This window comes from Streptomyces sp. NRRL WC-3742, from assembly GCF_000720635.1.
In the GTDB taxonomy this organism is placed as follows: Bacteria; Actinomycetota; Actinomycetes; order Streptomycetales; family Streptomycetaceae; genus Kitasatospora.
Genome location: NZ_JOCF01000070.1, coordinates 1 through 42,042, shown reverse-complemented (window position 1 = coordinate 42,042; position 42,042 = coordinate 1). Strand labels below are relative to the sequence as shown.

Sequence of the window (42,042 nt, the reverse complement as noted above, 5' to 3'; positions counted from 1 at the left end):
GCCGGCGTAGTGGTGGACGCGCACGCCGTGGTCACGCAGGACCTGGGCGAAGGCGTCGTGCTCCTCGCGGGCGCGCTTGGCCCACAGGATGTCGTCGAAGAGGAGCTCGTCGAACCCCTCGCCGACGTGACCCTGGCGTCGCCCTCCGGGCTCAGCCGGGCTCGCCCATGGCCCACATCTTCATGTAGAAGGCGCGCTCGAACCGGAGCCTGCCGGCAGACCACGACACGCAGTTCCGTCTCGTCGGCGTCCGGCCGAAGTTCCGCCGGACCCTCGCCCTTCTCCGCGTCCCCGAACTCCTGGCTGCTGCCCCGGGGCAGGTCGGGAGCCCGGCAGGTGCCGTTTCCCCCGAACCCGTCCGAACCGGAGTCCCGGCGCCCTGTCCAGGATCTGCGGTCAGGCCGTCCCGGTCCGTGAAGGCACGGTCGGCCCGGCTCCCCGGACCCGTCCGGGGAGCCGGGCCGCCGGTCCCAGAACGGCCCCGCCATGACGCGGTCGGTCGGGCACGGGCCCGGTCAGGAGTCGAGTATCCGCTGCTTCTGGTCCTCGAACTCGGCGTCGGACAGGATGCCCTGCTCCTTCAGCGCGGCGAGGTCCTTGAGCTGGGCGAGCTTGTCCTCCATGGAGGCGGCCGGTGCGGGTCGCGGCATCGGTGCGGGGGGCTGCGGCGGGGGCGGCGCGTAGGCGGCCTGTTGGGCAGCCTCCTGTTGAGCCCACCGACCGGCCTGCCGCCGGGAGACGCGGTTGGACACGGCCGTGGCCGTTCCCGAGATCACTGCGGTGCGGGCGACGCCTCGAAGCAGACCTGCCATGGGTCTCGGCCTCCGATCTGTGACGTGCACGGTGGATGGGATGGGTGGCCCGGGCCGATCGGACCGATCGCTGCCCGGCCACCGCTCAGGCTCGGGCCTCCGCCGCTTCGAGGGCGTCGATGACGTCGTTGAGCGGGATGCGTCCGCTGGCGACCACCCTGGCGCCGTTGCGGCGCAGGGCGCTCGCGAACGGTGCGGCCCACAGGTTCTCGTAGACAAGGACCCCGGCGGAGCAGCCCGGTTCGAGGGCCGAACCGGCCTCATTGATGTCGTCGTCGCCGAGGAGGCCGGAGGAGGCCCCCTTGAACACGTCGAGATCGAGCCGGCCGTCCCGGTCGATGTCGGAGATGTCGACACCGACCACCGAACCGTCCGCCTGTCTGGTGATGAACAGGAGATCGAGGATGCGGATGATGCCTCTGTCCACCAGATCGATCAGCAACGGCAGGCCCTCGCCTCTCATACCCACTTGAGGGAACTCGACGACCAGGTAGTCGACGGGGCCCATCTCGGAGACGTCGATGTCGTCGCTCACGGTGTCCTCCTTCTCGGGGACGGGTCGTCATGCCTTCGCCCCCGCTTGCCTGCCCCTTCTCCGATTGTCGGTCGGGTCACCCGCCACGGCCCGGCGAGGGGTTCACCTGGCGGCGCGGGATGCGCCCGCCCATGACACGGCCGAGTATGGAGAGGTGGGAACACTCCTTTCGGGTGATGCGCGAGGAGGCCCGGGATGATGGACGGACCGATGCCGAGCGGCGGGACAGAGCACCTCCGGGCGCGTCTGTCGGCGCGTGAACGCGCCGACCTGGGCCGTACGGCCCGGGCGAAGTCGCCACGGTCCGCACACGGCGACTTCGCGCCGGGCCGGGACCGCCCCGATCCCATCGACCTCATCGAGGCACAGTCCGCCTCACGGGTCCAGGAGCTGGTACCGGTGCGCTACGGCCGGATGTCGGAATCACCCTTCCGCTTCTACCGGGGTGCTGCGGCGATCATGGCGGCCGACCTCTCCGGCACGCCAACCTCGGGGCTTCGGGCCCAGCTCTGCGGTGACGCACACCTGCTGAACTTCCGTCTGCTCGCCTCTCCCGAGCGGCAACTGCTGTTCGACATCAACGACTTCGACGAAACGCTGCCGGGGCCGTGGGAGTGGGACGTGAAGCGTCTGGCGGCGAGCCTCGTCATCGCCGGACGCGAGAACGGCTTCGCCGACGAGGAGGGCGAGGCAGCGGTCCGGTCATGCGTGCGGTCCTACCGGGAGGCTATGCGCGCCTTCGCCGGGATGGGCCATCTCGACGTCTGGTACGCGAAGGCCGACGCGTACCAGGTGCAGGCGGCCGTCTCGGGCCGACTGCGCCGGGGCACCCGGAAACGACTCTCCGCCAATCTGGCCAAGGCCCGTACCCGCAACAGCCTGCAAGCCTTCGACAAGCTCACCCGCGAGGTGGACGGAGAGCGACGCATCGCCCCCGATCCCCCGCTGATCACGCCCGCCTCGGACCTCCTCCCGGATCGCGAGCGCCTCGCGCTGGAGGAGGAGATCCACCGTCTGATCGAGGGCTACGGCCGGAGCTTGTCCGCGGACCGGCGCAGGCTGCTCCGGCAGTTCAGCCTCGTAGACACGGCCCGCAAGGTCGTCGGGGTCGGCAGCGTGGGCACCCGCTGCTGGATCGTGCTGCTGCTGGGCAGGGACGACCGGGATCCGCTGTTCCTCCAGGCGAAAGAGGCCCAGAAGTCCGTGCTGGCCGCCCACGCGGGGCGCAGCGAGTTCGCCTCCGAGGGAGAGCGGGTCGTGACCGGGCAGCGCTTGATGCAGGCGGCCAGCGACATCTTCCTCGGCTGGCAGCACGTCGAGGGGGTCGACGGTCGCGAACGGGATTTCTACGTCCGCCAGTTGCGTGACTGGAAGGGGATCGCGCAGCCCAGCCTGATGTCGCCGGACGAGTTGGACGAGTTCGGCCGGCTGTGCGGTTGGACCCTGGCACGCGCCCACGCCCGGTCGGGGGACCGGATCGCGATCGCCGCCTACCTGGGCCGGGGCGACGTCTTCGACCGGGCCCTGGCCCACTTCGCGGTCGCCTACGCCGACCAGAACGAACGCGACCACCGGGCACTGCTCGACGCGGTCGCCGCCGGACGGGTCACCGCTCGTTCCGACGTCTGACGCGAACGCCCACGCCGCCTCGACGAACCCACGGAGCAGGACTGATGGAGCACTGGAGAGCCCTCGCCGTCCTCGGCGCCGCCCAGTTCCTCATGGTGCTGGACACGGCCGTGATGAACGTGTCGATCAGCCAGCTGGTCAAGGACTTCCACACCGAGGTCACCGCGATCCAGGCCGTCATCACCCTCTACGCACTCGTCATGGCGGCCTTCATGATCACCGGCGGGAAGATCGGCGACAAGCTGGGACGCCGTCGGGCCTTCGGGATCGGGCTCACCGTGTACGGAGTGGGGTCGGTGGTGACAGCGAGCGCCCCCGTGCTGTGGGTGCTGGCCCTGGGCTGGTCGGTAATCGAGGGACTCGGGGCCGCCATGGTCCTGCCCGCACTGGCCGCCCTCGTCGCCGGCTCCTACCAGGGCCGCGACCGCGCCGTCGCGTACGGTGTCATCGGTGGGCTGTCCGGCGTCGGCATCGCGGTCGGACCGCTCCTCGGCGGCTGGGTCACCACGTACCTCACCTGGCGCCTGGTCTTCGCCGGCGAGGCCGTCGTGGTCGTGATCATCCTCCTGCTGCTGCGCTGGATCGACGCGTCCCCGGCCACCGGTGACCGGGTGCGCCTTGACGCCGTGGGCTCGGCGCTGTCCGCCGCCGGCCTCGCCCTGGTCGTCCTCGGCGTGCTGCAGAGCAGTTCCTGGGGGCTCGTCCACCCGCGCAAGTCCCCCTTCACGGTCTTCGGGTTCTCCGCGACCCTGTTCGTCATCGCCGCCGGGGCGGTGCTCCTGGGGCTGTTCACGGCCTGGGAGCGGCGCAAGGAGGCACGCGGCGGGGACCCGCTGGTCCGCCTCGGACTCCTCCGCCTCCCGACCCTGCGTTCCGGCCTCGCCATGCTGCTCACCCAGAGCACCATCCTGCTCGGCCTCTTCTTCGTCGTCCCGCTCTATCTCCAGGTCGTCCAAGGGTTCAACGCCTTCCAGACGGGGGTGCGGCTGCTCCCGGTCTCCATCACGATGCTGCTCGCGGCCCTGGGCGGGTCCGCGCTGACCCGCGTCGCCTCACCCCGGAGGCTGGTTCGCGTCGGGCTGGTGGTGATGCTGGTAGCGATCGTCTGGCTGCTCGCAGGCATCAAGCCGAAGGTCGACAACCTGTCGTTCGCCCTGGCGATGGGGGTCCTCGGCCTGGGGATGGGGCTGCTCGCGTCCCAGCTCGGCAACGTGGTGCAGTCCAGCGTCGGCGAGTCCGAGCGGAGTGAGGCCGGCGGCCTGCAGAACACCGCCCAGCAGTTGGGGTCGTCCCTCGGCACCGCACTGATCGGCGCGATCCTGATCAGCGCCCTCGCCGGAGCCTTCAACAAGCAGATCGCGGGGAATCCCCAGATCTCGGACGCCGTGCGGCAGCAGGTGGGCATCGCAGTCGAGGCAGGTGTGCAGTTCGTCCCCACGGCGCAGGTCCAGACGGGGCTGGCCAACGCCGCGGTGCCACCGGACCAGGCCCAGCAGCTCCTGAACGCGTACTCGGCGGCCCAACTGGACGGTCTCAAGATCGCGATCCTCACCACCGGGGGCATCACCCTCGCGGGGTTCGCCTTCACCCGTCACCTCCCCGCCCAGCGCCTGGTGACGAAGACCTGACCTCAACCCCGGAGCCCGATCCGGACGCAGCGCCGGAGACCGCGCGCTGCGAGTCCCGCCCCGGCGCGGTGTCACCCCCGGCGCCGACTGCGGCGTCCGAGACCAACAGCGGCAACGGGACCAACGCCGAGAGCGCGGTCGTGGCCGGTGCCATCGACCGGTCGAAGCCGACGATCCGCTGGAAACGGCCGACGACGCGCAGCGCGAACGCCGGACGCAGCCAGAACGTCAACATTCGCCGCAGACGTGCGCGGCCCGCCGGCCCGCCGCGTCGGCTCACGGGATCCGGGGACGTCGTGTCGTGCGGATGTGGGCAGCCCCGCATGCCCTCCGGTTTCTTCGGCGGCTGATCTGCCCCACCATCGGGAGGAGGACGTATGACCGCGCCGGTCGCGGTCAAAGTCGCGCGAGCGTGCCGTCCGAAGACTACGGTCGGCACAGCGAGCGCAGTCGGAGTTCTCCGGAGGCCGCCCCGATGCAGCACAAGCCAGAGCCCAGGCGCTGGGCACCTCGGGCCTGGGCGCGCCATGAAGCGGGTGTGCTGACGCTGGTGCGGAGCCTCCTCACGGCGGCCGGGATGGTGTCCGCCTACTACCTCCTGCCGATGGACCAACCCTTCACGGCGCGCACTCTGCTCGCGCTGATCGCGGGCCTGCTGGCCGTCACGGGGCTCCTGGCCTGGCAGATCCGCATGATCACACGGTCCCCGCACCCGCGGTTGCAAGCCGTGGAGACACTCGCCACCACGCTCCCCCTCTTTCTCCTGCTCTTCTCCGCGACGTACTACCTGATGGCCCGCGACACTCCGACCAGTTTCAGTGAACCGCTCTCCCGGACGGGCTCGCTGTACTTCACCGTCACCGTGTTCAGCACGGTCGGATTCGGCGACATCGTTCCGCAGACGGAGACCGCACGGCTGCTGGCCATCGGCCAGATCGTCGCCGATCTGCTGGTCCTCGGAGTGGTGGCGCGGCTTCTGGTGGGGGCCGTGCAGGAGGGCGTCCAGCAGCATCAGCCACTCACGGACCCGCCGGAGGGCGGCCCACCGACCGGATGACGACCGCGAACCCCGAGGCCGGCGCGCAGCCAGTCCTCGGGGGTGTCGTGCGCGGTGGCGAGGACGGCGATGCGGGGCTCGGCCTCGAAGGTGGCGGGGCCCCGCATGACCACACCGTCGTGGAGGTGGTCCCGTCGTCACTCTCCGCACGCCGGCCGCCCGCCCAGGCGCTCGACGACGAGGACCGCCGTGGTCCCGCTCCGCCGAACAGGTGCTCGTCCGCTCAGGTGTACCGGCCCCGTCAGCGGCCACCCGGGGACACGGCGATCACCGCGCTGACCACTCCCGTGAGCACGAGGAAGGCGGCGGTCAGAACAGCCTGCACCGGCACGTGCCCGAGGGGAAGTCCCCTCCGCATGCGCTGCTGGCGGATCCGCCACTGGGCGTAGCCCAGCACGGTGGTGGTGAGCGAGAGCGCGGCCAGCAGGCAGGACAGTGCCAGCCGCAGCGCCTCCGGCACGCCGGTGACCAGCTGAAGGACCGCCAGTGAGCTCGCCAGCAGTGCCAGGGCCGTTCGGCTCCACGCCAGGAAGGTCCGTTCGTTGGCCAGTGTCGCGCGGTAGTCGGGTTCCTGCCCCTGCGCCCACCAGGCTCCGGTCCTCCTGTCGTCGAGTCCGTTCGACTCTTCGGCCACTGGTACCTCCGCCTTCGTCCGAGCGCCCTGTCCGCCGCCGCCAGTCTGGAGTGCGGCCCGCCTGTCGCGCGCTTGCCGCGCCGCCCGGGACGGCCGAAGGTGCTGGTCACTGCACCTGGCAAGTTGCACCTGACGACGCGAGAGGACGGGGACACTGGTGGATACCCCGCCGATCGGACCGTTCGCCCCCCCAGGGCGCGGCCGGGCACCTGGTACGGCCCCTGCGCCGTTTGCGCGCAAGCGGCGCCCAGGTACTGGCGCTGGCTGCCGGTACCGGTCTGGGGGTGGGGCTTCCCGGGGAACCGGGTGGCGGTCGCCGCCCGGTCCAGCCCGGCGAACTCCAGGAGGGTGGGCGCGAGGTCGACGGCGGAGGCGAGCGCCGCAGTGCGGCCTCCGCCGGCCACGTCGGGGTGGCAGAGCAGGAACTCGTCGTAGACCAGGTTCCCCTTCTGGCGCAGGCCGTGGCTACCAGCCACCTCGCCGTGGTCCGAGGTGAAGACGACCACGGTCCGGTCGGCCTGGCCGGATGCCTCCAACGCGTCGAGGACGAGTTCGATGCTGCGGTCGACGTCCCGAATGGCGTTCAGGTAGAAGTTGAGGCCGTCGTACCAGTGCTGGTCGTCGGCGACGGGCCCGAACACGGTGTCGAGCATCCGGGCGTACTCGCCCACCGCCGGTGCCGCGCCGGACAGGTCGTCCCTCAGGCTGGCGGGAAGGTCGAACTCCCAGCGGCGTTGGTAGAGCGGGACGTCGGCGGCCGCGCGCGCCACCACGGCGTGCGCCAGCCCGAAGGGCAACTGCACCTGGGGGGAACCCCCGTAGTCGAAGCTCATGACGTCGTGCGGGTTGACGAAGTTGACGGCCATGAACCAGGGCTGGTCGGGCGCCACGACCGGCGCCCGGTTGCGCAGCCATTTCACGGCCTGGCCGGCGATCACCGGATCGATCTTGAGCCCGGCCCAGGCGCCGCCGTCGATGTCACCCCAGTCGTTGAACTCGCTGAACCCGTAGGGTTCCAGGGCGTCGGTGGTCGGTCCGGGGTTCTGCGGGGTGATGTACGCGTTGGAGAGGTGCCACTTCCCCTGGTAGGTGCAGTAGTAGCCGGCCTGGCGCAGCATCGTGCCGAGGGTGCCCCGCTCAACGCGGGATCGCGGCCCGCTCCTCGGCGGTGACGATCAGCAGGATGTTCGGACGACGGGTCATGGCCACTTGCTCTGTGCGCGCGGAACGATGCGGTTCGTCGAATCTAGGTCAGGTCCTCGAAAGCACATCGCCAGGACGTGGCCGACCGGGGCCGACCGGGGCCGACCGGGGCCGACCGGGGCCGACCGGGCTGACCGGGGCTGACCGGGTGAGGTATGACACCGGACGGCGGACTCACTCCCCCGGTGCGTCGGTCGAGTCGACCCATCGGTGCCGGATCGCGGGCGGCCTGCGAGCGCTCTCCCGCAGTCCCGGGTCACGCTCGGCGGCGCGCTCGTACCAGCGGCCGTAGCGGTCCGAGAGCACCACCGCGGACACCCCGTGCAGGATCACGCTGAGGCCGACGGTGACCGCGACCACCCGGCCGATCAGTTCCACCCCCGGGACGTGCTGCTCCGCGACCAGCAGCCCGAGCACGACCGAGGCCAGACCGCGCGGCCCGAACCACCCGACGTAGGCCACGGTGGGCGCCTTCAGCCCGGTTCCGGCGAGGGAGAGGGCGACCGGGACCATTCTGACCACGGTGAGACTGAGCAGGGCGTAGCCGACGATGCGCCAGCTGAGGTGCTCCAGTGCGGGGCCGAGCAGCACGGCGCCGAAGACCAGCAGGCTGAACAGGGCCAGCAGGTTGCCCAGGTCCTCGGCGAGGTGGGCGGTGTCATCACGGTCCGGCACCGCCGGCCCGCTGCCGCGCATCGCGTACGCGAAGGCGAACCCGGCCACCCAGGCCGCGATGAAACCGCTTCCGTGGGTGACCGCGGCCAAGCCGTAGGACGCCGCGGCCACCGCGAGGACGAGGATCTGACGCCATTCCCTGGTGATCCAGCCGCGTTCGCGCGACCACTGCAACAGCCGGCCGCCACCACCCCCGACCGCCAGGCCGAGGACGGTGCTGAGCAGCAGCGCCCTCCAGAAGGTCCCGCCGGCCCCCTCCTCGGCGTACGGGGTGCCGGGGATGGCCGCCAGGAAGAGTACGAAGAACGGCAGCACCATGCCGTCGTTGAGCCCGCTCTCCACGTTCAGTGCCTGGCGCACCAGCGCAGGCACCCGGGGGTTGGCAATCGCGCTGCTGCCGAGCGCCGCGTCGGTAGGGGCGAGGACAGCGCCCACCAACGCCAGCTCCCACCCGGTGAGCCCGGGCAGCACCGGCCAGGCCAGCAGCCAGCCCAGCGCGATGCTGGGCACCAGGCCGATGCCGAGCAGTCGGCCCGGTAAGGCGGCGCCGGTGCGCAGGTCCCCGGGACGCACGGCCATGGCGTCGGTGAACAGCACCAGGGTCAGGGCGGCTTCCAGGAGGGCGAGCAACGGTCCGCGGTCGTGTTGCAGGCTGATCAGGTCAAGGCCGACCGGCCCCAGCAGGATGCCGGCCCCGACGAACACGATAGCCGCGGACACCGGTGTGCTCGCCAGCCGTTGCGAGCCGAGCGCGTAGGCGGCGGTGACACCGGCCACCGCCACCCCTGCCCACCCGACGTCACTCACCGGTCCCGCGCCTTTCGCCCACCCGTCCGGACGCGGCGAGCAGCGCCAGGACGGCAATCACCGCGAGGAGCACCAGGACGAGGAGCAGTACGGTCAGCACGGTCGGGTGGTTCCACAGGGCGAACGCCAGGGCCAGGACCAGCACGGCCGCGAGGACGACCCAGCGGCGGTGGGCCTCGGTCCAGGTGCCGGCCCGTCCGGTGCGCACGCCGTGGGCGTCGCCCCAGCGGGCCGCGGAGTCCGCAGCGGCGTCCGCTCGGCCGCGGACGGCACGGGGGAACCGTCCCGCCCCGGACAGGTACGCGCCGAGTGCCACCACCACGCCGAGCACGATCGCGGTGCGCAGGCTGATCCGCAGGAAGTGGAGCAGCCTGTCGAAGATCGCCGCAGCCGCAGCCGGGGACTGCACGGCCGGGGGCAGGTGGTCGAGGTAGTAGTGCCGGGCGATCACCAAGGCGATGGCCACCACCAGGCAGGCGCCGGCCGCACCGAGGGCGGTGGTCACCAGGGCCCGGCGCTTGCGCCGCGCCAGGAGGACGCCGATCGCGCCGAGCAGCACGGTGAGGACGGGCATCCAGTTGCCGACCACGTCGAGCGCGTGCGCGGCGCCGCGGATCTTGGCCAGCTTGTCGGACTGGAAGAGCACCATCTGCTTGTTCACGTCCGGGATCTTCGCGGCCGGGGACACCCCCGCGGCCACCAGCTCGTCCTTCAGCCGGTCGACGGCCGTCCCGACGTCGAGGGTGACCGTGCCGTCGGTGACGCCGACCGCGCCCCGGCCGTGCCCGGTGAGGGCGTGGACCACGGCCGCGTGGCCGGAGCGGTTGGCCTGCGTCCACACCGTCGAGAACGCGTCGCTGTGCACGACCTGTGTCGCAGCCTTGGTGACCACCTGGTTTACGGCGTCGTCCAGTTTCGGCCCGAGTGCCTTGACGGCGGAGGCGGCCCTGGGGGGCAGGCCCTGCGACTGCAGCCAGGCGGCCAGGTCGGAGGCGACCGCTGGGCCGTCCACCTTCACGTCCACCGCTCGGGTGAGCCGGTTGACCGCGGCGTCCTGGACGGCGGGGTCGGTCGCCAGCGGAGCGACCGTGGCGACGTACCGGTCGGTGTCCAGCGCGATGTCGTGCACCCAGACGGTGAGCAGCGAGACCGGCACCAGGATGCAGGTCAGCGTGATCAGCACGGCCGAGACCGTGCTCATGACGATCCGCCCGGCCATGGCGGGGCGCCCGGCACCGGAGGGCGAGCCGCCGTTGCCCGCCTCGCCCGCCCCCCGTGCGGACGGAGGCCCTGGCGGCTCGTTCATCGGATCTCCCAGCTCTCCGCGCGGCCGTGGCACCGCTGACCACCATTGCCCCGTAGAGCCCGGCCACCGGCACCCCGGGATGGTCCGTCCGGAGGGGGTACGGCCGTATGACTGCGCGCTCCCCGGAGAGACCTCGGCCGGGGTGCGCGGCTGGGACCGGTCCGCCTCTGCCAGGTGAAACCCTGGCGCCGTTTCGCCGAACGGCGGGCCGCCCGGCATGCGGAACGCCATCGCGCTGCCCAGTCTTGGACGGAACCCGCAGTGCCGTCGCCCACGACGGACCGCAGCAGCGGCCGGTGGTGCCGACGGCGATCGGAGGGATTGCGCAGTGGCGGAACAGCGTGATCAGCCCGGGCGCGCTCGCTGGATCCGTGCCAGATCCGCCTGGTTGCGGGGGCGGACGGCCACGCTGCGCGATGCCCCGTTCCCACGCCGACTCGCGGCGCAGCTGATGCACATCAACGTCCTGGACACCGCCACCCGTCTTGCGGCGCAGGCGTTCCTGACCGCCATCCCGGTGCTGTTCGTGCTGGCCGCCCTGATGCCGCAGGAGGTGCGCAGCAGCGTCTCGGACTCCCTGCGCACTGTCCTGGGGCTCCGGGGTTCCTCGCTCGACGAGGTTGAACGGGTGCTCCAGACCAGGCAGACCACCAGCGCCGATGCCTTCGGCGCCGTCGGCATCGTGGTGACCCTGCTCTCGGCCACGAGTTGCAGCCGTATCCTGCAGCGTCTGTGCGAACGGAGCTGGCACCTGCCCCACCTGGCAGGGCGTCTGGCGGCATGGCGATGGCTCGCCTGGCTGCTGGTGTGGCTCGCCGCTCTCACCGTCCAGGGGCGGGTACGGGCCGGATTCGGGGTGGGCGACGGCCTCGGGGTGGTCCTCTACCTGATCACGGCGACTCTGCTCTGGTGGTGGACGCAGCACCTGCTGCTCGGGGGCCGGGTCCCCTGGCTCCCCCTGCTTCCGGGGGCCGTGCTGACCAGTGCCGCGCTGACGGCGCTCGCCTCGGGATCGCGGCTCTACATCCCCCGCTCGCTGAACCGCAGCGTGACGCAGTTCGGTCCGCTCGGTATGGTCTTCACCCTGCTCAGCTGGCTCATCGTGATGTTCACGGCCCTCACGCTCGGGATCGGCGGCGGATACGTGGTCGCGAGCCAGGGCCGACTCGCCCGGCTCCTGGGCACTCCGAATCCGGCCCCGGCGAACGAGGCGGCGGACAAGGAATGACGGTCCCCGCGCGGCCGCGGTCGCGCGGGGATTCCGGAACAGTCGTCGTCCGTGGCCGTCATGCCTCGGGCCCAGGCGGCGCCGCTGAACAGCGCCACGCCCGCCAGGAGGACGACGATGCCGAGGATCAGATGGATCCATCCCCATCCTGTGGTGTTCATCGAGTACACGTAGTACCGGGTGACGACTACCAAACTGTCCTTGGCGATGCCGGCGATCCCCTGGAAGATCGCCATGATGCCGCCGGCGGTCAGCATGATCGCCGCGAAGACCGTCCACCCCGTCGCAAAGGGGCGCGGTTCGGGGACGCGGGTGGTGCGGGGCGCTTCGGTGGCGCTGCTGGTCATGACACGGACTCCTTCGGTGGCGGCCGCCCGGCCCGAAACGGGGGCGGGAGAAGGGAAAAGCCGGTTCAGAGGGGCTCCGGGGATCGGACGGCCGCCGGGCTCCGGACCGGCGCCGGTGGAACAGGCAGGAGATCGGTGACCCGGAGCAGGGCAAGGACGCGCTGGAACCCCGGCCGGGCACCGATGAGACGGAACTCCGCGTGGTGGACGCGGCAGACTCGGCGGGCCCGGAGGAGGGCTCGCACGCCGGCGGCGTCGCAGAAGGTGAGGGCCGCGACATCGAGGTCCAGCCGATGCGGGCGAGCCGCGAGGGCCCGGGCGACGGCCTCGCCCACGAGCGGCGTCGTCGCGATGTCGAGCTCGCCTTCCAGCGACACCGACGCGCTGTCCCGGCACATCCTGGCCCTCGTGCGGAGTAGGTCGTCGTCTCTCATCACGATCGCCCCGGAAGCTCGGCTGGTGGAAGGACCTCCGAACGGAGGCCCTACATCCACCGTAGGACCGGGCCCGTCCACCGGTGGTGGGCCGACCGGACCGCGTCAATGGTCCGAACGGCCTTTACCCGTGGAGAAGTTGACTCCACTCGGGAGCGTCACCGTCACACACGGTCCCACGGCCGTCCGACCCGCGATGTAGGGGCCGAACGGCCCATGGCGCCCCGGCCGTCTTCTGTGAACGTCGGAAGGGAGGGATCGTCCCACCGCACTCACCGAGGGAGACGAGACCAATGCCCGGCATCCACCACCGGATATCACGTCTCACCGTCGCGCCCGGCTCCCCCGAGCTCGGACGTGTCGACTGGCTCGTCCTCGGTTCCTCGGCGCTCGTCGCCGGCGCGGTCGCGCACGCGCTGTCGGGCGTCGTCGCGATCACCAAGGACATGGTGCGCCCCGCTCCGCATCGTGCGTCCGTGTCGGACCGCGCCGCCCCCGCCGCCGGCCCCGACGTCAACGAGCGGGATGGCTGGATCCTCATCAGCAGCCTCTTCGTCATCGCCGGCGCGATGGCGCACACCGTCGCGCGCGCCGTCGAGAGCACCAGGGCGGTCGTGCACCCGACCGGCCCACAGCCGCGCTGATGACGCCCGCGACGCCCGGAGCGTGCACCCGATCGGCCGCCCCGGGCGCCCGGCTCGGCCGATACGCGGCGACACTGACCGAGTGGAACCGATGACCACCGACTCCGTCGCAGCGGGGCGGCAGGCCCGCAAGCGACGCCTTCGAACGGGCCGTCGCCGACTTCGCGCTCGCGTACACCGATCAGACCCGCTCCGACCACGCCGCACTCACCGCCGCGATCGCTGAGGGCCGGATCACCGCACGAGCCGGGGTATGAACGGGCCACGCCACCACGAGGATCGACCTCTACGCGGACGTCCGAGCGCCGTTGCTCCACCTTCCCCACTACGCCGTCACCACGTCCGCCGAGCGCCTCGACCGCCACGGCGGCGAGCCCGGCTTGGAAGCCGTCGTCGGCTACGACGGGGACGAGCCGATCGGCTACGCCTACGGCAACACCATCCGTTCCGGCGACCGCTGGTGGACCCGGATGTCCAAGCCGATGGCGCCCGACCTCACCGCCCACCCGGTCTTCGCTCTCAAGGAGCTGGGAGTCCGCACACCCTGGCGCGGCACGGGCGCCGCCCGCCGCGTCCACGAGTGGGGCTTGCGGGCAACCGACCCGAGGAACGAATCACCCTGATGGTGAATCCCGCCGCCGGTGACGGCAAAGTGCTCGCGCTGTACGAGTCCTGGGGCTACTCGGCCGTCAACGAGGTCCAACCGAGCCCGGACGCACCGCCGCTCGTGGCGATGATCCGGACGTGCCTGGTCTGAGCGTGGCACCCGAGCACGGCAAGCGCGCTCACCTGTACCGCACCACCACAGACGCACCCGAGGAGCCCGCTGCCGTCGCTACTCGGGTTGGACGGTGAGACGGAAGCCGGTGACGAGTCACTCCGAGGCTGGGGTGGTGTCCTGGGAGCCATGTGGCGGGGCACTGCCTTCGGGAGCGCCCGAGGCCCGGGCGGAGGGTACTGAGGTCAGAGCCCGATGGTGTGGGTGTGGGTGTGCCAGGCGGCGTAGCCGCCGAGGAGGTCGGAGACGTCGGGGTGGCCGTGGTGGCGCAGGAGGCTGGCGGCGATGGAGGAGCGGTGGCCGCCGGCGCAGTGGACGACCAGGGGGCGGTCGGTGGGGATCTCGCCCTGGCGGGCTGGGAGTTCGGCCAGGGGGATGTGGAGGGATCCTTCGACGGAGCCCGCTTCGCGTTCTCCGCAGGTGCGGACGTCCAGGACGGTCGGGGGCTGGTCGGTGGTGAGGGCGGTGCGGAGCTGGTCGGCGGTGAGGCGGCTGGCGGGGGTGAGGTGGTCGGCGAGGGCGGGCAGGGCGCCCGCGGGGTTGCGCAGGTAGCCGGCGATGCGGTCGAAGCCGATGCGGGCGAGGCGGGTGACGACCTCGTCCTCGCGGTCCTGCGGCGCGATGATCGCGAGGGTGCTGTCGGGGCTGAGGACGGTGCCGGCCTGTTCGGCGAAGCGGCCGTCGAGGGGGACGTTGACGGCGCCGCGGACGTGTCCGGCGCCGAACTCCTCGGGGCTGCGGGCATCCAGCACGACGGCGCCTGCCGCGCGGGCTTCCTTGAAGCCTTCGGGGCACAGCGGTCGGGTGGGGCTGGTGCGGTCGAGCGGCGGGTGGTCCTGCCGGTTGAGGGCCGCGTCGTGGCCGAAGTAGGCGGGGGCGGCGGACTGGCCGGCGGTGACGATGCGGACGAAGGTGTCCTGGTCCATGGGCTGGCAGGCGTAGTTGGTCCGGCGCTGCTGGCCGATCGTGGACCGCTTCTCGGTGGAGAGGTTCTTGCCGCAGGCGGATCCGGCGCCGTGGGCGGGGAAGACGAGGGTCTCGTCGGGCAGGGCCATCAGCTTGCGGTGGACGCTGTCGTAGAGCATGACGCCGAGTTCCTCGGCGGTGACGCCCGTGGAGGCGAGCAGGTCGGGGCGGCCGACGTCGCCGATGAACAGCGCGTCGCCGGTGAGGACCCCGTACGGGACGGCGTCCTCGGACTGCTCGTAGACCAGGACGCTGATCGACTCGGGGGTGTGGCCGGGAGTCTCCATGATCTGGAGGGTGACGTCGCCGAGTTCGATCCTCTCGCCGTCCGCGAGCTTACGGATCGGGTACTCCGTCTCGGCGCGGCGCCCGTAACCGATCCACGCGCCGGTGCGGGCGGCGAGTTCGAGGTGGCCGGCGAGGAAGTCCGCGTGGAAGTGCGTGTTGATGACGGCCTCGACGGTGAAGCCGTGCGCCTCGGCCTCGGCGACGTACTCGTCCACGTCCCGTCGCGGGTCGACGACGACGGCGCGGCCGGTGCGTTCGTCGGCGATCAGGTAGGACGCCTGGGAGAGGCAGTCGAGGTAGAACTGGGCGGAGTATGTCGGCCGATCCGGTGAGCGCATACTACAGACCTGGGAGCTTCGGGAGAAGCCTGGAAGGCACCGGCGTCCCGCTGTGCTGACACGCGAGCACCACCCACGCAGGCAATGATTCGATGCCATGCCCTGACCTGCAGGAATGTCCGCTGCGCTGTCGTGCCGGGAGCTCTTCGAGGGGTTGGGGTGGTCAGCCGAGGCCGCTGGGACCGGCCCACAGGAAGTCCGACTGGCGGCCCTCCGGTTGAACAAGACCGGGAGCGCATGAGTCTCATGTTTGAGCGCGTGAGACAGCGTCTGCACGTACTCATGCTGACCTCATGCTGACCTGACCCGGCAGGTCCTCGCGGCCTGCCGTCGCTCGCAAGGTCTTGATCGATTAGATCCCGGACGATGCGGCGCGATGTGTCGTTACGCACCGCCCGCACCCGTCAGGGGTGCGCTACGAGAGGCGCGCGGAGGGAACGGGCTTCTCCTGGCTGACGGCTGGCACACGCCCTCTGTGGGCGCGCCGAGCTTCCGGCACATGGCCCAGCTTGGCCGCGCTGCCCTCCGGTGGTGCGCGCACACCGTGAGCGACGGCGCCATGACCTGCCGGGTTCGACAGAGCTCCGGTTCACGGAGGAGGGTGGACCCGGCCGGGCCACGGGAGGCCGTGCGGCCGCACACCCGTGGTGCACAACGGAGATCGGGAGCGACAGTGGGCGAGCGCAGCAACATCGAGTGGACGGAGGCGACGTGGAACCCCACCACAGGATGTGATCGTGTATCGGCCGGATGTGACAACTGCTACGCGCTCGCGCTCGCCAAGCGGTTGAAGGCGATGGGTGCGGCGAAGTACCAGAATGACGGCGATCCGCGAACGTCAGGGCCGGGCTTCGACCTCACTGTTCATCCGGATACGCTCCGACTCCCGTACAAGTGGCGCAGCCCGCGGACGGTCTTCGTCAACTCCATGTCCGACCTGTTCCATGCCCGTGTCCCGCTCGACTTCGTCCGCCAGGTGTTCGACGTGATGGCGGACACGCCGCAGCACACCTACCAGGTGCTCACCAAGCGCTCCCGTCGGCTGCGTCGGATGGCGGACCGGCTGGAGTGGCCGCCCAACGTGTGGATGGGTGTGTCGGTGGAGAGTGTGGACGAGATCGACCGGATCGACGATCTCCGTGCTGTTTCCGCTGCGGTCCGGTTTCTGTCCTGCGAACCGCTGTTGGGCCCGCTGGACGGATTGCAACTGGACGGTATCCACTGGGTGATCGCCGGCGGCGAGTCCGGACCGAATCACCGTCCCATGGACACGGCCTGGGTACAGGACGTGCGTGACGCCTGTCTCCGGGACGAGGTGGCGTTCTTCTTCAAGCAGTGGGGCGGGCGCACGCCCAAGGCCGGCGGGCGGCTGCTCGACGGACGGACCTGGGATCAACTCCCGTTGCCCGTCACTGCCTGAGCGGAGGCCGTACCTCCAGGTTCTTGATCCGCGACCCCTTGCCGTCAGTGGGCGTGGCGCCGACGGCGTGCAGGTGCTGCACGGCCTTGCGGACCACGTTCTCCGGCACTTGGCCGTAGTAGTCGCCGAACACCTGCACTGTGTGGTCGACCAGCCTGAACGGTCGTCCCCGCCGCAGCAGCCTCCCGATGTTCTCGGCGATGACCGGCACGGCCTGTCGGTACACCTTCTCGGGATCGGGCCGCTGCAAGCTCGCCAGTGCGAAGAGGGCGTCGTCGGCGGTTTCCTCCTGCACGACGAGCTCCTGCCACCAGGTGTCCCGCGCACGGGCGTGCGCGTCGCCGAACACCCACAGGCCGTGGTTGCTGCGAGTGCCGAACACCAGGTTGTAGACCGCTTTCTGGCCCGGCCCCTTGGTGACTGGGACGGACACCATGCGCATCCCGGTCCTCCGCCCGAGGCGTCGGCTGTACTCGGCGGCCACCCGTTCGTCCGCGTCCCGGGTGTAGCCGTCAGCGAAGTGCTTCCGCCACCAGCTCCCACCGCAGACCGCGTCGAGGCGCTCGTTCGTCCGCTCGTTCCCCTTCGCTGACTGCGAGTTCCCGCCGATCCGGCGCACCGCCATCATGCTGAAGTTCAGCAGCAGTTCGGTCGGCGGCCAGGCGCCAGTGGATCGGCGGCCCGCGAGAACGTCGACAAGCCGCTCGAACGGCAGCGCCAGGCCGCACGGGTCGAGAAACAGGAACAGCGGCTTGCCCTCGGCAGCCAGCAGCACCTCATCCATCTGGCCGAGAACGTCGCCGTGGAACGCGCGGGCGTCCACCCCCTGAGCGCGGTACTCGCCCACCAGCGCTTCGAGATGGGTGAACGACTCCGCGGACTTCTCCGCGAAGAAGCACGTCCACCACACCGCGCCCTTCTTCTGATGATCGGCCGCAACCTTCAGGACCCGATCGGCTGAACCGGGCTCCCCGTTGAGATAACGCCCCTCCCCCGCGTACCCGTCCAGGTAGACGACCTGGCCACCCGGCGAACCGGTCATGCCGCCGAACTTGGGAATGTAGCGGCTCAGCAGGTCGTGCTTGAACCGGCTGGGCAACGCCGGCGCCGACCAGTACTCCCCCGAGGTGCCCTTCGACATCCATCCCCTCCCGGCCCGACACGCGCACGAGTCACCGACCGTTACAGGGTGGGGCGAACGACGGCACGGCGTAAAGAGCCAGCGCGATCATCGCCGCTGCGGCGGATGCGGTGATGCGCGCCGCCGTCATCGTCGCCGAGCGCTCCGGTGGACGGCTCGACCCGCCCGCGCTCTGCGTGCTGGATGAGGCCGCCAACGTCTGCAAGATCAGCGATTTGCCGGACCTCTACTCCCACCTCGGCAGCCGGGGCGTCATCCCGATCACCATCCTGCAGTCCTACCGCCAGGGCCAGCGCTGCTGGGGAGAGGCCGGCATGGACGCCCTGTGGAGCGCGGCCACCGTCAAGATCGTCGGGTCGGGTATCGACGACGCCGACTTCGCGGACAAGCTGTCGCGGCAGATCGGCGAGCACGATGTGCAGACCGTCTCCGTCTCCGACTCCGGCAGCGGCAAGTCGACTTCGGTGTCGATGCGCACCGAGCGCGTCCTGCCGCCCGACGAGATCCGCGCCCTGCCCAAGGGCAGGATCCTGCTCTTCGCGACCGGCATGCGCGTGGCGATGCTCGACCTCAAGCCCTGGTACAAGGAGCGCTCCGCCAAGACCATCGGCCCGGCCTCCGCCCTCGCCACCAAGGCCATCACCGAACGCGCCCTCGCCAAGGGCAGCGCCGGTCGCGACGACTTCACCCTCTCGGCCTGACCCGCCCCACCCGGCGGCGCCGACCCAGGAGTCCGCCCTTCTTCGGCCGGCGCCGCCTTCCAGTCGCTACCCCTCCTCCGATTCACCGGGTGTGCCACGCCCACCCGCCCACGCCAAGGACACCGCTTTGACCACAACGACCGTTCCCGCCCTGCGAGTTCTGTCCCTCGGCGCTGGAGTACAGAGCAGCGTGCTGCTGCTCCTGGCCGCCGAAGGCCACCTGCCGCGCCTCGATGCCGCGATCTTCGCCGACACCGGCTGGGAGCCGCGCGCCGTCTACGAGCACCTCAACCGCATCGAGCGGGAGATCGCCGAGCCCGTCGGCATCCCGATCCTGCGGGTCTCCTCCGGCAACATCAGGGCGGATGCCCTCGACCCGACGAAGCGCTTCGCGTCGATGCCACTGCACATCCTCAACCCCCAAGGAACCGAAGGACTTTCACGACGCCAGTGCACGGGTCAGTACAAAATCCGGCCCATCAAGGAGAAGGTCCGCGCCCTGCTCGGCCACCCGCGCCCACAGCGGGTGCCGGCCGGGGTGTTCGTCGAGCAGTGGATCGGCATCAGCACCGACGAGTTCCACCGGGCCAAGGACGCCGACGTCGCCTACATGAAGAATCGTTTCCCCCTGATCGAGGAGGGGTTCTCCCGCGCGGACTGCCTGCGGCTGCTGCGCTCGCGCGGCTTCGAGTCCACCCCGAAGAGCAGCTGCCTGGGTTGCCCGTTCCACGGCAATGCCCAGTGGCGGGCCCTTCGCGACGGCTCACCGAAGGAGTGGGAGGACGTCGTCGCGTTCGACCGCACCATCCGCAATGGCAACGCGCGGGCGACCGCGGAAGGCACCCCGCTGCTGGGGCAGGCGTATCTGCACCGCAGCCGCCGTCCCTTGGACGAGGCGCCGATCGACCGGGTCACCGCGCACGAGTGGGCGGGCCGTCAGACCGATGTCTTCGACGCGCTCGCGGACGCCGAACTGGAGGCTGGCGACGCGGACGGCTGCTCGCCGTGGGCCTGCCGCGCCGGCCAGCCGGTCAGCATCGGCCGTGACTCCTTCGGGCTGGCGGCGTGACCCGCCGGAACGCCACCGTCGCCGGACGCTTGGGGTCGGGCAGCCCAGCCGACGTGCCCGATCCATCGTTCGCCGGGCCCGGCTGGCAGCGGCCGCGCAGGAGCACGTGGGTCTACCAGGAAGTTCCGGGGGCTGCCCGTGTGGAGGCAGCCCTGCTGGAGGACGGGAACTGATTCCTGCACCTGTGGTCAGCGCAGTCCCGGCTGCTCGCCGAAGGTTCGGTCCCGGCCGACGAGGTCGCTTCCCTCGCCCCGGTGCTCACTGCCAACGCAGCCAGGTGGACGCCACCCTCCGGACTTGAGTCCTCCCGGCGCCGCTTCACCGCGACCGCCGAGGCCGTGCGCGCCCACGGTCACCCCGGGGCGGACCAGGCCCGGGTCCGGGCCGCCACCGTCTCCTCGCCCTCCCGCGCGCTGGGTCCGGACGCGCCACCGCCAGTCCCGGCCGATGCCGTCGCGGTGCCCGTCCCGGCAATCGCCCACCGCAGCCGCTGAACCACCGATCGACTCCCAGGAAGGTCCTCATGTCCGACGCCAACTCGCCTGCCGCCCAGCACCGTCCGGCCCCGCTGACCGGGGCGCCGGTCGTCCGCCGGGGCAGCCAGTGGTGGCTGATCACCGGCACCGGTTCGATCCTGGCCACCGACCCAACGTTCGGCGGTGAGCTGGACCGCTTCGCCGCCGCGAAGGCCGCCGCCGACCTCGCGGTGGCCAAGCTCCGCGCCGACCGCGGCACCCGCAGCCGCCGGAGCCAGTGATGGACCCGCTGCTCACCGGCGAGCAGGCCGTCCTCGGAGCGGTCCTGCTCGACCCCCGCCAGCTCGGCGGCCTCGACTGGCTGGAGCCACGCGACTTCTACCGGCCCGGCCACCAGGCGCTGTTCGCCGCGCTGCGCAAGCTCCGCGCCGAGGACCACCCGGCCCTCAGTACGGAGGGCGCGGTGCCGGTGGCGTGGCTGACCGACACCCTCGCCGAGGCCGGCCAGCAGGTGCGCGGGCTCACCGCCTCCTACCTCCACACCCTCGTCGCCGCCTGCCCGCGCCCCGCCCACGCGCCGCTCTACGGGCGGATGGTGCTGGAGGGGTCGATCCACCGCACCGTCGCCGAGCACGCCAACCGCCTGCTCGCCGTCGCCCGGGAGGACGCCGGGCAGCACGAGGTCCACGGCACCGCTGCCCAGGCCGACGTACTCGCGGGCGTCCTGGACGGCCTCGCCAAGCGCTGGGGAACCCGCCCCCGGGCCAGCGCCCCGAGGACACCTCCCCTCCTTGTCGCCGGACAGCCGACCGCGGCAGCACAGGCGGAAGACGAGCAGTTCCTGCTCTCCCTGCTCGTCCACCAGAACGGCGCGATCGGCGAGGTCTTCGACTGGCTGCGCCCCCAGGACTTCGCCGTTCCCGGCCACGGCCACCTCTACCGCTGCCTCGGTGCGCTCCACCACCGGGGCGAGCCGATCGACCCGGTCACCACGCTGTGGGAGGTCCAGCGGCGCGGCCTGCTCACCGAAGGCACGCTCACCGAGGAACAGCTTGAGCCGGTGCTGCGCGATGGCGCGGCGGGGTCGGCCGAGTGACTGGGCGAGCAGCTCCTGCGCTCCTCCCTCACCCGCGCCGCCGTCGGCGCCGCACAGCAGATCGCCGCCCATGCCGACGACCGGCGCCTCGCCCCCGGGCAGCTGATCGGCCACGCGCTGCACGCCCTCGGCCCTCTGGAGGAGGTGCGGGCCCGCTGGCGCACCGCCACCTCGCCTCCCGTACCGCAGCCCCTGCCTGTCGACGACCAAGGCGCCCGCGTAAAGGCCGCCCGTGCTCGCAGCCCCGCGCAGCCAGCCGCACGACCGGGGCCGGAGCCCAGTCCATCAGCGCCTTCGCACCCTGGGGGAGTTCGCCTCCCCGCCATCCGCCAGCATCTTCGGAGTTCCTCGTGACCACCGCCACAGCCGCCGCCCTCACCGCACACGCCAACACCCTGCGGGACCAGGCAGACAGGCTTCCCGACGTAGCACCCACCGAGCTGCCGGACGCCGTTGCGCTCGGCCGCCAGGTCGCCCACCTCGGCTCCCTGATCAACGAAATGGGCACCGAGTTCGCCTTCCTCTCCACCCTGCCCTCCGCGCCGGAGCACACCGTCCGGGCCGCAGAGGCGTACACCAGCGCGATCAACCACGTCAGCCGCGCATCCGCCCAGCTCAGCGAGGCCGCTGGCCAGATTGCCCTGATCGCCAGGACCGACGAGGACCAGCATCTGCCGTGGGCGCGGAATCTGCGTGCGAAGGCCCCGGCGGTGACGCCGACCCACACTGCCACCAGCCCCGGGCCGCTGGTCGGCAGCCTGTGCAGCGGGTACGGCGGCCTCGACCTCGGGGTCCTGGCCGTACTCGGACGCTCCGTCGCCTGGCACACCGAGACCGAACCCGGCCCGTCCGCGATCCTGTCCCGCCACTGGCCCGGCGTGCCGAACCTGGGCGACATCACGACGGTCAACTGCGCCAACGTTCCGCGGGTGTGTGTCCTCACGGCGGGCTTCCCCTGTCAAAGACGTCTCGGTCGCCGGCCGCCGCGCCGGGCTCAACCCCGAAGCCCGATCCGGTCTCTGGCTGCACGTGGCCCGCGCCGTCGAGGCCCTGCGCCCGCACCTCCTGGTGGTCGAGAATGTACGAGGACTCCTCACCTCCCCCGCCGTCGCCGCCTCCGCTGGCGAGGTGGAACGCTGCCAGTGGTGCCTGGGAGACGACCCAACCCAGAAACCGACGAGTTCCGACAATCCTGCAGGTAAAAAGGACGGAACCCGCTGCTCTCTGCCTGTGATGTAGCAAGAGTCCAGCGGGTTCGCTCGTCCAACGATGGAGCTGTCAGACCAGGATGGGGCGGCCATGCAGGTACAAGGCCGCGATGGCCAGCACCGCGAGGACGGCAGCCAAGGCTCCGATGGCAACGCAAATGATCACGTTGACGGGGGACTTCATGTCCAACGTTGTGATACGGCTAATCATCAGCTGAAGAATGCGGAAGCCCGCCTCCCCCATGATCGCGATGATTAGCGCGCCCCAAACTGTGGCGGGGTTCAACATCGTATATTCCTCCGCATCCCCCACCACGACCCGGAGAGCCGGAAGCGCACAGGGCAAGCTGCTGCTGGCCATCGACTGTGGCAATGGGGGACACTGTGACGAGCGCCGAAGCTTTGACCCTGGAAAGTGAGAGCTCGACGCCAATGGGAGGCCGGGGGATCTTCATCCCCCGGCCTTCTGGCATCTGAAAGATATGCCTTGCACTCACAGACCCCCACCGAGAGGTGGGTGACCCAAATCACCCTTCCCAAAGGGCGCCGCATCATGGGATTCTCCACACTGGAATCGTGAATTACTCTAAGTAATCGCCTGACTGGCCATTGACCTGCCATCTTCTCTGAGCGTGAGCAAAGAGGGTGGCTTTTCGGGATTCACAGTTGACCATTGCTCACTAAATCTTTCCAAGCGGAGCCTGTGCGTCGACCCCGTTCGTGTCGACTGGCGACCAGGCTCATGCCTGGATGGGATCGACCTTCTTGTCCGGGTGGGCGGCGGCGACGTACTTCGCGACGGTCGCGCTGCAGATGCCGAAGACGCGCATCAGGCGGACCGGGTGGGCGGTCTCCCGGGCCTCGTCATAGATCGAAGCCACCACAGCCTTGGCTCAGCCCGGGTGTGCAGGTCATGGTGCGATGGGGTCTGGGCGGGGTGAGCGGCGCGAAGGTAGTGCATCGCGGTAGCAGATGCTCGTATGCCAATTGCCATGAACGCCGGAGCGAGCCCAGCGACGTCCCAAGCCCAGCAGTACTCCGCCAGAGTGCCCTGGTACAGGTCGCGCTCGTCCTCCAGCGACGACGTCTCCGCAGCTCGCCGTTGCAAGGTGACTACATCCGCCAGGCCGGGCTCTCCCCGCCCAGCCTGACCTTCCTGACCGGTACCGCTGGCAAGCAGCGAGAACCGGCGACTCCCGGAATCCACCACAAGCATGCAAGTTAGGCTGTTTCTCCAGGAATCTGCTAGCAAGTGCCGAAGCCTCGCACGAACGAGTGGACCCAGTCCACAAGCCGCTGACCAGGCCAGAATCCGTGCAACGTCCAAACACCCTCGACCTGGAACCCATCGGAACTCCAGTTGCCTGATCTGCGGGCACTTGGCGCCGTACTCGGCGCCCTGGCCTTCCCTGTCAAGTCAGCGTGTCGAAGGTTGGCTTGCTGACGCGATTCGCCACGGATACCAGGACAGGTGCTGGCTTATAGAGTCACGGCATGTCACTGGTGAGCGCTGCAAGCGAGTTGATCCGACTGTGTGGGAGGGCTGGGCTCAAGGACGGCCAACGGGCACTGCTGGAAGCTGTCCTGGCGGCTAGCGATCCTGGAGCAGTACTGACCCGACACGTCAGCAGCGAGCCGACTGGGGTTGCCGCGACTGCCCGGGTGCACTCTGCCTTAGAGTCGCGGGCACGGCCGGGGCGGGCGACCCTGCAGCCCTTTGCGAAACTCGCGTTTGACTTGGTCGAGGCCGCGCTCAAAGAACTGAACGTGGTCCGTCTGCACGTATCAGCGGGCCGACTCGACGAAGCAGTCGGCGTGCTGGATTCGATCAAGGCAGGCGGTACGACGGGACTGAGCACTGCCGAGGACTGCCGGGCGAAGGCCGCGCTTGTGGACGCCAGGAGGGCCGACGTGCGCGCCGCCGTCGTGGACGGATTCGCGGAGGCATGGCGGGGATCTGTAGCGGAGGACACCAGACAACGGCTCGCACTCGAGATGGCTGCCCTGTGTGTCATGGAAGGCCGTCAGCATTACTTACTCAGCGATGAGGTACGCATCGCGCTGCGCCGGGGAAGCCTCGAAGCCGACCAACTGTTGAGGGTGCTGCTCCCTACGGAGCGGGAATTTCGCGTTGCCGTTGTCGTCGAGGGCACCTCCCGACTGGAATCGCTGGGCGGGCTCATGGACCCGGACTGCGCGGCAATGGGGGTTTCACCCGGCGAACCCGTGGCCGGGTGGGGCCGAGGTGCGTCCGACCTCAAGGACCTTGCCGACATGGCCAAGAAGGCTGCCGAGGCGCGCCGTGAATGGTCTCGGGACCAAGCAGGCGGCCAGGTGCTCCTGACCTTTAGCGTCCGTGCCCGTGACCTGGGCGGCGCCGCGCTGCTGGGCCGGCGACGGGCCTCAGAATCGCTCGATCAGTATGTGGCGGGCCAGCGGACTTCGGAGATCCGGCTACGTCCGGAGACGCTCGCTTACGACCCAGGTTCGGACCGGACACTGCGGCTTGCCGTACCTGCCTTGGGGATGCGCCCAATGCGTCCACTGACTACTGACTGGCCACCCGCACTGCGCGAAAGTCTGCGCACCGCCCACATCGCCCGGGTGATCGAGGCGCCCACCACGGCCGCCGGGTTGTGCTGGGCCGCATTGGAGGCGCTGGATGTGAAAACGCAGAAAGGCCCCGATCAGAAGACGGGCATAGAGAAGTTGGCGCGAGCCCTGAGCCTCCAAGCCGCCCGCCAGCAGGTCATCGACCTGCACCAGCGCACGCGTACCGCGGTGGCGGCCGAAGTGGCGGCCGCGCAGGCAGCACACCGCGACGCGCAGGCCATGGCCGACGGGTTGGAGGCTGCTATCCAGAGGGCCACGGGCGATCACGCGGCAACCGTGGCGCGGAAGGCGACGGCGGCGCGGGCTGTCGAACTCGATCGACGAGCCGCACTCGAGGAGGCGATGCAAGCCGAAGCACACTGCGTGGCCCTGGACGCCTGGACCGGGGTCGGTGACGACGGGGTGCTACGCAAGCCGGACCGTTGGCTGGACGCGTTCGCGCCACCCGCCGACGCGGACTCGGTGCTTTACACGGCCGCCGAAGCTCTGGCTGCCCTTACCGACTTCCTCAGCGGGGAGACCGCGGCTCGACTGCGTTACTGGCGTGCCATGTTGGCCGCACCCACCTCTCTTTCCACATGGATCGAGGAGACCGCGAATCGGTTCAACAAGAGCCTCGATTGGCTGTACGTGATACGGAACACTGCGTTGCATGACGGCCGGTTCGAATCCGCGACCGACCTCCTGGACGTTCACGCCGGGCGTGCTCTGGTGGACCTGACTCTGGAGTTCCTGGGCAACTGGTACCAGCACGAGGCCAAGGCAGCCCCGGAACAAGTCGCTCTGCCAGCGATCAAGGTCATCGAACACCTGGCCATCCGCCAGGAGGAGGTGCTCAAGAAGCTGCGCGGCGGTACCCGGGAGGGATGGCACGTGGCCAGGCTGACGAGCCCCACCTCCACTGGGTGGGATCGGGGCTGACAGGAAATTTCGGCGTTGGCATGAAGGAGAAAGTCCTCCGCCCCGCCACCGGATCTGCGATCCGGTGGCGGGGCGGAGTAGGGGAGCGTCCTGCCAATTGAACGAGTTCGCCACGAGGGCGGTGGGGACTTGAACCCCGATCTCTCCCTGTGGGCCGACGCGATGGCGAATCGCTGCACCTGACGTGCTCGACCCTGCTCGGCACATCATACGGCCACTTCCCCGCCAGTTACCCTCTACAGTCTGGAAAGGAAATGACGGTGGGGTCAGGGCGGGCGAGGGCTTCACGCAGTTGCTGATTCTCCAGGCTGAGCTGGTTGATGACGAGGGCGGGCAGGTCAGCGCAGAGCCGGTTGAGCTCGGTGTTCTTGTTGGCGATCATGGTCTTGAGCTTGACGATGGTGGCCCGCAACCGAGTCTCGACATCGGGGGTGGCCCCGCGTTGGCGGACGCGTACGAAGTTTTTCGCCTCGGAGATGACCTGGTAAGCCGCTTCCAGTTCATCGAGGACCACTGCGAGACCTACCCGGTCAGGCGGCTCTGCCAGGCCCTGGACATCGCCCGCTCCAGCTTCTACAAGTGGAGGGCCGGCCGCGAGGCCCGTGCCCGGCGCGAACGCGCCGACGCCCTCCTGGCCGACAGGATGGACGCGCCCGCCTCCTCCGCTGCCTGACCCCGCCCTCCCGTCGCGGTTGACTCGAAGCCGATCCACGACCAGAAGCAGAAGAACAGTCCGACACCCGCGTTGACCCCGGCGAACGCCCCGACGGGGTTCAAGGAGCCGATGTGCAAGCCGCTGTCGCCGCCGCCGTGCGCCAGCACCGCGCCGCCCAGCAACAACAGCATCAGAACCTCGCCGACCAGGAAGACCCCGAGGACCTTGGCGGCCACGTTCAGGTCGAAGTACGACAGGATCGCCGTGACCGCCAGCATCACCAGCGCGAAGACCGGCCATGGCCAGTGCACACCGAACTCCGACTGGACGCTCTGCTGGGCGAAGTACGCGAAGATCCCCACGATGGAGGACTCGAACACCACGTACGCGAGGACCGCGAGCAGTCCGGAAGCCATGCCGGCCACCCGGCCCAGGCCGTGGGAGACGAAGCCGTAGAAGGCTCCTGCCGTGGTGATGTGCCGGGCCATCGCCACGTACCCGACGGTGAAGACGGCCAGGACCAGGCTGACGAACACGAAGCCCGCCGGCGCGTGAAGGCCGCTGCCGCTGCCGATGATCACTGGCAGGTTGCCGGTCATCGCGGTGATCGGCGCGGCGGTGGCCAGGGCCATGAACACGACCCCGACCAGGCCGACCGACCCGGCCTTCAACGACTGTACGGCGGGTGGAACGTGGACGGTGGTGGACTGCTCGGCAGCTGGCATCGGCGACTCCCTCGGCGTCAACACTGATCGGCTCCGCCCACGCGGAGTCGGCCCAGTGTGGAGCGCGCCGCCTCGGGCCAGGCAGGGGCATCATGTAGCAAAGCCTGTTACAGCATTGACGTCATGTCAGTCGCCGTCGGCCAGCACGCAACGGCAGGTGACGGTGACCAGGTCGTCGACGATGGGCGGCGGCGCCTCACCGGCGAGAAGGTGGCGGCGTCCGGCCGCGTAGGGCGCGTCCAGCACCGCATAGGTCACCCGCTGGACGTACTCCGGATCTACGCTTCCGTACCGGCGCGACGCGAGGTCGCGCAGTGTGTCGAAGAGGGCCGCGTTGACCGTGGCGGCCTCGTCGCCGAGTTCGGCCGGCCAGCGGTCCGTCAGGTCCTCGCGGCGGTAGAGCAGCAGTGCGCGCGCCTCGTCTAGATGCTCACGCGCCCATGCGTTCACGTGCAGCGCGGCACTCAGGGCCGCCTCGTCCGGATCGTCGTTCGCCAGGGCTTCCAGAAGCCCTACCTGGAACCGTCGCGTTGTCCGGAGCCACAGCTTCGCCAGGAGCAGGTCGCGGGAATCGAACCGGTGGTAGACCGAGCCCACCGGCGCGCCGAGGGTCTCGGCGACGGCCGCGACCGTCGCCGCGCCGGGCCCTCCGACGGCGACCAGTTGCAGTGCGGCGTCGAGGAACTGGTCTTCGGTGAACTTCGGTGCGCGACCCATGCGGTTCATAGTAAGCAATCTGTTCTAGAATTCAGATTCTAGAATGTATCCTCGCATTGCTTGACCGCCACGGCCGGCAGGCCCGGGCGGACTTCCACCACGCCAGGAGACCCTTATGCCCGATACCGGCACCGCCCCCTCTCGCCGGTGGCCCCTGTGGACGGCCGCCGCGCTCGCCGCAGCGATCACCGCACTCCACCTGTTCGCCGGCACCCCGGAGTTCGTCGGCCCCCTGCTCCGCGCAGACCTCGACGCCAAGGTCGTGCAACTCTTCCGCGTGCTCTGGCATCTGTGCACGCTGCTCCTGCTCTCGCTCCCCCTGGCTCTGGCCTGGGCCGCGCGCGCCGAGCGCCGAATAGCGCGGCCGGTCCTGGCCTATGTCTGGTGCATCGCCGCCGCGTTCACCGGCGTGTTCCTCGTCATCGACCTGGACGCCTTCGGCGCGGCGGTCCTCACCCTGCCGCAGTGGACCTTGTTCATCCCGCTGCTCGTGCTGATCCCGCTGGCCGCCTGAAACTGCGGCTCGAGACCGGTGAGTTCGTCCCCGCCGCCCGGGGTCGGTCAGGCGGTGCGCAGGCCGTGGGCCTCGAATGCGGCGCGGGCGCAGGCCGTCTGGGCGGGGGTGGGCGGTGGGGTGTCGGCGAGGGTGGAGGTCAGGCCCAGGGCGCGCCACTTGGCGAGGCCGAGGCGGTGGAAGGGCAGGACGTCGACGCGGGTGACGTTGCCGAGGGAGGCGGTGAAGGCGGCGACGCCCTCGACGTTCTCGGTACGGTCGGTCAGGCCGGGGACGAGGACGAAGCGGACCCAGACCTCCTTGCCGAGGTCGGCCAGGCGGCGGGCGAAGTCCAGGGTCGGGGCGAGGCGCTGCCCGGTAAGGCGCCGGTAGAGGGCGCGGTCCCAGGACTTGATGTCGAGGAGGACGAGGTCGGTGTCGGCGAGCAGGGCGTCGGTGGCGCGGGCACCGAGGAAGCCCGAGGTGTCCAGCGCGGTGTGCAGCCCGAGCTCGTGCTTGAAGCGGTGCAGCAGCTCACCGGTGAGGGCGGGCTGGAGCAGCGGCTCGCCGCCGCTGACGGTGGCGCCGCCGCCGGAGGCGCGGATGAACTCGACGTACTTGGCCGCCTCGGCGACGATCTCCTCCGCCTCGACGCGCCGCCCGTCCCGTCGGCGCCAGGTGTCGGGGTTGTGGCAGTACAGGCAGCGCAGCGGGCAGCCGGACAGGAAGGCGACGAAGCGGGTGCCCGGGCCGTCGACGCCGGTGGACAGGTCCCAGGAGTGGAGCCTTCCGGCGGGCGGTGGCGAGGTCATGGGGGTCTCCGGTGGAGGTGTGGTGCCGACAGCGGGTGCCGGCACCACACGGCGAGGGCGCCGCTACAGCGCGTCGTGGAAGGTGCGGCCGATCACGTCGAGCTGCTGTTCCCGGGTGAGGCGGACGAAGTTGACGGCGTAGCCGCTGACGCGGATGGTCAGCTGCGGGTACTTCTCGGGGTGCTCCATGGCATCGAGCAGGGTGTCGCGGTCGAGGACGTTGACGTTCATGTGGAAGCCGTGGCAGGCGGTGAACCCGTCCAGCACGCCGACCAGGTTGTGCACCCGGTCCTCGGGGGTGCGCCCGAGGGCGTCGGGCGTGACGGTGTTGGTGAGCGAGATGCCGTCCTCGGCGTGGTCGTAGGGGAGTTTGGCGACGGACAGGGCGCTGGCCACGTAGCCGTGGAGGTCGCGCCCGTTCATCGGGTTGGCGCCGGGCGAGAACGGTTCGCCCGCCCGGCGCCCGTCCGGGGTGTTGCCGGTCTTCCTGCCGTAGACGACGTTGGAGGTGATGGTGAGCACGGACTGGGTGTGCTCGGCTCCCCGGTAGGTGGGGTGCTTGCGCACCTTGGCCATGAAGTCCTCGACCAGCCGGACGGCGATCTCGTCCGCCCGGTCGTCGTTGTTGCCGTACGCGGGGTAGTCGCCCTCGACCAGGTAGTCGGTGACCAGCCCGGTCCCGTCCCGTACGGGCGTGACCTTCGCGTACCTGATCGCGGACAGGGAGTCGGCAGCGACGGCGAGCCCGGCGATGCCGCAGGCCATGGTGCGCCGGACGTCCCGGTCGTGCAGGGCCATCTCCAGGCGCTCGTAGGCGTACTTGTCGTGCATGTAGTGGATGACGTTCAGCGCGTGGACGTACGTCTCGGCGAGCCAGTCCATCTGCCGGTCGAGCCTGGCGAGCACCTCCCCGTAGTCGAGGACGCCTTCGCCGACCGGGGCGGTGACCGGGCCGACCTGCTCGCCGGTGCGCTCGTCGCGGCCGCCGTTGATCGCGTAGAGCAGGGTCTTGGCGAGGTTGACCCGGGCTCCGAAGAACTGCATCTGCTTGCCCACCTCCATGGCGGAGACGCAGCACGCGATGGCAGTGTCGTCGCCGAAGCGCGGGCGCATCAGCTCATCCGACTCGTACTGGATGCTGGAGGTGTCGATGGAGACGCGGGCGCAGAACTCCTTGAAGCCGTACGGGAGCTGCGGCGACCAGAAGACGGTCATGTTGGGCTCAGGGGCCGGGCCCAGGTTGTAGAGCGTCTGCAGGTAGCGGAAGGAGGTGCGGGTGACCAGGGTGCGGCCGTCGGCGCCCATGCCGCCGATCGACTCGGTGACCCAGGTCGGGTCCCCGGAGAACAGCTCGTCGTACTCGGGGGTGCGCAGGAAGCGGACGATCCGCAGCTTGATGACGAAGTCGTCGATCAGCTCCTGGGCCTGACCCTCCGTCAACTCGCCGTGCTCCAGGGCGCGCTGGAGGTAGACATCGAGGAAGGTGGAGGTGCGGCCGAGCGACATCGCCGCGCCGTTCTGCTCCTTGACCGCCGCGAGGTAGGCGAAGTACAGCCACTGGACGGCCTCGCGGGCGCTCGCGGCCGGCCCCGAGACGTCGTACCCGTAGGCGGCGGCCATCTCCTTGAGCTCGCCCAGCGCCCGGATCTGCTCAGCGAGTTCCTCGCGCTCCCGGATGGTCTCCTCCAGCCGGGCGGGGTCGGCGGGCGGCGGGTCGAGCTCGGCCTTCTCGGCGCGCTTGGCCTCGATCAGCCGGTCGACGCCGTACAGGGCGACGCGGCGGTAGTCGCCGATGATCCGGCCCCGGCCGTACGCGTCCGGCAGGCCCGTGACGACGCCGGCCTTGCGGGCGGCGAGGATCTCGGGGGTGTAGGCGTCGAACACGCCGTCGTTGTGGGTCCTGCGGTACCGGGTGAAGACCTTCTCCAGTGCCGGGTCGACGGGGTAGCCGTAGGTGCGCAGCGCGCCGGCGACCATCCGCCAGCCGCCGTACGGCATGATCGCGCGCCGGAGCGGGGCGTCGGTCTGCAGGCCGACGATCAGTTCCCGTTCCCGGTCGATGTATCCGGGCGCGAACGCGGTGATCCCGGCCGGGACGTCGTACGCGACGTCGTAGACGCCCTTGGCGCGCTCCTCGGGGAAGCGGTCGGTGATCTGCCGCCACACGGCGAGGGTGCGCTCGGTCGGCCCGGCGAGGAAGGCCGCGTCGCCCTCGTAGGGGGTGTAGTTGTGCTGGATGAAGTCGCGGACGTCGATCGTGTCGCGCCACAGGCCGCCGTGGAAGCCGTCCCAGGCGCCGACGGTGCGCTCGTGGTGCTGCGAGGTGGTCATCGGAAAGGTCCTCTCTCCTGTCCGGAGGCTCACGCCTGGTCGCCGTAGTACGCCCGGCGCATCAGCTGCTGCAGGTCGGCGAGCAGCGGCATCCGGGGGTTGGCGGGGGCGCACTGGTCCTCGTAGGCGTTCATGGCCTGCTGCGGCAGGGCCGCCAGGAAGGCCGTCTCGTCGACCCCGGCGTCCTTGAAGGAGCGCGGGATGCCGACCCTGTCGCGCAGTTCCTCGACCGCCGCTGCGAGGGACTCGACTCCCTGCTCGGGGGTGGCGGCGGGCAGGCCCAGCATCCGCGCGATCGCCTGGTAGCGCTCGGGGGCGAGGTAGCTGCCGTACTTGGGCCAGCCGGTGACCTTGGCCGGGGCGGAGCCGTTCCAGCGGATGACGTGCGGCAGCAGCAGGGCGTTGGTGCGGCCGTGGGCGACGTGGAACGTCCCGCCGAGGGTGTGGGCCATGGCGTGCACGGCGCCGAGGAAGGCGGAGCCGAAGGCCATGCCGGCGATGGTGCCCGCGTTGTGCATCTTCTCGCGGGCGAGTGGGTTGTCCGCGCCGTGGGCGACGGCCTCCTCGAGGTTGTCGAAGATCAGCCGGATGCCCTGGAGGGCGAGGCCGTCGGTGAAGTCGTTGGCGTAGACGGAGGCGTAGGTCTCGATGCAGTGGGTGAGGGCGTCGAAGCCGGTGTCGGCGGTGACGTGCGGCGGCAGGCCCGTGGTCAGCGCGGGGTCGACGATGGCCACGCTCGGGGTGAGGGCGTAGTCCGCGAGGGGGTACTTCTGGCCGGTGGCGGTGTCGGTGATGACGGCGAAGGGGGTGACCTCGCTGCCGGTGCCCGAGGTGGTCGGGATGCACACCAGCTTGGCCTTCTCCCCCAGGTCGGGGAAGGTGAACGCGCGCTTGCGGATGTCGAAGAACTTCTCCTTCAGGTCCCCGAACTCCACTTCCGGATGCTCGTACATCAGCCACATCACCTTGGCCGCGTCCATCGGCGAGCCCCCGCCGAGGGCGACGATGGTGTCCGGCTCGAAGCCGCGCATCAGCTCGGCGCCCTTGAGCACGGTGTCGATGCTCGGGTTCGGCTCGACGAAGTCGACGACCCGGACCTCGACAGGCTCGCGGCGCCGGCCCAGGACGTCGCGCACCCGCTCCAGGTGGCCGATCTCCACCATCGTCCGGTCGGTCACCACGACGACGCGGCGGGCGTTCGGCATGCTGGCCAGGTACTTGATCGAGTGGCGCTCGAAGTAGATCTTCGGCGGGACCTTAAACCACTGCATGTTGGTGTTGCGCCGCCCGATCCGCTTGATGTTGAGGAGGTTCAGCGCCGAGACGTTGCCGGCCACCGAGTTGTGCCCGTAGCTGCCGCAGCCGAGGGTCAGCGAGGGGGTGAAGGCGTTGTAGACGTCGCCGATGCCGCCCTGGGAGCTGGGCGCGTTCCAGATGATCCGGCACGCCTTGACCGCGTGCCCGAACTCCTCGACGAAGGCTTCGTCCTCGGAGTGCACGGCCGCCGAGTGGCCGAGGCCGTTGAACTCGACCATGGCGCAGGCCAGTTCGACGCCCTCGCGGCGCGAACGGGAGGTGAGGACGGCGAGCACCGGGCAGAGCTTCTCCCGGGTCAGCGGCTCCTGCGGGCCGACCCCGTCGCAGTCGACCAGGATCACCGAGGTGTCGGCGGGCACCGTGAACCCGGCCGCCTCGGCGATCTGCGCGGCCGTGCGGCCCACCACCTCGGCGTTGAGCCGCTCCCCGGCGCAGGAGGAACCGTCACCGGCACCGAACAGGTGGCGCTCCAGCAGCGCCTTCTCCCCCGCGTCCGCGTGGTGGGCCTTCAGCGTGCGGAACTCGGCGAGCGCGGCATCGCGGATCTCCGCGTCCAGGATGACGGCCTGCTCGGAGGCGCAGATCATGCCGTTGTCGAAGGACTTCGACAGCACGATGTCGTTCGCCGCCCGCCGCAGGTCCGCGCTGCGCTCCACGTACGCCGGGACGTTGCCCGCGCCGACGCCCAGGGCGGGCTTTCCGCAGGAGTACGCGGCCCGCACCATCGCGTTGCCGCCGGTGGCGAGGATCGTGGCCACGTCCGGGTGGTGCATCAGCGCGCTGGTGGCCGCCGTCGACGGCTCCTCGATCCACTGGATGCAGTGCGCGGGCGCCCCGGCCTCCACCGCCGCGTCCCGCACGGTCCGGGCCGCCTCCGCCGAGCAGCGCTGCGCCGAGGGGTGGAAGGAGAACACGATCGGATTGCGGGTCTTGAGGGCGAGCAGGCACTTGAAGATCGTGGTCGAGGTCGGGTTGGTGACCGGGGTGATGCCGGCGACCACCCCGACCGGCTCGGCGATCTCCACGATGCCGTCGATCTCGTCCCGGTGGACCACCCCGACGGTCTTCGTCCGGGCCATCACATGGGTGACGTTCTCGCAGGCGAAGACGTTCTTCACCGCCTTGTCCTCGAACAGCCCCCGCCCGGTCTCCTCCACCGCCAGCACGGCCAGCCCGGTGTGCCGCTCCAGCGCGGCCAGCGACGCCTTCTTGACGATGTGGTCGACCTGTTCCTGGGTGTAGTCCGCGTAAACGTCGAGCGCGGTGAGCGCGTCGGCGACCAGCGCGCCGACGACGCTGTCGGGGCTCGGTGCCGCATCCGGGCGGGGGGCCGGGACGGAGGAGACGGTCTCCTCGGTCTGCGGGCGACGAGACATGGTGGGTGCCACCTTTCGGTTCGTCATCGGGGGCCGCGCGTACGGTTCGTCCCGCCCGCGCTGCCGCTTCCAGCGTGCCGGGGCGGCCCGAACCGGGGCGCGTGTCCAATGGGCCACTCCCGCAGGCCGAAGGTCCCGTGTGCGGGCGGGCACCCACTCGCCCTATTATTCAAATTCGAACTACCGGGTTACTGTCGAAGCGATTCGGTTCAAGTTTGAACTTTGCAAGGAGAGACCCATGCCGGTACGTCGCCTCAACCACGCGGTGCTCTACATCCGCGACGTCGCGACCTCGGTCGCGTTCTACACCGAGGTGCTGGGCTTCAAGGTCGACGTCGAGTTCCCCGGGCGGGCCGCCTTCCTCAGCGCCGAGGAGACGCTCAACGACCACGACCTCGGCCTGTTCGCGATCGGCGCCGACGCACCCGGCCCGCAGCCGGGCCGGGTCGGCCTGTACCACCTGGCATGGGAGGTCGGCACGCTCGGCGAGCTGGCCGAGATCGGCCGCGCCCTCAGCGAGCGCGGGGCCCTCGTCGGCGCCACCGACCACCACCACTCCCTGTCCTTCTACGCCAAGGACCCGGACGGCAACGAGTTCGAGGTGATGTGGCGCGTGCCGCGGGAGGGCTGGTCGGCGCCCGGCGAGACGCCGAAGATGGGCCCCCTGGACCTGGAGGCCGCCATCGCCCGCTGGGGCGCGGACCTGGCCACCGGCGCCGCCGCGGGCTCCGCCACCTGAGACTCACCGGGACAGTGCGGTCCAGGTGCCGGATCAACCGGGGTCGGCCGCCGCCCGGACCCCTACGGGCTCCGCGCGAAACGAGGACTGCCGTGGCACCGGCCGGTGCCACGGCAGTCCGTGCGGTGCGGAGCCCGCTCAGGCGTGCGGCACCACCGCCACCGGGCTGTGCGCGTGGTGCAGGACCGCGTGGGCCACGCCACCCAGCCAGGGTGCGGCCGCGTGCAGCCCGGATGTCCGGCGGCCCACCACCGTCAGCGCGGCGCCTCGCGACGCCTCGACGAGCGCCCGCCCGGCCGGCCAAGCCGTCACCTCGGCCTCGACCCGGAGCGCGGGGTACTTCTCGCACCAGGGGGCGATCGCGTCCTGGAGCCGCGTCAGCTCGGCCGCCGCCAGGGCCTCCCTGATCTCGGGCTGGTCCACCGGCGCCTCCGTCAGGTACGGCCCCGCCGGGCGCGTGCGGCTCTCCAGGACCCGCACGGCCGCCCCGCGCTCGGATGCCTGTTCGAAGGCGAAGGAGAGGACGTCGCCGTAGGACCGGGCGCTGTCCAGCCCGACCACCACGTCACCCTCGACCCCCGTCCCATCCCCGGCCCGCACCAGGACCACGGGGCAGTGGGCGCGCGCCGCCGTGCGCAGCGCGATCGAGCCGACCAGCAGTCCCGCGAATCCGCCTGACCCGCGCGAGCCGACGACCACCAGGCCCTCCCGCCCGCCGGCGGCGGCCAGCACGGCCGCCGGGTTGCCGGGCGCGTGCCCGCAGCTGATCTCCAGGCCCGGCAGTGCGCTCGCGAGGTGGTCCCAGACGGCGAGCACCGGCTCGGGGACCTGCTCGACGGCGTCGCCGGGCTCCGTGGGGTCGAAGGGCACCGCCGCCCCGGCGTGGATCATCCGCAGGGGCCGCCCGCTGCGGTGGGCCTCCCCAGCGGCCCACTCGGCCGCGGCCCTGCTCGGTTCCGATCCGTCGACCCCGACGACTACGACGTGCGACATGACGTCTCTCCCCTCTCTCGTTGATCTCGTTGTTCTCGTTGATCTCGCTGCTGTCGGTCGGTCCGTCCCGCCCCGTCAGCCCTGCCAGGTCCATTCGGTGACCTCGGGCAGGTCGGTGCCGTGCTCGCGTATCCAGTCCTGGTGACGCGTCCGCTGGTCGGCCATCGTCCGGCGCAGGGCGGCCGCCGGACCGGCCAGGCCGGGGACGCGGTCGATGACGTCCATGACCAGGCGGTAGCGGTCCAGGTCGTTGCGGACGACCATGTCGAACGGTGTGGTCGTGGTGCCGGACTCCTTGTAGCCGCGCACGTGCAGGTGCGGGTGGACGGCCCGGCGGTACGCGAGGCGGTGGATCAGCCACGGGTAGCCGTGGTAGGCGAAGATCACCGGCCGGTCGCGGGTGAACAGGGCATCGAACTCGGCGTCGGGCATGCCGTGCGGGTGCTCCTCGGCGGGCATCAGCCGAGCCAGGTCGACCACGTTCACCACCCGGACCCACAGGTCGGGCAGGTGGCGGCGCAGCAGGCCCGCGGCGGCCAGGACCTCCTGGGTGGGTACGTCCCCGGCGCAGGCGAGGACGACGTCGGGCTCGCCCGCGCCCTCCCCGGTGCCCGCCCACTCCCAGACGCCGGCCCCGCGGGCGCAGTGGTCGCGCGCCTCGTCCAGCGTGAGCCAGTCGAAGCAGGGCTGCTTTCCGGCGACCACGACGTTGACGTAGTCGCGGCTGCGCAGCACGTGGTCGGCGGTGGCGAGCAGGGTGTTGGCGTCCGGCGGGAGGTAGACGCGTACGGCTTCGGGGCTCTTGTTGAGGACGTGGTCGACGAAGCCCGGGTCCTGGTGGGAGAAGCCGTTGTGGTCCTGGCGCCAGACGTGGGAGGTGAGCAGGTAGTTGAGCGAGGCGATCGGCTCGCGCCAGGGGATCTCGCGGGTGGTGCGCAGCCACTTGATGTGCTGGTTGACCATCGAGTCGACGATGTGGACGAACGCCTCGTAGCAGGAGAACAGTCCGTGCCGGCCGGTCAGCAGGTACCCCTCCAGCCAGCCCTGGCAGGTGTGTTCGGAGAGGATCTCCATCACCCGGCCGTCGTGGGCGAGGTGTTCGTCCACGGGCAGGGTGTCGGCCTGCCACGCCTTGCCCGTCGCCCGGTAGACGGCCTGGAGCCGGTTGGAGGCGGTCTCGTCCGGGCCGACCAGGCGGAAGTCGCGGCGTTCGGCGGTGGCGGCCATGAGGTCGGCGAGCAGCTCCCCCAGGACGCGGGTCGGCTCGTGCAGCGTCGTGCCGGGCTTGTCCACGGGGACGGCGTAGCGCTCCAGCGGCGGCATCGGCAGGTCGCGCAGCAGCAGGCCGCCGTTGGCGTGCGGGGTGGCTCCGAGCCGGCGGTGCCCCTCGGGAATGTGCGCGAGGACCTCGGCCACTGGGCAGCCGAGGCCGTCGAAGAGTTCCTCCGGCCGGTACGAGCGCAGCCATGCCTCCAACTGCCGCAGGTGCACCGGGTTTTCGCGGACCTGGTCGAGCGGCACCTGGTGGGCGCGCCAAGTGCCCTCGACCGGCAGGCCGTCCACCTCGGACGGGCCGGTCCAGCCCTTGGGCGTGCGCAGCACGATGAGCGGCCACCGGGGGCGGCGGGTTTCGCCGCCGGTGCGGGCCTCGTACTGGATCGCGGCGATCCGGTCGAGGGCGGTGTCCATGGCCCAGGCCATGGCCCGGTGGACCGTCAGCGGGTCCTCGCCGCCGACGTACAGCGGCTCGTGGCCGTAGCCGCGCAGCAGGGCGTCGAGTTCGGCCTCGGGCAGCCGGGCGAGCACGGTCGGGTTGGCGATCTTGTAGCCGTTGAGGTGGAGGATCGGCAGCACCGCGCCGTCGTGGACGGGGTCGAGGAACTTGTTGCCGTGCCAGGAGGCAGCCAGCGGGCCGGTCTCGGCCTCGCCGTCGCCGATCACACAGGCGACCAGCAGGCCGGGGTTGTCGAAGGCGGCTCCGTAGGCGTGCGAGAGCGCGTAGCCGAGTTCGCCGCCCTCGTGGATGGAGCCCGGCGTCTCGGGGGCGACGTGGCTGGGCACGCCGCCGGGGAAGGAGAACTGGCGGAACAACCGGGCCATGCCCGCCTCGTCGCGGGTGACGTCGGGGTAGGTGTCGGTGTAGCTGCCGTCGAGCCAGGAGTTCGCGAGGACGGCGGGCCCGCCGTGGCCGGGGCCCCAGATGCAGACCGCCTCCTGGCCGCGGGCCCTGATCACCCGGCTGAGATGGGTGTGCACCAGGTTGAGGCCGGGTGAGGTGCCCCAGTGTCCCAGCAGGCGGGGTTTGATGTGCTCGGGCCGCAGCGGCTCGCGCAGCAGCGGGTTCGCCATCAGGTAGATCTGGCCCACCGCCAGGTAGTTGGCGGCCCGCCAGTGGGCGTCGAGCGCCTGGATCTCCTCGTTGGACGGTCCGCTGCGGGCCGGACCGGGGGTGACGGACATGGCTGTGCTCTCCTCTTGGGGGCGACGGAGGTGCTCATCGGAGTGCCCGGCCGTCGGGGGTCCGCTTCCGGGGTCTTCAGGCTGCCGTGCGCCGGCCTGCCGGGCCGAGGGGCCGAAGGTCCCGCCGACCACGCCTTGGGTCCCGGCGCCACGGGCCCGGCCGGGGACCGGTGGCCCCTCGCCTTGGGTCCCGTCGGTCCCTGGGCTCGAACGGGAGGGCGGCCGCACAGTGGTGCTCAGTCGGTGGAGGGTCTTCCCCTCCGCCCCCGATCTCCCGGGAGTTCCCGTGACGACACGCCATGTCCTGGTCGGCCTCGACGGCTCGCCGCAGAGCGAGGCCGCCGCCCTCTGGGCGGCCGACTGGGCCCACCGGCTCGCAGCTCCGCTGCGGCTGCTCCACGTCTGGCCCTGGTTGAGCACCCACAACATGGACCGCTCCCGGCCGGGCGACCCCAGGCCCAGCGCGCTCGACGCCCTCACCGGCGTCGCCGAACGCATCCGCCACGCCCGTCCGGGCCTGGTGGTGGAAACCGCCCTCCGGGCGGACGACCCGGTGGACGGGCTGGTCGCCGAGGCCCGGGGGCAGGAGATGCTCGTCCTCGGCACCCGGGGGCTCGGCGGCTTCGCCGGACTGCTCGTCGGCTCGGTCTCCCTCGCCGTCGCGGCCCGGGCCCCGATCCCGACGGTCCTGGTTCGCGAGGGCACGCCCGCCTCCGGCACCGGCGAGGTCGTGGTCGGGCTCGACGCCCGCGAACCGGCCGACGCCGTCCTGGAGTTCGCCTTCACCGCGGCCGGGCTCCGCGGCACCGCGCTGCACGCCGTGCACGGCTGGGACCCGTCCGCCGCCTGGGCCTACGGCGGCCTGATGCCACCGCTGGTCGACCTCCCGGTGCAGCAGGACACCGAGACCGCCGTACTGACGCAGCACCTGAGCGCGCGCCGCGCGAAGCACCCCGAGGTGGAGGTCGTCGTGGACGCCCGGCTCGGCGGGCCCGCGAGCGCCGTCCTGGAGGCCGCCACCGGCGCCGGGCTCGTCGTCCTCGGCCGCCGCGAGCAGCGGCACCCCCTCGGGATGCGGCTCGGTCCCGTCGCCCACGCCGTGCTCCACCACTGCCCCGTCCCGGTGGCCGTCGTCCCCCACGCGTGACACCGACCGTCCACGAAGGAGAACCGAGATGAGCGCCGGTCCACGCCCGCGCCTCCGCCGCCACCTGCGGCAGGCATTCGGGCAGGACGCCAACCCGCTGGTCCGCCTGCTCGACCGCTCCCGCAGCCGCTCCCTGCTGCTGGCCCTGCTCGGCGCCGCGCTGGCGGTGCTCGCCAGCGCCGGCGCGACGGGGGCCAGCTACACCGAAGCCCGGCACGACGCCTCCGTGACGGCCGCCCGCCTGCACCCGGTCCGGGCCGTCACGCTCACCCCGGCCCGGCACCCGACCGCAGGCGAGCGGGGCAGGGACCTGATGCACTCCCGGGCGGACGCCACCTGGGCTGCCCCGGACGGCCGGACCGTCACCGGCACCGTCACGGTGCCGCCCGGCACCGCTGCCGGTACGGCCGTCGGCATCCTGGCCGACGACTCCGGCCGGTTCGCCGAGGCCCCGCCGGGAGCGACCGCGTCCGCCGTCGACGCCGCGTTCCTGGGGGTGTCCACCCTCATCGGCCTCCTCGCCCTCGTCGCTGCCGGTCTCCACCTCCGCCTCAACACCCTGAACCGCTGGGCCACGCGCGCCTGGGAGCACTCCTGGACCCTGCTGGAACCGGTCTGGAGCGGTCGCGCCCCGCGCGACCACCGCGCCAGGTGACCGGGCCGCCTTCCCCGTGCTTCCCCTCGTACCCCGGGACGCCGCCGTCCTGGACATGCGGCTGCCCGACGGCGACGGCGTGACCGTCTGCCGCGAACTGCGCTCCCGGATGCCGGAGTTGGCCTGCCTGATCCTCACCTCGCTCGACGACGAGGACGCCCTGCTCGACTCGATCATGGCCGGTGCCGCCGGCTACGTCCTCAAGCAGATCAGCGGCACCGACCTCGTCTCCTTCTTCGCCCACCCCGGCAACACGCCCAGGGGCGAGACCGTCAGCGCGGGGGTACCGGAGAAGTGGGGACCGTGCCGGAGAGGATGAGCACAGCAGCGACGACGAAGAAGGTCCCCACAACGAAACCCATGAGCGGGGACACCCAACCGACCCATCCGCCGGCCTCCCGGGCTTCCTTCGGACGCCCGGGCGGGTAGCAGACCATCACCTGAACGCCTGGCGTCCCGGACCAGGACAGGTACATCGACACCAGGTACGCCCCGCCCTCCGGCGCCTGGAACCGAACGGTTCCCTTCCAATAACCGTTCCCCTTCGCCGCGCGCTCGCGAAAGCACCGGACGAGTACGCCGACGACCCGCGTCCCCCGTTGAGCGCGGAGCTGCCGAACGGCTCCCAGGATGGAGAAGACCCACACGGCGGCGCCCATGACCAACATGACCCACAATCCGCTGTCGCCGTGCATGCCGTGACCACCGTCTTCCCCATCAGGAACGAAGCCGCCCAGGCTACGCGATACCCGAAAGCCGTCCACCGGACGGAACGAGGCGGTCGGCCCCCCGATGAAGGCCGTTGGGCCCTCCCCGGGACCTCAGCCCGGCGGGACGGTGAGGATCATCGATCCCCGCCGTACCGAAGGGGCGCAGCGCCATGGCCACGCAGTACGCCTTCGGCCTGCGTTACCTGCTCGGCGACCGAGTCCACCTCACGCTCGTTGCCGACCGGGAGGACTTCCTGTTCAGGCCCAACACCATCCATCTGCCGTTCGGCGCCGCCGAAGCCCCGCTCCACATCCCGCGCCCCAACCAGCTGCCGCCCCTGGCAGGCCATGGATCTGGCCACGACCGTGGCCACCTTCGCCCGGCGATGGCGGATACCCGCCCCCTCGCTGCTGGTCCTGGCGGGCATCGGCGTCGCGCTGATCCCCGGGGTACCCGCGCTGCACGTGCCGCCGCAGGCCATCGCCCTGGTGGTGCTGCCGCCGCTGCTCTACTCCTCCGCCGAGGAGCTGTCCCTGCGCGACCTGCGCGCGGTGTGGCGGCCGGTGACGATCCTCTCCTTCGGCCTGGTCTTCGCCTCCGCCGCGGCCGTGGGCTTCGCCGCCGTCGCTCTCGCCGGGCTGCCGCCCGCGATGGCCTTCGTGCTGGGGGCCGTCCTTGCCAGCACCGATCCGGTCGTCGTCACCGCGCTCGGCCGCCGCGCTGTCCATCCTGCTCCTCGCCGACGACGGCACCCCGCTCGCCGGACGCCCGCTCGTCCTGGTGCTCACCACCTCGGTCGTCGTGTTCACCCTCGTCGTCCAGGGCCTCACCCTCGCCGCCGTGGTCAACCGCTCCGGGCTCGCCCTCGAACCCGAGCACACCGCCCGCGAGGAGGACGACGCCCGCGACGCGCTCAACCGCGCCGCCCTCGACCACGTCGAGCACCTCTCCGAACTG

34 protein-coding genes and 9 pseudogenes are annotated in these 42,042 nt (G+C 71.0%); 22 read left to right on the top strand and 21 right to left on the bottom strand.

Translation table 11 applies throughout. From position 1 onward, the window contains the following. The 3 genes and pseudogenes from IH61_RS45165 to IH61_RS0131690 form a co-directional block, all read right to left on the bottom strand. Positions 1–111 (bottom strand): annotated as a pseudogene (locus IH61_RS45165) (arginine deiminase family protein); the annotation flags it as partial. Positions 112–515: 404 nt separating this feature from the next. Continuing rightward, a complete protein-coding gene (locus IH61_RS0131695; protein ID WP_031076167.1) occupies positions 516–812 on the bottom strand; it encodes an SHOCT domain-containing protein in 297 nt (98 codons plus the stop codon). An 85-nt stretch (positions 813–897) separates the two neighbouring features. Then, positions 898–1,347: a DUF6325 family protein gene (locus IH61_RS0131690; protein ID WP_234327414.1), complete on the bottom strand. Its 450-nt coding sequence runs from the start codon at positions 1,345–1,347 to the stop codon at positions 898–900. 210 nt (positions 1,348–1,557) lie between these two features. On the opposite strand from IH61_RS0131690, the gene IH61_RS0131685 reads away from it, so the two are divergent. The 3 genes from IH61_RS0131685 (at position 1,558) to IH61_RS0131670 (ending at position 5,661) form a co-directional block, all read left to right on the top strand. Continuing rightward, positions 1,558–2,976 carry a DUF2252 domain-containing protein gene (locus IH61_RS0131685; RefSeq protein ID WP_031076163.1) on the top strand — a complete coding sequence of 473 codons (1,419 nt, stop codon included), beginning with the start codon at positions 1,558–1,560 and terminating at the stop codon, positions 2,974–2,976. 44 nt (positions 2,977–3,020) lie between these two features. Continuing rightward, on the top strand, positions 3,021–4,604 hold the full coding sequence (locus tag IH61_RS0131680; RefSeq protein ID WP_031076161.1) for an MFS transporter: 1,584 nt from the start codon (positions 3,021–3,023) through the stop codon (positions 4,602–4,604). Positions 4,605–5,142: 538 nt separating this feature from the next. After that, on the top strand, positions 5,143–5,661 hold the full coding sequence (locus IH61_RS0131670; protein WP_234327413.1) for a potassium channel family protein: 519 nt from the start codon (positions 5,143–5,145) through the stop codon (positions 5,659–5,661). Positions 5,662–5,902: 241 nt separating this feature from the next. Here the strand turns inward: IH61_RS0131670 and IH61_RS47365 are convergent, their stop codons facing one another. The 4 genes and pseudogenes from IH61_RS47365 to IH61_RS0131650 form a co-directional block, all read right to left on the bottom strand. Further along, entirely contained in the window at positions 5,903–6,295 is a 393-nt protein-coding gene (locus IH61_RS47365; RefSeq protein ID WP_158845503.1) for a YidH family protein, read from the bottom strand. Between the two features lie 341 nt (positions 6,296–6,636). Then, positions 6,637–7,416 (bottom strand): annotated as a pseudogene (locus tag IH61_RS49125) (sulfatase-like hydrolase/transferase); the annotation flags it as partial. Between the two features lie 256 nt (positions 7,417–7,672). Further along, the gene (locus IH61_RS0131655; protein WP_051838422.1) at positions 7,673–8,980 is read right to left on the bottom strand and encodes a cation:proton antiporter; all 1,308 of its coding nucleotides are present in this window, start codon (positions 8,978–8,980) and stop codon (positions 7,673–7,675) included. Next, positions 8,973–10,286, bottom strand: a complete 1,314-nt coding sequence (locus IH61_RS0131650; protein WP_031076151.1) for a hypothetical protein — start codon at positions 10,284–10,286, stop codon at positions 8,973–8,975. The genes IH61_RS0131655 and IH61_RS0131650 overlap by 8 nt, the downstream gene beginning before the upstream one ends. Before the next feature lie 451 nt (positions 10,287–10,737). On the opposite strand from IH61_RS0131650, the gene IH61_RS0131645 reads away from it, so the two are divergent. Further along, entirely contained in the window at positions 10,738–11,514 is a 777-nt protein-coding gene (locus tag IH61_RS0131645) for a YhjD/YihY/BrkB family envelope integrity protein (protein ID WP_107057282.1), read from the top strand. A gap of 71 nt (positions 11,515–11,585) precedes the next feature. Here IH61_RS0131645 and IH61_RS49120 read toward each other — a convergent pair. Together IH61_RS49120 and IH61_RS43425 are read right to left on the bottom strand one after the other, a co-directional pair. Continuing rightward, positions 11,586–11,861: pseudogene (locus IH61_RS49120) on the bottom strand (DUF7144 family membrane protein); the annotation flags it as partial. Between the two features lie 65 nt (positions 11,862–11,926). Then, positions 11,927–12,295, bottom strand: coding sequence for an STAS domain-containing protein (locus IH61_RS43425; RefSeq protein ID WP_051838420.1), 369 nt, complete (start codon positions 12,293–12,295; stop codon positions 11,927–11,929). A gap of 293 nt (positions 12,296–12,588) precedes the next feature. On the opposite strand from IH61_RS43425, the gene IH61_RS0131630 reads away from it, so the two are divergent. Together IH61_RS0131630 and IH61_RS0131625 are read left to right on the top strand one after the other, a co-directional pair. Further along, a complete protein-coding gene (locus tag IH61_RS0131630; protein ID WP_031076144.1) occupies positions 12,589–12,939 on the top strand; it encodes a hypothetical protein in 351 nt (116 codons plus the stop codon). 278 nt (positions 12,940–13,217) lie between these two features. Beyond that, a pseudogene (locus IH61_RS0131625) lies at positions 13,218–13,696 on the top strand (GNAT family N-acetyltransferase). A 206-nt stretch (positions 13,697–13,902) separates the two neighbouring features. On the opposite strand, the gene IH61_RS0131615 reads toward IH61_RS0131625, so the two are convergent. Beyond that, a complete protein-coding gene (locus IH61_RS0131615; protein ID WP_031076140.1) occupies positions 13,903–15,309 on the bottom strand; it encodes an MBL fold metallo-hydrolase in 1,407 nt (468 codons plus the stop codon). Between the two features lie 673 nt (positions 15,310–15,982). On the opposite strand from IH61_RS0131615, the gene IH61_RS0131610 reads away from it, so the two are divergent. After that, complete coding sequence (locus tag IH61_RS0131610; RefSeq protein WP_031076137.1) at positions 15,983–16,729, top strand: DUF5131 family protein; 747 nt, start codon at positions 15,983–15,985, stop codon at positions 16,727–16,729. Here IH61_RS0131610 and tcmP read toward each other — a convergent pair. Continuing rightward, positions 16,719–17,870 carry a three-Cys-motif partner protein TcmP gene (gene tcmP, locus IH61_RS45160; RefSeq protein ID WP_078911542.1) on the bottom strand — a complete coding sequence of 384 codons (1,152 nt, stop codon included), beginning with the start codon at positions 17,868–17,870 and terminating at the stop codon, positions 16,719–16,721. The genes IH61_RS0131610 and tcmP overlap by 11 nt on opposite strands. A gap of 77 nt (positions 17,871–17,947) precedes the next feature. On the opposite strand from tcmP, the pseudogene IH61_RS0131600 reads away from it, so the two are divergent. The 7 genes and pseudogenes from IH61_RS0131600 to IH61_RS50420 all read left to right on the top strand — a co-directional run. Then, positions 17,948–18,571 (top strand): annotated as a pseudogene (locus tag IH61_RS0131600) (TraG/TraD/VirD4 family protein); the annotation flags it as partial. A 193-nt stretch (positions 18,572–18,764) separates the two neighbouring features. Further along, entirely contained in the window at positions 18,765–19,640 is an 876-nt protein-coding gene (locus tag IH61_RS0131595) for a hypothetical protein (protein WP_031076130.1), read from the top strand. Between the two features lie 254 nt (positions 19,641–19,894). Beyond that, a complete protein-coding gene (locus IH61_RS47360) occupies positions 19,895–20,134 on the top strand; it encodes a hypothetical protein (RefSeq protein ID WP_158845500.1) in 240 nt (79 codons plus the stop codon). A gap of 29 nt (positions 20,135–20,163) precedes the next feature. Next, positions 20,164–20,397 carry a hypothetical protein gene (locus tag IH61_RS47960; RefSeq protein ID WP_051838419.1) on the top strand — a complete coding sequence of 78 codons (234 nt, stop codon included), beginning with the start codon at positions 20,164–20,166 and terminating at the stop codon, positions 20,395–20,397. Continuing rightward, on the top strand, positions 20,397–21,212 hold the full coding sequence (locus tag IH61_RS41830) for a DnaB-like helicase N-terminal domain-containing protein (RefSeq protein ID WP_324607634.1): 816 nt from the start codon (positions 20,397–20,399) through the stop codon (positions 21,210–21,212). The genes IH61_RS47960 and IH61_RS41830 overlap by 1 nt, the downstream gene beginning before the upstream one ends. Positions 21,213–21,712: 500 nt before the next feature. Continuing rightward, a pseudogene (locus IH61_RS50425) lies at positions 21,713–22,162 on the top strand (hypothetical protein); the annotation flags it as partial. Further along, positions 22,146–22,451 (top strand): DNA cytosine methyltransferase, encoded by a 306-nt coding sequence (locus tag IH61_RS50420; protein ID WP_420714012.1) that lies wholly within the window; start codon positions 22,146–22,148, stop codon positions 22,449–22,451. The pseudogene IH61_RS50425 and the gene IH61_RS50420, both read left to right, overlap by 17 nt. A gap of 39 nt (positions 22,452–22,490) precedes the next feature. On the opposite strand, the gene IH61_RS0131575 is transcribed toward IH61_RS50420, so the two are convergent. Together IH61_RS0131575 and IH61_RS47955 are read right to left on the bottom strand one after the other, a co-directional pair. After that, positions 22,491–22,709, bottom strand: a complete 219-nt coding sequence (locus IH61_RS0131575) for a hypothetical protein (protein ID WP_031076126.1) — start codon at positions 22,707–22,709, stop codon at positions 22,491–22,493. A gap of 451 nt (positions 22,710–23,160) precedes the next feature. After that, positions 23,161–23,301 (bottom strand): hypothetical protein, encoded by a 141-nt coding sequence (locus IH61_RS47955; RefSeq protein ID WP_199823417.1) that lies wholly within the window; start codon positions 23,299–23,301, stop codon positions 23,161–23,163. Positions 23,302–24,157: 856 nt separating this feature from the next. Between IH61_RS47955 and IH61_RS46405 the strand changes: the two genes are divergently transcribed. Next, on the top strand, positions 24,158–25,954 hold the full coding sequence (locus IH61_RS46405) for a hypothetical protein (RefSeq protein WP_158845497.1): 1,797 nt from the start codon (positions 24,158–24,160) through the stop codon (positions 25,952–25,954). Between the two features lie 229 nt (positions 25,955–26,183). On the opposite strand, the gene IH61_RS0131560 is transcribed toward IH61_RS46405, so the two are convergent. The 3 genes from IH61_RS0131560 to IH61_RS0131550 form a co-directional block, all read right to left on the bottom strand. Next, positions 26,184–26,468, bottom strand: a complete 285-nt coding sequence (locus tag IH61_RS0131560) for a hypothetical protein (RefSeq protein WP_051838418.1) — start codon at positions 26,466–26,468, stop codon at positions 26,184–26,186. 59 nt (positions 26,469–26,527) lie between these two features. Beyond that, positions 26,528–27,334 carry an APC family permease gene (locus IH61_RS0131555; RefSeq protein ID WP_051838417.1) on the bottom strand — a complete coding sequence of 269 codons (807 nt, stop codon included), beginning with the start codon at positions 27,332–27,334 and terminating at the stop codon, positions 26,528–26,530. A 126-nt stretch (positions 27,335–27,460) separates the two neighbouring features. Beyond that, a complete protein-coding gene (locus IH61_RS0131550) occupies positions 27,461–28,051 on the bottom strand; it encodes a TetR/AcrR family transcriptional regulator (RefSeq protein ID WP_037973622.1) in 591 nt (196 codons plus the stop codon). A 115-nt stretch (positions 28,052–28,166) separates the two neighbouring features. Here IH61_RS0131550 and IH61_RS0131545 point away from each other — a divergent pair, with 115 nt between their 5' ends. Beyond that, a complete protein-coding gene (locus tag IH61_RS0131545; protein ID WP_031076116.1) occupies positions 28,167–28,565 on the top strand; it encodes a hypothetical protein in 399 nt (132 codons plus the stop codon). Between the two features lie 47 nt (positions 28,566–28,612). On the opposite strand, the gene pflA is transcribed toward IH61_RS0131545, so the two are convergent. The 3 genes from pflA to adhE all read right to left on the bottom strand — a co-directional run bounded on the left by pflA (position 28,613) and on the right by adhE (position 34,380). After that, the gene (gene pflA / locus IH61_RS0131540; RefSeq protein WP_037973621.1) at positions 28,613–29,356 is read right to left on the bottom strand and encodes a pyruvate formate-lyase-activating protein; all 744 of its coding nucleotides are present in this window, start codon (positions 29,354–29,356) and stop codon (positions 28,613–28,615) included. A gap of 63 nt (positions 29,357–29,419) precedes the next feature. Further along, the gene (gene pflB, locus IH61_RS0131535; protein WP_031076111.1) at positions 29,420–31,687 is read right to left on the bottom strand and encodes a formate C-acetyltransferase; all 2,268 of its coding nucleotides are present in this window, start codon (positions 31,685–31,687) and stop codon (positions 29,420–29,422) included. Between the two features lie 29 nt (positions 31,688–31,716). After that, the gene (adhE, locus tag IH61_RS0131530) at positions 31,717–34,380 is read right to left on the bottom strand and encodes a bifunctional acetaldehyde-CoA/alcohol dehydrogenase (RefSeq protein WP_031076109.1); all 2,664 of its coding nucleotides are present in this window, start codon (positions 34,378–34,380) and stop codon (positions 31,717–31,719) included. A 238-nt stretch (positions 34,381–34,618) separates the two neighbouring features. Between adhE and IH61_RS0131525 the strand changes: the two genes are divergently transcribed. Continuing rightward, the gene (locus IH61_RS0131525) at positions 34,619–35,119 is read left to right on the top strand and encodes a VOC family protein (RefSeq protein WP_031076107.1); all 501 of its coding nucleotides are present in this window, start codon (positions 34,619–34,621) and stop codon (positions 35,117–35,119) included. Positions 35,120–35,257: 138 nt separating this feature from the next. On the opposite strand, the gene IH61_RS0131520 is transcribed toward IH61_RS0131525, so the two are convergent. Together IH61_RS0131520 and IH61_RS0131515 are read right to left on the bottom strand one after the other, a co-directional pair. After that, on the bottom strand, positions 35,258–36,112 hold the full coding sequence (locus IH61_RS0131520) for a universal stress protein (RefSeq protein WP_031076105.1): 855 nt from the start codon (positions 36,110–36,112) through the stop codon (positions 35,258–35,260). Between the two features lie 75 nt (positions 36,113–36,187). After that, complete coding sequence (locus tag IH61_RS0131515) at positions 36,188–38,572, bottom strand: phosphoketolase (protein ID WP_031076103.1); 2,385 nt, start codon at positions 38,570–38,572, stop codon at positions 36,188–36,190. Positions 38,573–38,858: 286 nt separating this feature from the next. Here IH61_RS0131515 and IH61_RS0131510 point away from each other — a divergent pair, with 286 nt between their 5' ends. From IH61_RS0131510 to IH61_RS49105, 5 genes and pseudogenes are all read left to right on the top strand, one after another. Then, on the top strand, positions 38,859–39,719 hold the full coding sequence (locus IH61_RS0131510; RefSeq protein WP_031076102.1) for a universal stress protein: 861 nt from the start codon (positions 38,859–38,861) through the stop codon (positions 39,717–39,719). A gap of 28 nt (positions 39,720–39,747) precedes the next feature. Beyond that, a complete protein-coding gene (locus tag IH61_RS0131505) occupies positions 39,748–40,374 on the top strand; it encodes a hypothetical protein (RefSeq protein WP_031076100.1) in 627 nt (208 codons plus the stop codon). Between the two features lie 37 nt (positions 40,375–40,411). Continuing rightward, positions 40,412–40,606: pseudogene (locus tag IH61_RS0131500) on the top strand (response regulator); the annotation flags it as partial. An 826-nt stretch (positions 40,607–41,432) separates the two neighbouring features. Then, positions 41,433–41,738, top strand: a pseudogene (locus IH61_RS49110) (cation:proton antiporter); the annotation flags it as partial. A gap of 22 nt (positions 41,739–41,760) precedes the next feature. Continuing rightward, positions 41,761–42,042: pseudogene (locus tag IH61_RS49105) on the top strand (hypothetical protein); the annotation flags it as partial.

Excerpts from the sequence above, each read along its gene's own strand:
- IH61_RS0131695 (WP_031076167.1), bottom strand. The coding sequence starts at position 812 with ATGGCAGGTCTGCTTCGAGGCGTCGCCCGCACCGCAGTGATCTCGGGA.
- IH61_RS0131685 (WP_031076163.1), top strand. The coding sequence starts at position 1,558 with ATGCCGAGCGGCGGGACAGAGCACCTCCGGGCGCGTCTGTCGGCGCGT.
- IH61_RS0131680 (WP_031076161.1), top strand. The coding sequence starts at position 3,021 with ATGGAGCACTGGAGAGCCCTCGCCGTCCTCGGCGCCGCCCAGTTCCTC.
- IH61_RS0131650 (WP_031076151.1), bottom strand. The coding sequence starts at position 10,286 with ATGAACGAGCCGCCAGGGCCTCCGTCCGCACGGGGGGCGGGCGAGGCG.
- IH61_RS0131645 (WP_107057282.1), top strand. The coding sequence starts at position 10,738 with ATGCACATCAACGTCCTGGACACCGCCACCCGTCTTGCGGCGCAGGCG.
- IH61_RS43425 (WP_051838420.1), bottom strand. The coding sequence starts at position 12,295 with ATGAGAGACGACGACCTACTCCGCACGAGGGCCAGGATGTGCCGGGAC.
- IH61_RS0131630 (WP_031076144.1), top strand. The coding sequence starts at position 12,589 with ATGCCCGGCATCCACCACCGGATATCACGTCTCACCGTCGCGCCCGGC.
- IH61_RS0131615 (WP_031076140.1), bottom strand. The coding sequence starts at position 15,309 with ATGCGCTCACCGGATCGGCCGACATACTCCGCCCAGTTCTACCTCGAC.
- tcmP (WP_078911542.1), bottom strand. The coding sequence starts at position 17,870 with ATGTCGAAGGGCACCTCGGGGGAGTACTGGTCGGCGCCGGCGTTGCCC.
- IH61_RS47960 (WP_051838419.1), top strand. The coding sequence starts at position 20,164 with ATGTCCGACGCCAACTCGCCTGCCGCCCAGCACCGTCCGGCCCCGCTG.
- IH61_RS41830 (WP_324607634.1), top strand. The coding sequence starts at position 20,397 with ATGGACCCGCTGCTCACCGGCGAGCAGGCCGTCCTCGGAGCGGTCCTG.
- IH61_RS0131575 (WP_031076126.1), bottom strand. The coding sequence starts at position 22,709 with ATGTTGAACCCCGCCACAGTTTGGGGCGCGCTAATCATCGCGATCATG.
- IH61_RS0131555 (WP_051838417.1), bottom strand. The coding sequence starts at position 27,334 with ATGCCAGCTGCCGAGCAGTCCACCACCGTCCACGTTCCACCCGCCGTA.
- IH61_RS0131550 (WP_037973622.1), bottom strand. The coding sequence starts at position 28,051 with ATGGGTCGCGCACCGAAGTTCACCGAAGACCAGTTCCTCGACGCCGCA.
- IH61_RS0131545 (WP_031076116.1), top strand. The coding sequence starts at position 28,167 with ATGCCCGATACCGGCACCGCCCCCTCTCGCCGGTGGCCCCTGTGGACG.
- pflA (WP_037973621.1), bottom strand. The coding sequence starts at position 29,356 with ATGACCTCGCCACCGCCCGCCGGAAGGCTCCACTCCTGGGACCTGTCC.
- pflB (WP_031076111.1), bottom strand. The coding sequence starts at position 31,687 with ATGACCACCTCGCAGCACCACGAGCGCACCGTCGGCGCCTGGGACGGC.
- adhE (WP_031076109.1), bottom strand. The coding sequence starts at position 34,380 with ATGTCTCGTCGCCCGCAGACCGAGGAGACCGTCTCCTCCGTCCCGGCC.
- IH61_RS0131525 (WP_031076107.1), top strand. The coding sequence starts at position 34,619 with ATGCCGGTACGTCGCCTCAACCACGCGGTGCTCTACATCCGCGACGTC.
- IH61_RS0131520 (WP_031076105.1), bottom strand. The coding sequence starts at position 36,112 with ATGTCGCACGTCGTAGTCGTCGGGGTCGACGGATCGGAACCGAGCAGG.
- IH61_RS0131515 (WP_031076103.1), bottom strand. The coding sequence starts at position 38,572 with ATGTCCGTCACCCCCGGTCCGGCCCGCAGCGGACCGTCCAACGAGGAG.
- IH61_RS0131505 (WP_031076100.1), top strand. The coding sequence starts at position 39,748 with ATGAGCGCCGGTCCACGCCCGCGCCTCCGCCGCCACCTGCGGCAGGCA.